At 73.2% G+C, this 57,671-nt stretch carries 43 protein-coding genes and 2 pseudogenes (1 of these 45 running past the window's edge); 26 read left to right on the top strand and 19 right to left on the bottom strand.

The features are described from left to right. Positions 1-239 carry the 3' end of a chitinase gene (locus AB0D10_RS03975; protein ID WP_360250838.1) on the top strand. The gene continues 1,189 nt to the left of window position 1, outside the view, so only the last 239 of its 1,428 coding nucleotides appear in the window; its start codon lies beyond the left edge, outside the window; its stop codon occupies positions 237-239. Between the two features lie 169 nt (positions 240-408). Here the strand turns inward: AB0D10_RS03975 and AB0D10_RS03970 are convergent, their stop codons facing one another. The 3 genes from AB0D10_RS03970 to AB0D10_RS03960 all read right to left on the bottom strand — a co-directional run bounded on the left by AB0D10_RS03970 (position 409) and on the right by AB0D10_RS03960 (position 6,613). Then, positions 409-3,459, bottom strand: coding sequence for a hypothetical protein (locus AB0D10_RS03970; protein ID WP_360250835.1), 3,051 nt, complete (start codon positions 3,457-3,459; stop codon positions 409-411). Next, the gene (locus AB0D10_RS03965) at positions 3,459-5,384 is read right to left on the bottom strand and encodes an HSP90 family protein (protein ID WP_360250832.1); all 1,926 of its coding nucleotides are present in this window, start codon (positions 5,382-5,384) and stop codon (positions 3,459-3,461) included. The genes AB0D10_RS03970 and AB0D10_RS03965 overlap by 1 nt, the downstream gene beginning before the upstream one ends. 191 nt (positions 5,385-5,575) lie before the next feature. Further along, a complete protein-coding gene (locus AB0D10_RS03960; RefSeq protein ID WP_360250829.1) occupies positions 5,576-6,613 on the bottom strand; it encodes a hypothetical protein in 1,038 nt (345 codons plus the stop codon). A 325-nt stretch (positions 6,614-6,938) separates the two neighbouring features. On the opposite strand from AB0D10_RS03960, the gene AB0D10_RS03955 reads away from it, so the two are divergent. Continuing rightward, positions 6,939-7,262 (top strand): hypothetical protein, encoded by a 324-nt coding sequence (locus AB0D10_RS03955; protein WP_360250826.1) that lies wholly within the window; start codon positions 6,939-6,941, stop codon positions 7,260-7,262. A 53-nt stretch (positions 7,263-7,315) separates the two neighbouring features. Here the strand turns inward: AB0D10_RS03955 and AB0D10_RS03950 are convergent, their stop codons facing one another. Next, positions 7,316-7,849, bottom strand: coding sequence for a hypothetical protein (locus AB0D10_RS03950; RefSeq protein ID WP_360250823.1), 534 nt, complete (start codon positions 7,847-7,849; stop codon positions 7,316-7,318). Positions 7,850-8,726: 877 nt separating this feature from the next. Here AB0D10_RS03950 and AB0D10_RS03945 point away from each other — a divergent pair. Continuing rightward, a complete protein-coding gene (locus AB0D10_RS03945; protein WP_360250820.1) occupies positions 8,727-8,972 on the top strand; it encodes a sigma factor-like helix-turn-helix DNA-binding protein in 246 nt (81 codons plus the stop codon). 74 nt (positions 8,973-9,046) lie between these two features. Here AB0D10_RS03945 and AB0D10_RS03940 read toward each other — a convergent pair whose 3' ends face one another. Both AB0D10_RS03940 and AB0D10_RS03935 read right to left on the bottom strand, forming a co-directional pair. Further along, positions 9,047-9,247, bottom strand: a complete 201-nt coding sequence (locus AB0D10_RS03940; RefSeq protein WP_360250817.1) for a hypothetical protein — start codon at positions 9,245-9,247, stop codon at positions 9,047-9,049. Between the two features lie 188 nt (positions 9,248-9,435). Beyond that, on the bottom strand, positions 9,436-10,878 hold the full coding sequence (locus AB0D10_RS03935) for a glyceraldehyde-3-phosphate dehydrogenase (RefSeq protein WP_360250814.1): 1,443 nt from the start codon (positions 10,876-10,878) through the stop codon (positions 9,436-9,438). 623 nt (positions 10,879-11,501) lie between these two features. Between AB0D10_RS03935 and AB0D10_RS03930 the strand changes: the two genes are divergently transcribed. Both AB0D10_RS03930 and AB0D10_RS03925 read left to right on the top strand, forming a co-directional pair. Beyond that, entirely contained in the window at positions 11,502-13,676 is a 2,175-nt protein-coding gene (locus AB0D10_RS03930; protein WP_360250811.1) for a UvrD-helicase domain-containing protein, read from the top strand. A 238-nt stretch (positions 13,677-13,914) separates the two neighbouring features. Beyond that, the gene (locus tag AB0D10_RS03925; RefSeq protein ID WP_360250808.1) at positions 13,915-14,385 is read left to right on the top strand and encodes a GreA/GreB family elongation factor; all 471 of its coding nucleotides are present in this window, start codon (positions 13,915-13,917) and stop codon (positions 14,383-14,385) included. 427 nt (positions 14,386-14,812) lie between these two features. Here AB0D10_RS03925 and AB0D10_RS03920 read toward each other — a convergent pair whose 3' ends face one another. Further along, positions 14,813-15,136: a hypothetical protein gene (locus tag AB0D10_RS03920; protein ID WP_360250805.1), complete on the bottom strand. Its 324-nt coding sequence runs from the start codon at positions 15,134-15,136 to the stop codon at positions 14,813-14,815. Here AB0D10_RS03920 and AB0D10_RS03915 point away from each other — a divergent pair. The 5 genes and pseudogenes from AB0D10_RS03915 to AB0D10_RS03895 all read left to right on the top strand — a co-directional run. Next, a pseudogene (locus tag AB0D10_RS03915) lies at positions 15,030-15,356 on the top strand (MFS transporter); the annotation flags it as partial. The gene AB0D10_RS03920 and the pseudogene AB0D10_RS03915 overlap by 107 nt on opposite strands. 50 nt (positions 15,357-15,406) lie before the next feature. After that, positions 15,407-16,426, top strand: a complete 1,020-nt coding sequence (locus AB0D10_RS03910) for a hypothetical protein (RefSeq protein WP_360250802.1) — start codon at positions 15,407-15,409, stop codon at positions 16,424-16,426. Continuing rightward, positions 16,414-17,361 (top strand): formate dehydrogenase accessory sulfurtransferase FdhD, encoded by a 948-nt coding sequence (gene fdhD / locus AB0D10_RS03905; protein ID WP_360250799.1) that lies wholly within the window; start codon positions 16,414-16,416, stop codon positions 17,359-17,361. The genes AB0D10_RS03910 and fdhD overlap by 13 nt, the downstream gene beginning before the upstream one ends. Further along, entirely contained in the window at positions 17,362-18,279 is a 918-nt protein-coding gene (locus AB0D10_RS03900) for a LysR family transcriptional regulator (RefSeq protein ID WP_360250796.1), read from the top strand. 229 nt (positions 18,280-18,508) lie between these two features. Next, positions 18,509-19,123 (top strand): annotated as a pseudogene (locus AB0D10_RS03895) (molybdopterin dinucleotide binding domain-containing protein); the annotation flags it as partial. A gap of 78 nt (positions 19,124-19,201) precedes the next feature. Here the strand turns inward: AB0D10_RS03895 and AB0D10_RS03890 are convergent. After that, positions 19,202-20,512: a DUF3533 domain-containing protein gene (locus tag AB0D10_RS03890; protein ID WP_360250793.1), complete on the bottom strand. Its 1,311-nt coding sequence runs from the start codon at positions 20,510-20,512 to the stop codon at positions 19,202-19,204. 623 nt (positions 20,513-21,135) lie between these two features. Between AB0D10_RS03890 and AB0D10_RS03885 the strand changes: the two genes are divergently transcribed. From AB0D10_RS03885 to AB0D10_RS03860, 6 genes are all read left to right on the top strand, one after another. Beyond that, on the top strand, positions 21,136-22,788 hold the full coding sequence (locus tag AB0D10_RS03885) for an NRAMP family divalent metal transporter (protein WP_360250790.1): 1,653 nt from the start codon (positions 21,136-21,138) through the stop codon (positions 22,786-22,788). A 134-nt stretch (positions 22,789-22,922) separates the two neighbouring features. Continuing rightward, positions 22,923-23,204: a hypothetical protein gene (locus AB0D10_RS03880; protein ID WP_360250787.1), complete on the top strand. Its 282-nt coding sequence runs from the start codon at positions 22,923-22,925 to the stop codon at positions 23,202-23,204. 40 nt (positions 23,205-23,244) lie between these two features. Next, positions 23,245-23,655, top strand: coding sequence for a winged helix-turn-helix domain-containing protein (locus tag AB0D10_RS03875; protein ID WP_360250784.1), 411 nt, complete (start codon positions 23,245-23,247; stop codon positions 23,653-23,655). Between the two features lie 38 nt (positions 23,656-23,693). After that, on the top strand, positions 23,694-24,356 hold the full coding sequence (locus tag AB0D10_RS03870; protein WP_360250781.1) for a hypothetical protein: 663 nt from the start codon (positions 23,694-23,696) through the stop codon (positions 24,354-24,356). 146 nt (positions 24,357-24,502) lie between these two features. Then, positions 24,503-26,425 carry an ABC transporter permease subunit gene (locus tag AB0D10_RS03865; protein ID WP_360250778.1) on the top strand — a complete coding sequence of 641 codons (1,923 nt, stop codon included), beginning with the start codon at positions 24,503-24,505 and terminating at the stop codon, positions 26,423-26,425. A gap of 17 nt (positions 26,426-26,442) precedes the next feature. Next, positions 26,443-27,906: a nitrate/sulfonate/bicarbonate ABC transporter ATP-binding protein gene (locus AB0D10_RS03860; protein WP_360250775.1), complete on the top strand. Its 1,464-nt coding sequence runs from the start codon at positions 26,443-26,445 to the stop codon at positions 27,904-27,906. 4 nt (positions 27,907-27,910) lie between these two features. On the opposite strand, the gene AB0D10_RS03855 is transcribed toward AB0D10_RS03860, so the two are convergent. From AB0D10_RS03855 to AB0D10_RS03830, 6 genes are all read right to left on the bottom strand, one after another. After that, the gene (locus AB0D10_RS03855) at positions 27,911-28,330 is read right to left on the bottom strand and encodes a metalloregulator ArsR/SmtB family transcription factor (RefSeq protein WP_360250772.1); all 420 of its coding nucleotides are present in this window, start codon (positions 28,328-28,330) and stop codon (positions 27,911-27,913) included. A 406-nt stretch (positions 28,331-28,736) separates the two neighbouring features. After that, on the bottom strand, positions 28,737-29,267 hold the full coding sequence (locus AB0D10_RS03850; RefSeq protein ID WP_360250769.1) for a hypothetical protein: 531 nt from the start codon (positions 29,265-29,267) through the stop codon (positions 28,737-28,739). Further along, entirely contained in the window at positions 29,264-29,668 is a 405-nt protein-coding gene (locus AB0D10_RS03845) for a hypothetical protein (protein WP_360250766.1), read from the bottom strand. The genes AB0D10_RS03850 and AB0D10_RS03845 overlap by 4 nt, the downstream gene beginning before the upstream one ends. Positions 29,669-29,684: 16 nt before the next feature. Further along, entirely contained in the window at positions 29,685-31,274 is a 1,590-nt protein-coding gene (locus AB0D10_RS03840; protein ID WP_360250763.1) for a peptidoglycan-binding protein, read from the bottom strand. Positions 31,275-31,276: 2 nt separating this feature from the next. Beyond that, a complete protein-coding gene (locus tag AB0D10_RS03835; RefSeq protein ID WP_360250760.1) occupies positions 31,277-31,630 on the bottom strand; it encodes a hypothetical protein in 354 nt (117 codons plus the stop codon). 257 nt (positions 31,631-31,887) lie between these two features. Beyond that, a complete protein-coding gene (locus AB0D10_RS03830; protein WP_360250757.1) occupies positions 31,888-32,097 on the bottom strand; it encodes a hypothetical protein in 210 nt (69 codons plus the stop codon). Between the two features lie 240 nt (positions 32,098-32,337). Here AB0D10_RS03830 and AB0D10_RS03825 point away from each other — a divergent pair, with 240 nt between their 5' ends. Then, positions 32,338-33,426: a branched-chain amino acid aminotransferase gene (locus AB0D10_RS03825; protein ID WP_360250754.1), complete on the top strand. Its 1,089-nt coding sequence runs from the start codon at positions 32,338-32,340 to the stop codon at positions 33,424-33,426. Positions 33,427-33,533: 107 nt separating this feature from the next. Further along, positions 33,534-34,304 (top strand): TetR/AcrR family transcriptional regulator, encoded by a 771-nt coding sequence (locus AB0D10_RS03820; RefSeq protein WP_360250751.1) that lies wholly within the window; start codon positions 33,534-33,536, stop codon positions 34,302-34,304. 156 nt (positions 34,305-34,460) lie between these two features. Here the strand turns inward: AB0D10_RS03820 and AB0D10_RS03815 are convergent, their stop codons facing one another. Continuing rightward, a complete protein-coding gene (locus AB0D10_RS03815) occupies positions 34,461-36,098 on the bottom strand; it encodes an amidohydrolase (protein ID WP_360250748.1) in 1,638 nt (545 codons plus the stop codon). Between the two features lie 124 nt (positions 36,099-36,222). Then, complete coding sequence (locus AB0D10_RS03810) at positions 36,223-37,674, bottom strand: APC family permease (protein WP_360250745.1); 1,452 nt, start codon at positions 37,672-37,674, stop codon at positions 36,223-36,225. Between the two features lie 374 nt (positions 37,675-38,048). Between AB0D10_RS03810 and pstS the strand changes: the two genes are divergently transcribed. The 3 genes from pstS (at position 38,049) to AB0D10_RS03795 (ending at position 41,067) form a co-directional block, all read left to right on the top strand. Then, complete coding sequence (gene pstS, locus AB0D10_RS03805; RefSeq protein WP_360250742.1) at positions 38,049-39,167, top strand: phosphate ABC transporter substrate-binding protein PstS; 1,119 nt, start codon at positions 38,049-38,051, stop codon at positions 39,165-39,167. 77 nt (positions 39,168-39,244) lie between these two features. Further along, a complete protein-coding gene (locus AB0D10_RS03800; protein WP_360250739.1) occupies positions 39,245-39,721 on the top strand; it encodes a very short patch repair endonuclease in 477 nt (158 codons plus the stop codon). An 11-nt stretch (positions 39,722-39,732) separates the two neighbouring features. Then, entirely contained in the window at positions 39,733-41,067 is a 1,335-nt protein-coding gene (locus tag AB0D10_RS03795; protein ID WP_360250736.1) for a DNA cytosine methyltransferase, read from the top strand. On the opposite strand, the gene AB0D10_RS03790 is transcribed toward AB0D10_RS03795, so the two are convergent. The 3 genes from AB0D10_RS03790 to AB0D10_RS03780 are packed head-to-tail and all read right to left on the bottom strand — an operon-like array spanning position 40,992 to position 45,042. Then, on the bottom strand, positions 40,992-41,897 hold the full coding sequence (locus AB0D10_RS03790; protein ID WP_360250733.1) for a DUF6339 family protein: 906 nt from the start codon (positions 41,895-41,897) through the stop codon (positions 40,992-40,994). The two genes, AB0D10_RS03795 and AB0D10_RS03790, sit on opposite strands and share 76 nt — an antisense overlap. After that, entirely contained in the window at positions 41,894-42,898 is a 1,005-nt protein-coding gene (locus AB0D10_RS03785) for a hypothetical protein (protein WP_360250730.1), read from the bottom strand. Before AB0D10_RS03785 ends, AB0D10_RS03790 begins: the two co-directional genes overlap by 4 nt. Next, positions 42,895-45,042 carry a helix-turn-helix transcriptional regulator gene (locus AB0D10_RS03780; protein WP_360250727.1) on the bottom strand — a complete coding sequence of 716 codons (2,148 nt, stop codon included), beginning with the start codon at positions 45,040-45,042 and terminating at the stop codon, positions 42,895-42,897. Before AB0D10_RS03780 ends, AB0D10_RS03785 begins: the two co-directional genes overlap by 4 nt. A gap of 497 nt (positions 45,043-45,539) precedes the next feature. Between AB0D10_RS03780 and AB0D10_RS03775 the strand changes: the two genes are divergently transcribed. The 5 genes from AB0D10_RS03775 to AB0D10_RS03755 are packed head-to-tail and all read left to right on the top strand — an operon-like array spanning position 45,540 to position 57,619. Beyond that, positions 45,540-45,749, top strand: coding sequence for a hypothetical protein (locus AB0D10_RS03775; RefSeq protein ID WP_360250724.1), 210 nt, complete (start codon positions 45,540-45,542; stop codon positions 45,747-45,749). A 59-nt stretch (positions 45,750-45,808) separates the two neighbouring features. Further along, a complete protein-coding gene (locus AB0D10_RS03770; protein WP_360250721.1) occupies positions 45,809-50,575 on the top strand; it encodes a DEAD/DEAH box helicase family protein in 4,767 nt (1,588 codons plus the stop codon). Further along, entirely contained in the window at positions 50,572-52,488 is a 1,917-nt protein-coding gene (locus AB0D10_RS03765) for a UvrD-helicase domain-containing protein (protein ID WP_360250718.1), read from the top strand. The genes AB0D10_RS03770 and AB0D10_RS03765 overlap by 4 nt, the downstream gene beginning before the upstream one ends. Then, positions 52,485-55,754, top strand: coding sequence for a helicase-related protein (locus AB0D10_RS03760; protein WP_360250715.1), 3,270 nt, complete (start codon positions 52,485-52,487; stop codon positions 55,752-55,754). The genes AB0D10_RS03765 and AB0D10_RS03760 overlap by 4 nt, the downstream gene beginning before the upstream one ends. Beyond that, the gene (locus AB0D10_RS03755) at positions 55,751-57,619 is read left to right on the top strand and encodes a DUF1998 domain-containing protein (RefSeq protein ID WP_360250712.1); all 1,869 of its coding nucleotides are present in this window, start codon (positions 55,751-55,753) and stop codon (positions 57,617-57,619) included. Before AB0D10_RS03760 ends, AB0D10_RS03755 begins: the two co-directional genes overlap by 4 nt. Positions 57,620-57,671: the final 52 nt, after the last annotated feature.

Below are 57,671 nucleotides of genomic sequence, written 5' to 3'. Positions count from 1 at the left end.
CGACGCCGCCCACCACCCCACCCACCACCCCGCCGACGACTCCCCCGACCACGCCGCCGACCAGCCCGGGCACCCCCGGCACCTGCACCGCCCCGGCCTGGAGCGCGGGCACCACCTACAACGGCGGCGCCAAGGTGTCGTACAACGGGCACGACTACCACGCCAAGTGGTGGACGTTGAACGAGGTGCCGAGCGCCAGCGGCCAGTGGGGCGTCTGGGCCGACGACGGCCCCTGCTGACGCGGGACCGCACGGCCGGGCCGGGGTCGGCCGACCGCCCGGCGTGACCGGCCCGGCGCGACCGGACACGAGTGGGCCCCGGGGTGCGTACGCGCTCCGGGGCCCCACCCTGCGGTTCCGGCGCCCGCGACCCGACCGGGTCACCCGGCATCCTTCCCGGCGCCGCCCGTCACCCCGACGCGGTGAACCGCTCCCGCAGCTCCGCCAGCACCTGAGCCGCCTCCGGCAGCCCGGCCGCCTCGCAGCCCGCGATGCCGGCCGTCAGCCGGGCCACCGCCGCCGCGGTGCGGCCGAGGTCGCTGCCCTCGATCAGGGCGGCCAGCCGGACCGACTCCGCCCGCGGCGCCCCGGCCCGATCGCCGCCCTGCCCGTACGCCTCGACGGCCCGCTCGACCTCCGCGAGCGCCTCCTCGTACCGCTCGGCGACGGCCAGGCAGCGCGCCCGCTCGTAGTGCGAACCGCCGCGCAGGTACCAGGTGTTGTACTCCTGACCGCGCTCGTCGGCGGTCGCGCCGACCGCGTCCGCCTCGGCCACCAGCGCCAGTGCGGCGGACAGGCCGTCCGCCCCCTCCGCGCGTATCGTGATCCGCGCCAACTCCCGCAGCGTGGCGGCCATCTGGTCGACCTGCGGAGCCTTGGCATGGGCCTCGCGGGCCCGTCCGAGGGCCGCCTCGGCGGCTTCGTGGCGGTCCGCCTGGGCAAGCGCCAGGGTGGCCTCGCAGGCGACCATGGTGTGGGTCTCCTGGTCCTCCCAGTCGGCCACCAGGTCGGCCAGCCGCAGGTACTCCTCGGCGGCGTCCCGGTACTCCTCCAGTTCGGCCAGGCCCCGGGCGAGGTCCAGCCGGGTCTGGGCGAGCATCCGGACGTCCAGCCCGGCCGCCGACGCGTCCAGCAGCACCGACTCCAGGACGGCGACCGCGTCCGCCGCCCGGCCGGTGTCGCGCAGCACGTCGGCCAGCTGCAGCCGCACCTGCGCGGCCTCCTCGACGGCCTCCGCACCCTTGCGGTCGTAGCGCGCGGCCGCCTCCGACAGTGCGCGGACCGCGCCCCCGAGGTCGCCCACCTGCAGACAGGAGTGGCCGAGCATCATGTACGTCGGCGCGTACGGATAGGAGTCCTCGCCCCAGCGCGCGGCCTCGGCCAGCGCCCGGTGGAACACCTCGACGGCCTGGCCGGGCTCGCGGCCCTGCAGCAGCACCTGGCCCAGCAGGCCGAGCACCCGCGGGGTGTGCCAGGGCAGTTCGGCCGCGTCCAACTGGGCCAGCACCTCGCGCAGTTCGTCGGCCGCCTCGGCCAATCTGCCCTGCCGGGCGGCGGCGTCGGCGGTGTACTGCCGGGAGGTGGCGGCGCGACGGGCGGAGCCCAGCTCGACGGCACTCCGGTGGTAGCCGCCGACGGCCGCCTCGAAACGCGCGGCGGTCTCGGCGGAGGGCTCGGGCAGCGCCTCGACCAGGTCGTGGTGGGCCGCGTAGGCGCGGGTCTGCAGCACGATCAGGTAGTCGTCGTCGGTCAGCTCGCCCGTCGCCCGCAGCTCCTCGGCCCGGGCCAGCGCCGCGTCCAACGCCGCCCAGTCGGCCGTCCGGCCCCCGCTCCCGCCGGCGCCGACGGCGGCCCCCGCATCCGCGCCACCGGCGTCCGCAGCGCCGGCATCCGCCGCACCGGCCGCGTCACCGGCCGTGTCACCGGCTGCGCCACCGGCCGCCCCGTCAACCGCCGCACGACCCGGTTCCTGGTCGAGTTCGACGATCAGCGTCCGGGTGCGCACCATCAACGCGGGCCCGGGCATCCCCGCCGCCTCGAACAGCTCCGCGGCGGCCAGCAGCCCGGCCTTGCCCTCGGCGTGCGCGTCGCGCTGCAGCGCGTCGTGGGCGCGCTGCTCGGCGAGTTCCGCGCGCAGCCGCTCGGGGCTGCCGACCGCCGTGTCCTCGGGGTGGGCGAAGTCCGCGGCGGCGACGCGCTCGGCGATCCGCTTCCAGAGCCGGTCGGAGTCCGGGTGCCCGAGGGCTTCCAGTTCACGGGCCCGGACCACGAGGGCGGTGAAGTCCTCCGGTTCCGCCTCGACCGTCCGGCGCGGCGCGGGCGCGACGGCCGGGGCCGCGGACAGCTCGGGCGCGGCGGCGGCGCGCACGCCCAGGGCCAACGGCTCGTCCAGCAGCGGCTCGACGGCCAGCCGCGCGCGCCGCGCGGCGCCGACCGCGTCGGTGCCGTTGCGGGCGTCGAAGCGGGCGGCCAGCGCGTCCGCCTCGGCGCGCAGGTGGGCAAGCAGGGTGTCCACCGTCCAGGCGGTGCCGGCCGGGCCACTGACCGCGAGGTCGCCGTGGCCCGCCCTCGCCAGGCCGGCGATCAGCACCTCGACACCGGTCAGGAAGTCCAGCCGGGAGGCGGCCTCGCCGGTGACGGCGAACAGGTCGCGGTTCTCGGCGAGCAGTTCCAGGCCGCGCGGCTCGTTGCCGGACAGCGCGCAGAACTCGATGTGCCGGGCGACGGAGGACAGCATCGAGGACTTGCCGCGCGCGAACCGGTAGCCGGTGAGGTGCGCGGAGCGGGCCTCGTCCGGCCGGCCCCGGCGCAGCAGCGGCAGCAGGGCGACCGACTGGCTCAGGTAGGGCTCCAGCTCGCAGGTGCTGCGGCCGGTCAGCACCGGGGCCAGCACCTCCAGCGCGCGGGCGTCGTCGCCGAGTTCGAGGGCGTGCCGGGCGCGGGCGCGGGTCTCGCAGGCGTGGCAGTCGCTCATCTCGGAGCGCGGACGGCCCGCCCACAGCTCGTACGCCTCCTGGATGCCGACGCCGGTGAGGCCGGCCAGGTGGTAGCGCTCGGCGTAGTACGGCTGGAGGCCGTAGCCGGCCGCTCGGTAGCGGTCGCGCAGTTCGGTGAGCCAGCGCTCGACGGCCACCAGCGGCACGTCCGGGTTCTGCCGCAGCGAGCCGGCCACCCACTTGAAGCGCCAGAACACCTGGTGGCGGGCCCAGTCGCCGAAGCCGTCCGGGTCCTTGTCCCAGAGCCCCAGCACGCGCGCGAACACGACCGGGATCTTGTTGCGCTCGCCGTCGTACTCGTAGGCCTCCATCAGTTCGAGCAGGGCCATCGAGCGGACCTTGGTCTCGTCGAACTGCTCGGCGGCGTCGACGAGTTCCTCGGCGGTGACGGTCCGGGAGCGGCCGTACGGACGGGAGTCGTTCTCGTGCAACGCGGCCATCACCGCGTCGGGGGTGTCCAGCATCACGCCTCCTGCTCGCCGTCGCGGTCCGGGCCGCCCGCCTCGCCCGCTCCACTTGCTCCACCGGCTCCACCGGCTCCACCGGCTCCACCGAGCTCGTGGCCGAGCATGGCGTGGTCGAGCAGGCTGATGAACGAACGGTTGAGCAACGCGGACTCGCTGGCCTTGAGCGGACGGCGGGTCATCAGCACGGCCTGCCCGTACAGCGCCTCGACGGCGGTGACGGCCAACTCGCGGTTGGTCACGGTCGCCGCGCGGCGCACCAGCGGGTTGAGGTGGTTGAGCACCAGCTGGGCGCGGGGCACCTCGGCGCGCAGCGAACCGAGGATGTCCGCCCACAACCCGTCCGCCTCGTCCGCGAGTTGGGCGCGGGTCCGTTCGTGCCGGGCCTCCCGGTTGTCGAGCAGCAGGGCGGGCGCGTTGGTCGGGTGGAAGCTGCGCAGGGCGACGTCGCAGTCGAACCGGCCGACCACCTCGCGGGCGATCGCGAGGAAGGCGTTGGCGGCCAGCTCGGCGGCCGGGTCGACGGTGTCCAGGTGCGCGGTGACGGTGCCCGGGTCGAGGTCGGACACCGAGACGCCGGAACGGATCTCGGGCAGCCGGTGCACCAGGTCGCGGTCGTAGGTGTAGCCGCCGTTGACCACGCCGAGGCCGGCCGCGCCGGCGATCGGGGCGACCTGGCGGAACTCCTCGACCGTACGGGCCACCAGCACCACCGGGTGGCTGCGGGCGAACTCGTCCAGGGTGACGTTGCCGTCGGTGGTCTCGAACGGTAGCCAGGGCAGCATCATCCGCAGCAACTCGTCATCGTAGCGCGCGAGTTCCTTGACCGCCAGGTGATGGACGGACAGGAAGCGGTGCAGCAGCGCCGGGTCGCTCGCGGACAGGCCGGTCAGCCAGTCGCGGATCCGGGCACCGAGCGCGTCCCGGACGGCGGCCAGCGTCTCGTCGGCGTACAGGCCCTCGCGGGAGGCGGTGGGGCGCAGCCCGTCGGTGTCGACGACGCAGCGGACGAAGAAGGCCCAGTCCGGCAGCAGTTCGTCGGCCTGGTCGGACAGCAGCATGCCCTTGAGGTGCACCCGGTGGCCGTTGCGCCGCGACGGCGGGGCCGCGTCCGGCAGCACGTACGCGACGCCGCGCAGGCCGACCAGTGGCAGGTCCAGCTCGATGGTGTCGAGCGGGGTGAAGTCGAAGGTGGCGCGGCAGTACTCGCCGAGCGCGTCGCGCTTGGCGAGCGGGGAGGCGTGGCGCTCGGCCCACGGCGGGGTACGGTTGACCCGGTGCTCGGTGCCGCCCGCGTCGATCACGGTGACGTCGTGGCGCAGCAGGCTGCCGAACTCCCGGGCGAGGGTGAGCACCCGGCCGGGGCGGGTCCACTCGACGGCGTCGGCTCGCGGGGCCAGGGTGACGGTGGTGCCCGGCTCGGGCTTGGCGGCGGCGGGCAGGGTGCGGATGGTGTAGCTGCCGTCGGAGCTGCCGCGCCATTCGATCACCGGGGCGTCCGGCGTGGCGGCGGAGCGGGTGACCACGGTGATCTCGTCGGCGACCACGAAGCAGGCGAGCAGGCCGATGCCGAACTGGCCGATGAAGTCGCCGCGGGCCCTGGCCAGTCCGTCGCCGTCGAGCCGGCCGTCGGCGTCGCGCTTGGAGCTGCGGCCGATGGTGGCGAGGAAGGTGTGGACGTCCTTCTCGGTCAGGCCGACGCCGGTGTCGGTGACGGACAGCTCGTCGTCGACGCGGACGGTGATCCGGGCCGGTGCCGCGGGGTCGAGGGCGCGGCGGGCGGAGATCGCGTCCACCGCGTTCTGCAGCAGTTCGCGCAGGTAGACCCGCGGGCTGGAGTAGAGGTGGTGGGAGAGCAGGTCCACCAGGCCGCGCAGGTCCACCTGGAAGGTGTGCGCACTCGTCGGGTTGTCGGTCGGGGACACCGGAGGCTCTTTCGATCGCGGGGCGGGTGGCGGTCAGGGGACGCGGCTCGGCGTCAGGGGACGCTCGGGGACGGTCGGGGTCAGGGGACGGTCGGGGGTGGTCGGGTCAGGGAACGGCCGGCGTCACGGGAGGGTCGGGGCCGGGGGCGGGGCGATGCCAGGAATCGGCCGGCGTCAGGGAACGGCCGGCGTCAGTACGCGGCGCAGCGGTCGCGGTGGGCGCGGAAGGTCCTGACCGGGTCCCCCGACAGGTAGTGCCAGGGCGACTCGGTGACGGCCCCGTCCAGCGCGTCGAACAGCAGCCGGGCGGTCTTGCGCTGGTCGGCCAGCGAGAAGGCCATCGCAAAGGTGTTGAAGGTGCCCTGCCAGCCGCGCACCGGTTCGAAGTCCGGGTGCAGCACGGAACGGAAGGCGGCCTCCTGCAACTCGGCCAGCACGGTCGGGCTGGTCAGGTACGCGTGGTCCTCGCCGTCCGGGAGGTCCAGCCAGTGCTCCAGGTGCGCGAGCGCCACCAGCTCGCCGAGGTGGCTGCCCTCGGGCGCGGCCAGCATCGCCGAGCGGGCGAAGCCGTGCATCTCCTCGTGCGAGCCGCCCCACTTGGCGCACAGCTGCTGCAGCCGCTGGCGGTGGGAGCCGCCGTGTTCGGGCGAGCGGCGGACGGCGGCCTCGAAGCGGCAGGTGGCGACCTCCGGACCGAGCGAGGCACCGCGGGCGCTGACCTGCAGGAAGTACCAGGGGGCAAGCCAGGCCGGCTCGCGCTCGGCCACTTCCAGCAACTGCTCCTCGGCGGTGTCCAGCCGCTGCCGGAACACCTTCCACTGCTCCTCGGTGACGTTCTTGGCCCGGGCACCCGTGCGCGCCTCCCAGGCCCAGGTGATCTGCCGGGCGCCGGAGAGCAGCAGCGCCACCGTGTCGTCCGGGGTGTCGTCCAGGACCCGGCCGGTCCACACCTCGACCCCGGGCACGTCGGCGATCACCCCGGCGAGGTAGGTCAGTTCGGCGCCGTCCTCGACGGCGGACAGCACGGGGCGCAGCGCGGCCCAGTCCCCGGCCGCGGCCTGCGCGAGCACCAGGCGCACGGCCGCGTCCCCGAACGTCGGGTCGAGCCGCGGCTCGGCACCGCGGGACGCCGCGGGCGCCCCGGTGGAGCGACGGCCGAACCCGAACCCGCGCCACCCGGCCCGGTCCTGCGCGCCCTCCCCGCCGGAGCGGCGTCGGAACAGCGGCATGTGGTGGCCCCCTCGAACGTCATCGGCATCTTTCGCATGGCCGTACCGCAGCCACTCCAGATGGAGTACATATCACGCCCGACTGACATCCGTTTCCCCAGCCCAGCGCCCTCCGGGCCGGAAGCGGAGCGGAGCCCGTCCGGGAACGGAGCAGAGCGGAGCCGGAAGCGGAGCGCAGCCGGGAACAGGACCGGAACCGGGCACGGAGCGCAACCGCACCCGAACCGGCACCAGCGGGCATCAAGGGTGACATCTTGCTGCCTGACAGCGATCTGCCACCGTCTCTCGCACCGCACCGCACCGACGATCCGTCACCCTTGGTACCGTGCACGCCATCCGTTTCCACCTGCGCGCCCCCTACGGCCCCCGCAGCACCGACCAGCCGGCCCCCGAGTCCGTGCGGGACGGGCTGGAGCGCGGGCTGCGCGGTCCGGTCCGGGTCGAGCACGCCCGGATCGTGGCCGGGCCCGGCACCGTGGACGCGGTGGTCTTCACCCTCGCCGACGACCTGATCACCGCCGAGGCCGCCCTGACCGCGACCTGCGCCGAACTGGTGGGCACGGACGGCCCGCTGCCCGGCTGGCGGGTGGCCCACTGCGGGTTGGACACCTGGCTCACGCTCGGACCGTACGAACCCAGCCACCGCTGACGGACGGACGGCCGCACCGCCGGCGCCCCGTCAGCAGCACCCGCCACCCGGACTCAGGCCGGCCCCGGCCCGGCATCCGGCGTCCGGCCCGCCTGCGCCTGCTCGATCCGCTGGACCAGCATCACCGCGAACCGCCGCGTCGCGGCCACGTCCACCGGGCCGCCCTCGGTGGTCACGCTCGCCACCACGGTGCCCGAGCGCACCACGATGCCGACGCCCTCGCCCTCGGCCAGCGGCCCCTGGAAGGCCTGGCTCTCGCTGCCCAGCACCGGGGTGTCGAGCTTCTTGAACGGCCCGGCGGCGTACGAGGTGTACGTCTCCTTCAGCCGGTTCTTCGCCGCGTCCCGGCTGGGCAGGGTCTCCACGATGAAGCGGGTGACCACGTCGCCCGAGGAGAACCGGACCGACGCGCTGAGCGGCTTGCCCGTGCAGGGCTTGGCCGCGGTGCAGGTGACGGCGTGGTCGGCGGTGTCGACCCGGCGCTTCTCCTCCTCCCACCCGGCCATCGCCTTGGCGTCCGGCAGCACCTGGCCGACCAGCTTGTCGTCCAGCAGCGCCGCCTCCAGGTCCGCGGTGGGCGCCGCCACAGGGGCCGGCGCGGAGGCGGGTGCACTCGCGGGCGCTGTCGAGGGGGCCGGAGCCGCCCCGGACCCGGACCCCGCCGCCGACGGTGCGGCCGGGTCCGCGGGCGCGGATGCCGCAGCCGTTCCGGCGGCCGCGCTCGCCGCCGCGCCCGGCGCCCCGGACGCCGTCGGCGCGGCGCCCTTCGACCCCCCGGACGAGCATCCCGCCAGCACCGCTGCCAGCACCCCGGCCGCAACCCCGGCGGCCATCCGCCGACCACCCATCCCCATTGCCCGCTCCCTCCGGCTGTCCGTGACCCCTCAACATAGCCGCAGCTCCACCCCCTTCCACCTCCGCCCCCGTCCGCCTCCGCCCTCACGCCCACACCCCGCATGTCCGCCGCCGCGGCCCGCGCCCCGTCCAGTAGCGTCCACCCGGGCGACGACCGAGGGCGGCCGGCAGCGACCGGCGACGGGGGCGACATGACAGACGCGGACGGCCGACCGTGGGGCACCCACCCGCCGGACTCCGCCCCGACCGACCAGGCCCCGCCCGACCCCACCGGGCCCGACTTCGCCCCGCTGGTCCGGGCAGCCCAGGGCGACGCCCTCGCGCTGAACGAGGTGATGAGCCTGCTCATGCCGTACGTCGGCCGGGTCTGCGCCCCGATCGCACGGCAGGACGCCCCCGGCGCCGCCCAGGAAGCGATGATCGCGATCGTCCGGAACCTGCCCCCGGCCCAGGGCCCCCGAAGCACTGTTCGACTGGGCCCGGACCATCGCCGCCCGCGAGGCCGTCCGGTTCGCGAGCCGCGCCACGGCCGGCCCTCGCCGGACCGCCGCCGCGGCCGCACCCCTCTCCCCTCTCGTCGACGAGCAACCCGACCTGCGCGACGGCGAGTTGGCCACTGGCATCCACGACGCCCTGGAGCGCCCGCCTCCCGGCCACCGCGCCGTTCTGACGCTTCGTCACATCGAAGGACTGGACGAGCAGTCGGCGTCCGAGATCCTCGACGTCCCGCTCGGCACCGCCCGTTCACGACTCTTCCGCGGCCAGCCGTCCCCACCCGTCTGCTCGGCGGCGCGCCGGACCCGGCGATCCGCCCCGCCCTGCCCTCCCCCGCCGGCGCTCCGGGGGACCGCCTGACGGCCGAAGTCCTGCCCGGCTGCGGGCACTTCCTGCCGCACGAGCCTCCCGAGGAGGTGGCCGCCGTCCGCCGCCTATTCGCCGACGGCGTCCGACCGTGACCGGACCCGTCGTTCCAGGCGGTCCAGCAGCACCTCGCCGCGCCGGTCGACGAGCCCGCCGAAGAAGCGCTGCACCGGCCCCGCGCCGAACAGCGGACGTCCGGGCCCGGCCGCGGCCGGCACCCGCAGCCGCCGCACGGCGTCCAACTCGCCGTCGGCCACCCCGTCCGCCATCCCCGCGCCTCCCACCAGCCGAAGCCCGAAGCCCGATCACCACCGTCCGGCACCCGGCACCCGACACCGGGCGCCGCAGGCCGCGTGCCCACCGACCGGGCACCCGAACCGCCCCCGGAAGGACCCCGGTACGCCGACGGGGCGGCGACCAACCGGTCACCGCCCCGCCGTACGACCCCACCGACGAATCAGACCGCCGGAGCCGGGTAGGTCGGGTACTCGACACCCGAGATGTACTGCACGACCCGCACGACCTGGCACGAGTAGCCGAACTCGTTGTCGTACCACAGGTACAGGATCGCGTTGTCGCCCTCGACCTTGGTCGCGCCGGCGTCCACGATCGAGGCGTGGCGCGAGCCGATGAAGTCGCTGGAGACCGCGTCGGGCGAGTCGATGAAGTCGATCTGGCGCTTCAGCGGCGAGGTCAGCGAGACGTTGCGCAGGTACTCCAGGACGTCCTCGCGGTTGGTCTCCCGCTTGAGCTGGAGGTTGAGGATCGCGATGGAGACGTCCGGCACGGGCACGCGGATCGAGCTGCCGGTGATCTTCGCGTTGAGGTCCGGCAGGGCCTTGGCGACGGCCGAGGCGGCACCGGTCTCGGTGATCACCATGTTCAGCGGTGCCGAGCGGCCACGGCGGTCAGCCTTGTGGTAGTTGTCCAGCAGGTTCTGGTCGTTGGTGAACGAGTGGACGGTCTCCACGTGGCCGCGGACCACGCCGTACTCGTCCTCCATCGCCTTCAGCGGCGGGACGATGGCGTTGGTGGTGCAGGAGGCGCAGGAGATGATCTGCTCGTCCGGCTTGATCATGTCGTGGTTGACGCCGTGGACGATGTTCGGGACGTCGCCCTTGCCCGGAGCGGTCAGCACGACCTTGGCGATGCCGGGGCGCAGGTGCTTCGACAGGCCCTCGCGGTCACGCCACCGGCCGGTGTTGTCGATCAGGATGGCGTCCTTGATCCCGTACTCCGTGTAGTCGACCTTGGTCGGGTCGTCGGAGTAGATCACGGTGATCTCGTTGCCGTTGACGACGATCTTGTTGTTCGCCTCGTCGACGGTGATCGTGCCCTGGAACTGGCCGTGGATGGAGTCCCGGCGCAGCAGCGAGGCGCGCTTGACCAGGTCGTCGCCGCCGCCGTTGCGCACGACGATGGCCTTCAGCCGCAGACCGTTGGCCGAGGCCTTCTCGATCAGCAGGCGGGCGACCAGGCGGCCGATGCGGCCGAACCCGTACAGCACGACGTCCTGCGCGGACCGGCGCTCCAGCTTGTTCTCACCGGTGGCACCGGCGACGGCCTGGGCGGTGAACTCCTCCACCGACAGACCGTGGTCGTCCGCCTTGTACGTGGCGGCGAGCATGCCGATGTCGATCTGCGAGGGGCCGAGGTCCAGGGCGGTCAGCGCGCTCAGGAACGGCATCGTCTCGGTGACCGAGAGCTCCTCGCCGGCTATCTGCCGGGCGAAGCGGTGCGTCTTGAGGATGCTGACCACCGACTTGTTCACCAGGGAACGGCTGTGGCACAGGACGGTGACGTCCCGCTCCCGGTGCAGTCGCCCGATGATCGGGATCATCGACTCCGCGATCTCCTCGCGGTTCTTCCAGTCCGTGAACACGTCGTCGTTGACAGTCACAAGTCCATCTTTCGAGCTGAGGGTGTTGCCCACATGGTAGCTTCGCCCGCTCCCGCCCCAGCGGCCGGTCCCGCCCTTCGCGCCCACACCGAGGCCCCCGACCTGCGCTTTCCCTCACGCCCCCACCCCAGAAGGTGATCACCGCCACCCTCGGACAGCACCCGCCGACGCCGCCGAGGGGTCCGGCGTCCCGGAGGACGACGGAGCCCGGCACCACCGACGACCGGGCGCGCCGCCGTTTCGTCCACCGACCCGACACCGGCCCGGCGCGGACCCGACGCGGACCCGACGCCGGCCAGACGCGGACCCGACGCCGGCCCGGCGCCGGCCGGCGCGACGCCCCGCACGGGCTCCCGGAGCCGACAAGGCGCGCCCGCGACGAGGCGGGCCCGCGCGGATCGACGGGCCCGAACCCGACGGAACCGCAGCGAACGTGCGTCCGCCCGCCCGCTCCCGGGCGTTCCGCGCCCGACCAGGGGAACCCGTTGCGGTTCCGGGGTGGTTCGTCCACGCCGACCCGCGCGTGGCGGCCACCCGCCGTCGTCCCGAGTGATCGTCGGGCCGGTACCGGGCCAGTACAGTGAGCGCACTGCCCGACCGGACAGAGGTGTGAGGGGGCCTGCGTGGCGACGCTGGGTATGCACCGGGACTTCCTGCTGGAGTTCGCGGCGCTGGAGAAGTCGGTGCAGCGGCGGGTCTTCGAGACCTTCGAGAAGTTCACCGTGGCGACGCACGCCGGCACGCACCTGGAGAAGCTCACCCACCAGCGGGATCCCCGGATCCGCACCATCCGGATCACCGACTTCTGGCGCGGGGTCGTCCTCAAGGCCGAGCGGGGCGACGGCTACCTGCTGCTGAAGGTCCTCCCGCACGACAAGGCCAACGACTGGGCGGGCAAGCACCGGGCCTCGGTCAACGCCGCCACCCAGGGCGTCGAGATCCGCAACGACGTCGCGCTGGAACGCGCCACCGAGTCGCTGCGGACCCGGGCGTCCGACGAACCCCGGCGGCTCTTCGCCGACCGCTCCGACAAGGTCCTGCGCAGCCTGGGCATCGACGAGGAGATCCTGCCGATCATCCGGCTGCTGCCCGACGAAGCCCATCTGGAGGCGCTCCACCGGGTCCTGCCGGAGCAGCAGTTCGACGTCCTGATCGGTCTCGCCAGCGGAATGGAACCGGCCGACATCGACCGCGAGATCGTCCAGGCGTACGCGCGGGCGGCGGCTCCGGCGGGCGCCGCGCAGTCCGGGGACGAGCTGGTGTCGGCGATGGCCCGCGCGCGCGGCCGGGTCGCCCTGGTCTCCGGTCCCGAGGAACTGCTGGAGATCCTGGAGCGCCCCTTCGACGCGTGGCGGATCTTCCTGCACCCGGCGCAGTACCGGATCGCCTACCGGGAGTCGTACAACGGTCCGGCCCGCGTCACCGGCGGTCCCGGGACCGGCAAGACCGTAGTGGCCCTGCACCGGACCTACCACCTGGCGCGCCGGCTGCCGCCGGACGCCCCCGACGGGTCGGTGCTGCTCACCACCTACACCAAGGACCTCGCCGCGGAGCTGGAGCGCTGCCTCGGTCTGCTCGTCACGGACGAGCGGATCAGGGCGAAGGTCCGGGTGGTCACCGTCGACGCGCTGGCCAACGAGCTCCTCCGCCGTGCCCTCGGCGGCGCCCCGCTGAAGATCGTCTTCAACCAGCGCGCGGTCCTCGCCCGTTGGCGGCGGGTCGCCGACCGGCTCGGCGTCGACTTCACCGACGTGTTCCTCGACCAGGAATGGCGACAGGTCGTCCTGGCCCAGTCGATCGAGGGCCCGGAGCAGTACCTGAAGGCGTCGCGGACCGGCCGGGGCACGACCCTCGGGCCGCTGAAGCGGGCCCAACTGTGGCGTGCGGTCGCCGCGTTCGAGGAGGACCTGCGACAGACCGGGGAGCGAACCTTCCTGCAGGTGTGCGCGCAGGCCGCACGGACGCTCGACGAACAGGGGTACCGCCCGTTCCGGCACGTGGTGATCGACGAGGCGCAGGACCTGCACCCCGCGCAGTGGCGGTTCCTCCGCGCCGTCGTCGCGCCCGGACCGGACGACCTCTTCCTCGCCGGTGACCCGCACCAGCGGATCTACGGGAACAAGGTCTCGCTGCGCTCGCTCGGGATCCAGGTGGTCGGCCGGTCCTCCCGGCTGCGGATCAACTACCGGACCACGCACGAGATCCTCAGCTGGTCCGCCTCCCTGCTCACCGGCGAACGCCCGGACGACATGGACGGCGGGGAGGAGTCCCTGGTGGGCTACCACTCGACCCTGCACGGCGCGCATCCCGAGACGCACGGTCACGTCGACAGGTCCGAGGAGATCCGGGCGCTCGTCGCCCGCATCGGGGAGTGGACCGCCTCGGGCGTGCGCCCGGAGGACATCGGCGTCGCCGCCCGGACCGCCCAGCTCGGCCGCGACATCGCCCAGGCCCTGGACCGCGCCGGAACCCCCGCATACGTGCTCGGAAACGCGCCGTCCCCCGGCGTCCGGATCGGCACCATGCACCGGATGAAGGGACTGGAGTTCCGCTGCGTGGCCGTCGTGGGCGTGAGCGACGGCGTGGTGCCCATGCAGAGCGCGATCACCCCGCAGGAAACGGACCCGCAACAGCACCAGGAGGACCTCAACAGCGAGCTGAGCCTGCTCTTCGTGGCGTGCACGCGCGCCCGGGAAGCCCTGCACGTGTCCTGGCACGGCACACCGAGCGACTTCCTCGCGCCGGTCGTGCGGCCGCGGACGCCGGAACCCCGACGGGCCGACGCCCTGGTCCGCTGACCGCACGCTCCGGTCCGCTCCGGTCCGCTCCGGTCCGGTCCGCTCCGCTCCGGTCCGGTCCGGTCCGCTCCGGTCCGCTCCGGTCCGGTCCGGTCCGGTCCGCTCCCCGGTGACCGTTCCCGTCCGTCCGCGGGCGCCGAGTGGCGCCCCACGGCCGGAGTTGCCCGGGGCCCGGCAGGGTGGGGTAATGGGAGGCGTCCGGCGTTTGAGCGTTCCGCGAGAGACCCGGGAGCAGGCAATGACCGGTGGTCCCGAACCCATCAGTGCCGAGGGCCTGCATGCGGTGCAGGAGGAGTTGGCGCAGCTGCGGACGGATCGGGGGAAGGTGGCCGAGACGCTGCGCGGCGTGGAGCCGGTGGGCGACCGGGCGGACGCGGCGGACGAGTTGCAGCGGGCGTCGGAGGTGACGCGGCTGGACCGGCGGATCGCCGAGCTGGAGGAGCGCCTGCGGGAGGCGTCCGTCGCCGGCGCACCGTCGACGGAGGTGGTGGGGGTGGGGTCCACCGTCACCGTGCGGTTCGCGGACGGTGACGAGGAGACCGTCGAGGTCGCGGAGCTCGCCGAGGAACGGGAGCTGACGCTGGTGACCTCCGACAGTCCGCTCGGCAAGGCCCTGCTCGGGCGCCACGCCGGGGAGACGGTGCACTACGAGACGCCGGGCGGCGCGACCAGTGCGGTGGTGCTGTCGGTGGGGCGGAGCACGGACTAGCGCAGCGGCTCCGTCCCGTCACGCGCTCGAAGGTCCACCGCGCCCTCGAACGGCCCACCGAGTCCTCGGAAATCGTGCGCCCTGACCGCGGTGCGGCATTTCCGGTCGCCCCACCGGGGAAATCCTGCGGACCGTTCCGGAATCCGCGATAAGCGGCGCCTATCACCCCACAGGAGCCGCCTCTTTGACGTGCCACCGCCCCGGACTCCACACTGGCAGGAAGGAATCCGGAAAACGAAACGCCGGGTAAACGGTACGCCGGCATAAGGGACGCCGGAGAATCGGCGAGCCGGGAAATCCGGGCAAGGGGCGGCGCAGCACATGGTCACCATCGACGACCTGGTGGACGCCCTCTCTCCGACTCCGCCCGGGACCAGGCCCCCCGGCATTTCCCGGGCCGCACACCGCTCGCCCTGCCGGACGGCATTCACGGGCCCGGAATCTTCACGTCGATGATTTCCGCGAGAACGGCGTCGAGCACATCGACATCGGGTGATTCGACGCCGAGGACGATTTCCGTCGGGCCGCCGCCGAATTGTCCCGCACCCGTTCCGGCACGCCGGTTCCGGCCGTCCGCAGGATCGGCGCAACCGTCCGTGGGGGCGAGAAAGCAGAGCACGCAGATGTCCACCCGCTGGCTCCCGGTGGCGGCGGCCGTGGCCGTCGCCGCCTGGGGCGCGAACCAGTTCACCGCCCTGGCCACCGTGTACCGGGCACGCACCGACTGGTCGGCGCTGTCGCTGGCCGCCATGTTCTCGGTGTACCTGGTCGGGCTGGTGCCCGGTCTGTTGCTGGGCCGCCCCGCCGCGGACCGCTACGGCCGACGGCGGGTGGTGCGCGGCGCGCTGGTGCTTTCCGCCGCCGCGAGCGCCGTCCTGGCCGTGGCGGACGAGTCGGCCGTGTTCGCGGCCCGGGCGGCCACCGGTTTCGCCGCGGGTCTGGTGTTCCTGGCCGGGGCGGCCTGGCTGCGGGAGCTCTCCGGCCCGTCCGTGCCGCCCGCGGTGTCGGCCCGCCGGGCGGTGTGCGCGACCGGGGCGGGCTTCTCGGGGGTGCGCTGGTCTCCGGGGTGCTCGCCGAGTGGCTGCCCGGCCCGATGGTGCTGCCGGCGCTCGCCCACGCCCTCGGCTGCCTGCTGGTCCTGTGGGCCACCCGCCGCCTGCCCGACACCGGGCCCGCCGCCGCACCGGGCAGCGCGGCGAGCACCACAGCGGGCACCAGAGCGGGCGCCACACCGGGCACCGCACCGGCCCGCGGTCCGGGCTCCGACCGTGCCCCGAGCACCGGCACCGGCACCGCCCCCGGCCCCGGCCCCGGCCCCGGACGGGGAACCGGACAGGGCACCGGACACCGCGCGGCCGTCCGGCATCCCCGCTTCCGCTACGTCGTGCTTCCCGCCAGCCCCGCCGTGCTCGGCTCCGCCACGGTGGCGTACGTCGTGCTGCCCCCGCTGGTCGCCGACCGCGTCCCCGGCCACGCGCCGCTGTTCGGCGGCCTGGTGGCGGCGCTCACCCTCGCCACGGGCGTGCTCGCCCAGCCCTTCGCGGAACGGCTGGACGACCGCGGCAGCGCCCGGGCGACCCTCACCGCGATGGCCACGGTGATCGCCGGGCTGCTGGTCGGTGCCCTCGCCGCCGAGCGCGACTCGGTGGCACTGGTGCTGATGGCCGCCGTCGTCCTCGGCACCGGGTACGGGCTGACGCTCGGCGCGGGTCTGCACGAGGTGGAGCGACTGCCCCGCACGCCCTCCGGGCCCTCCGGCCCGAGCGGCCCGAGCGCCGCCTCCCTCTACCAGAGCACCACCTCCAGCGGCTTCCTCACCCCGCTGCTGCTCGCCGGAACGGCCGGCCACGCCTCCTACCCGGCGCTGCTGACCGGCATGGCCGCGGTGGGCGTGCTGTGCCTGGCCGTGACGGCCGCGCACAGCCGCCGTCACCTGCCCGAACCGGACCTCGTGGCGCACCTGCCCCGCCAAACGCGCGAGGATTCATGCGTAGCGTCCGCCACGACCCCGCCGAGGAGCCGACGACCATGGGCCGAGTGACCGTCCCGCGCAGAGTGCTGCGCCTGCGCCAGGGCACGCCCACGCACCGCCCCGACACCCTGGCCGCCGAGGAGCCGATGGAGATCCGGGTCGGCGGGCGTCCGCTGACGGTGACCATGCGCACGCCCGGCAGCGACTTCGACCTGGCGGCCGGTTTCCTGGTCAGCGAGGGCGTGCTGCACGCCGCGCACCAGGTGGCCGGGATCCGGTACTGCGCCGGTGCCACCGCTGACGGCGGCAACACCTACAACGTCGTGGACGTCGTCCTCGCCGCCGGTGTGCCCGCCCCGGACGCCTCGCTGGAGCGCAACTTCTACACCACCTCCTCCTGCGGCCTGTGCGGCAAGGCCAGCCTGGACGCGGTGCGCACCACCGCGTCGTGGAGCGTCGCCGGGGACGAACTGCGTGTCACCCCCTCCCTGCTCTCCGCCCTGCCAGACCGGCTGCGGGCCGCCCAGAAGGTCTTCGACAGCACCGGCGGCCTGCACGCGGCCGGGCTGTTCGACGCCGACGGGCGGCTGCTCTGCCTGCGCGAGGACGTCGGACGGCACAACGCCGTGGACAAGGTGGTCGGCCATGCCCTGCGCGAGGGCCTGCTTCCGGCCCGCGGCACGGTGCTGATGGTGAGCGGCCGGGCGTCCTTCGAGCTGGTCCAGAAGGCCGTGATGGCGGGCGTCCCGATGCTCGCGGCGGTCTCGGCCCCCTCCTCGCTGGCCGTGGACCTCGCCGAGGAGACCGGTCTGACCCTGGTCGGCTTCCTGCGCGGCGAGTCGATGAACGTGTACACCCGCACCGACCGCATAGACACCGGCACCCGGACCGCAGCCGGCACCGACGCCGGAACCGGAACCGCAACCGCAGCCGGCACCGACGCCGGAACCGCTGGCGGAACCGGAACGGACCCGGCCGCCGCCCCCGCGCCGGAGGCCGGGTAGATGCTCTTCCGCCAGCTCGAGTACCTCGTCGCCCTCGCCCGGGAGCGCCACTTCGCCCGCGCCGCCCAGGCCTGCCACGTCTCCCAGCCGGCCCTCTCCGAGGCCGTCCGCAAGCTGGAGGACGAACTGAAGGTGCTGCTGGTCCGGCGCGGCCGCGCCTACGAGGGGCTCACCCCCGAGGGCGAGCGGATCGTGCTGTGGGCGCGGCGGATCCTGGCCGACCGGGACGCCCTGCGGGACGAGGTGGACGCGCTGCGCACCGGTCTGAGCGGACGGCTGCGGATCGGCTCGGTGCCGACCGCCTCGGGCGCCGTGTCGCTGCTCACCGGGCCGCTCTGCGCCGCCCACCCGCTGGCCACGGTGGAGCTGTCCACCGATCTGCGCTCCGAGGAACTCCTGCGCCAGGTACGGGACTTCGAGATCGACGCGGGCATCACCTACCTGCCCGGGCCGGGCGCCGACGACCTGCGCACGCTCCCGCTGTACGAGGAGCGCTACGTCCTGTTGACCGGCCTGGCCGACGAGTTGGCCCGGCACCCGGGGGCGACCTGGACGGAGGCCTCCCGGCTGCCGCTGTGCCTGCTGCACTCGGGCATGCAGGGCCGGCGGGTGCTGGACGAGGTGTTCGCGGGCCTCGGGCTGGAGCCGACCCCGCGGGTCGAGACGGACTCGGTGGCCTCGCTGTTCGCGCACGTGCGGACCGGGCACTGGGCGAGCGTCGTGCCCTACGCCTGGCTGCACGTGTTCGGGGTGCCGCACGGAATGCAGGCCGTCCCGCTGGTGGAGCCGGTGCACAGCGCGTCGATCGGCCTGGTGATCGCCGCCCGCGAGCCGGGTTCGGTGATGGCCCGCGCGCTGCTGGACGTCGCCCGGCGGACGGACGTCGCCGCCGTGCTGGGCAGCCTGCCGGGCGTGTGAGCGCTCGACGCGCAGGGCCCGGCGGACGGACGTAAATCTCGGTCCAGCGCCGGGTCCCCGACGCCCGCGCGCCCCTGCGAGGGAAGGCGAGCACCGTGACCACCTCCGACGCCGCCCCCGACGCGCCCCGGATGCCGACGGCGCTCGCCGAGGCGTTCAAGCGGGGCGCGCAGGTCGTGCACGTCAACCCGCTGGTCGAGGCGGCGGCGACCCGGACGATCATCCCGCCTCGGAGCCGGCCATCATCGCCGGGATGGCCCGCGCGGCCCTGCCGGACAGCCCCACCCCGTGGGAGTGGTACATCGAGGACTACGACCGGATCCGCGACACCATGGCGCGGGTCCTGGACGGCTTCGAGGACTTCAACCGCCGGGTGCGGCTGCCGCTGGGCTTCCGGATCAAGCAGCCCGCCCGCGAGCTGGTCTTCCTCACCCCCTCCGGCAAGGCCGAGTTCTCCGCCGCCCCGCTGCCCGACGTCGTCCCCGGGGCCGGCACCCTGGCCCTGGGCACGATGCGCTCGCACGACCAGTGGAACACCACCATCTACTCGGACGACGCCCGCTACCGGGGCGTGCGGGACCTGCGCACCCTGGTCTTCCTGAACAAGGACGACATGCGCGAGCGCGGCATCGCCGAGTTCGACCGGGTGGACGTCACCAGCACCGCCCGGGACGGCAGCACCCGCTCGCTGAGCGGCTACCTGGCCGTCCCGTACGACATCCCGCGCGGCTGCGCGGCCGGGTACATGCCGGAGATGAACGTGCTCTGTGCGCTCGGCGACCGCAGCACGCAGAGCGACCAGCCGATCACGAAGCACCTCACGGTGACCGTGACGAAGGCCTGACCGTCCGGTCCACGCGCCGGCCGCGGTCGCCGTGCCGGTCCCGGTCCACGCGCCGGTTCCGGTCGCGGTTCCGGCGGCTCAGTCGGTCGGCTGGGGCGTCCAGCGGTGCAGGCCCTTGCGGTCGTAGTAGCGGGTCATCCCGAAGCCGAACGCCAGGGCCAGCACCGCACCGATGGCGATCATGGTCCAGCCGCGGGCCAGCCCGGCGTCGCCCCGGGCATCGAAGAACAGGATCGCCCGGATGCCGTCGCTGAGCTGGCGCATCGGCTCGAACACGCTCAGGAAGCGGTAGAAGGAGGGCACCGCCTGCAGCGGCACGGTCGCGCCGGAGGAGGGCAGGGCCAGCGCGATGAAGACGAACATCGAGATCAGCTGTCCGATGCCGCCGAACGCGGCGTTGATCGCCTGCACCCCGAGGCCGACGGCGAGGCTGGCGCAGTAGGCGAAGAGCCAGAGCATCGGCTGGTGCGGGGCGTCCATGCCGAGGACGCCGACCGTGCACAGCAGCACCAGGGAGGTGGTGATCAGCATGATCCCGGCCGTCATGACCATCTTGAGCAGCAGGGTCTGGGTGCGGTTGATCGGGACGGTCGGTCGGCGGGTGTGCCAGGGGCCGATCTCGCTGTCGCTGTAGCCGAGCGCGCCGTCGACGCCGTTGTGGATGATGTTGCCGCCGATGAAGCCGGTCAGGACGGCCAGCAGGGTGAAGTAGAAGGCGCTCAGGCCGAGTCCGCTGCGGCTGCCGATCGGGTGGCCGACCTGGGTCGCGACGGCGAACGGGTCAGCGAGCAACAGGCGCGCGGTGGCGCCGGTGTCCGGGCTCGCGGTGGTCGCGGGGCTCGCGGGCGGAACGGCGGCGAGCAGTTCCCGGCCGGCCGCCTGGGAGGCCTGGTGGGCGGCGTTCTGGGCGATCTGCGCGGCCATCGAGGAACCGAGGCTGCCCAGGCCGGGGTTGGTCAGCACGGTCACGGTCGGGCGCTTCGTGGCGCCGCCGGCGACCAGCGCGGTGACGTCCGCGGTGAAGTCCTCGGGGACGACCAGCGCGCCGTAGACCTTGCCGGCGGCGAGCTGCTCGCGCAGTCCGGCCTCGTCCACCTGCCGCCAGTCGACGGTGCTGTCGGGCGTGCCGGCCACGATCGCCTTCGTCAGCCGGGTGCCGAGGTTGGCCGGCTGCCCAGGCGGCGGCGCGCCCCGGTCCGCGTTCACCAGGGCGATGGGGAGCCGGTGCAGGTGCCCGGTCGGGTTCACGATGCCGCCCATGTAGAGCAGCGAGAGCACGACGGCCAGCAGGCCGCAGAGGACGGTCGGGAAGAGCCACAGCTTCGGGCGCCGGGCGAGCGCCAGCGCCCGGGCCTGCCGGGGAGCCTCCTGGGAACCTTCGGCCGCCATGCCACCCCTCGGGTCCGGGCACGACCTGGTGCCGCTGCCGGTACGGCGGGAAGTCGTTCCGTGGCGGCCGGACGGCCAAACCCCGCGTCACCCGGGTGGGCGTGCCACCCGACCGGAAAGGTAAAGGTTTAACCAAGTGCGCAAGTATGGGTCGCCGGCGGGGATAGGCTCTGACGAGTTGGGGTGAACCGGTGGTCGCATCGCGCGGACCGGTGAACTCCTTGCCGCGTCGATGACTCGCACCACGGGGTGCGCCGGCCGGGAGGAGGCGAGAGACATGGAATGCAGTAGTCCGGGCCACAGTTGCCCCTACCCCCGCTTGCCCTCGCACACCTCCGGCACGCGGTAACGACCTTCCCTGCACGTCGCTCTGACGACGCGTCGATCCGGCACGCGGCTTCGCCATGCCTGTTCGCGCCATGAGGCGCGCTCATGGTCGAGCTCATGAGACTTGCTCATGGGTTGGCCCATGAGACGCGCTCATGGCCGAACTCCCCCTCGCTCATGAGACCTCCTCATGAGCGGCGGACCGCCGCGCGCCGATGCGTCATGCCCACCTGCAGGGAAGTACCGCCGCGTGCCTCCGACCCGCCCCGCCCGCACGGGGCCCACGGGAGGAACTCATGACCACGCACGCCACCCTCGACCCCACGACGCCGACGACGCCCCGCCCGGCGGTCCTCGACGACGCCCACATCGGCGACATCAAGGGCGCGTTCGGCACCGTCCGCCTCGATGACACCGCACCGCGGCAGGGACTGTCGGCCCGGCTGAAGACCCTGCTCGCGATCGTCGGGCCCGGATTGATCGTGATGGTCGGCGACAACGACGCCGGCGCCTTCTCGACGTACGGGCAGGCCGGGCAGAACCACGGCACCCAACTGCTGTGGACGCTGCTGATGCTGGTCCCGGTGTTGTACGTCAACCAGGAGATGGTGCTGCGCCTGGGCGCGGTCACCGGGGTCGGGCACGCCCGGCTGATCCTGGAGCGGTTCGGCAGGTTCTGGGGCGCGTTCAGCGTCATCGACCTGTTCCTGCTGAACGCGCTGACGCTCGTGACGGAGTTCATCGGGGTGACGCTCGCGGCGGGCTACCTGGGACTGCCGAAGGCGGCCTCGGTGGTGCTGGCGGCGGCGATCATCATCGCCTCCGCGTTCACCGGCTCGTTCCGGCGCTTCGAACGGGTCGCGGTGACGCTGTGCGTCGGCTCGCTGCTGCTGGTGCCGATCTACTTCCTGGTGCACCCGAAGACCTCGCAGATGGCGCACGACTTCGTGACGCCCACCGTGCCCGGCGGCTCGGGGCAGCTCGCCGCCGTGATGCTGGTGATCATCTCGATCGTCGGCACCACCGTCGCCCCCTGGCAGCTGTTCTTCCAGCAGTCGTACGTCATCGACAAGCGGATCACCCCGCGCTTCATGACCTACGAGAAGGCCGACCTGTGGATCGGCATCGTGATCGTGATCGTCGGCGCGGCCGCCATGATGGGCTTCACCGCCGCCGCGTTCGCCGGCACCGACGGGTTCGGACAGTTCTCCGACGCGGGCGCCGTCGCCCGGGGCATCGAGGCCAAGGCGGGCCACCTCGCCGGGGTGCTGTTCGCGATCGCGCTGCTGGACGCCTCCATCATCGGCGCGTTCGCCGTCTCGCTCTCCACCGCGTACGCGATCGGCGACGTGTTCGGCATCAAGCACTCGCTGCACCGCGGCGTGAAGGGCGCCAAGGGCTTCTACGGGCTCTACGCGGGTCTGGTGGTCGCGGCGGCGGCGATCACCCTGCTGTCCACCGACTACACGCAGGGCCTGATGACGCAGTTCGTGCAGGTGCTGGCCGGGGTGCTGCTGCCCTCCGCGACCGTCTTCCTGCTGCTGCTCTGCAACGACAGGGCGGTGCTCGGCCCCTGGGTGAACGGGCCCAGGACCAACGCCTTCACCTCCGCCGTGGTCGGCGTCCTGGTGACGCTCTCGATGATCCTCACCGCAGCCGTGGTCTGGCCGGACATCAGCTCCGGCGCGATCCTGTGGATCATGGCCGGCTGCGGAGTCGCCGGCGTCCTGGTCGCCGGGTACTCCTTCACCTTCGGCCGGACGGCCACCAAGGAGGACCCCGTCGACCGCACCGGCCGCGAGGACTGGCGGATGCCCCCGTTGGAGTCCCTCGACAAGCCGGTGATGTCCACCGCCCGCAAGGTCGGCATGGGCGCCCTGCGGGCCTACCTGCTCGTGGCGATGGTGATGGTCATCGTCAAGATCGTCCAGACCGCGCTGAGCCACTGAGCCCGAGCCGTCGGACCCCCGACCCCGTCCACCGCTCGGCGCTCACGGCTCACGGCACACGGCTGACCCCTGACCCCTGACCCCTGACCCCTGACCCCTGACCGACCACCGACCCGTCACGGAGGTGACCTGCCATGACCATCGTCGCCGCTTTCCGACCCGCCCGTCCGTCCACCCGTCCGTCCACCGACCGGGGCCGGACCCGCGCCGCCCTCGCCGCCCTCGCCGCCGTCGGCCGACGGCTGGCAGCGAGCCCGCTGGACCACGCCGTCCTGCAGGCCGCCGTCACCCCGGCCATCGCCCCGGCCGCCACACCGGCGGGCGACCGCACGAGCGGGATGCGCGCCCGTTGGCGGAACGCCACCGCCCCGGACGGCACCACCCGGCTGGAGGCCACCTGGCACCCCGCCCGCTGACCGACCCTCCTGTCCCCAACCCTCCGAGGGAGCATCCGCCATGGTCGTGCGCCGCCCCAGGCTCGACGCCGTCTTCTCCGATCACGCCCCCGCCCCGCCCCGACGCGCCGCAGCCGCCTCCGGACCCGGCTCCGGACCCGGCTCCACCGCCGCCGGCCTCGTGGTGGACACCGAGCAGCGGACCGTCACCGTCGACGGCCACCGGCTCACCCCGCTGCCCTACCTGGAGTTCGAGCTGCTCGCGCACCTGGTCGGCAACCCGCTGCGGGTCCACTCCCGCCGCCAGCTGATGGAGGCGGTCTGGGGCCGCCCGGACACCGGCGAGAGCCGCACCGTCGCCACCCACATCGCCAGGATCCGCCGCAAGCTCGGCCCCGGGCACCGGGAGGCGATCGCCACCGTCCGCCAGATCGGCTACAAGTACGACCCCCGGCTGGCCCGCGTCGCCTGAGCACACCCACTCCCGGCACCGCCGAAGGAGGACCCGCCATGACCCGCACCGCTCTGTTCCACCGCTCCGCCCCGTTCCCCCGGAGCTCCCCGTTCACCCGGAACGGTCCGTCCTCCCGGACCGGCAGGTGTCCCCGGAGCGGCGGAGCGACCGCGCTGTCCGGCGTCCTGCTCGTGCTCGCCCTCCAGGGCCTCGCCGTCGGCCTCGCGCCGGGCCCGCTGCGCCTCTTCCTGTCCGGTGTGCTCATCGGCGCCTCGGTCGCGGGCCTGCTGCTCACCCTGCTGCTGGCCACCGGCCGGCGGCGGGCGGGCACGGCCCGGACGGCGGACCCGCAGAACCGGGCGGACCGGGCGGACCGGGCGGACCGGGCGGACCGACGGGGCGTACGGAGCGCGCGGGCCGGGACGAACGCACCGGGCGACGACGACACCCAGTGGTTCACGGCACGCTCCTTGGAGGGCTTTCCGATGGAGCAGGTCCGGCCGCTCCTGCTCGCCCCCGGCGCTCCCGGCCTGAACCGGCTCTACACCGCCTGGATGTTCGCCACCCACAGCCAGGACCCGCAGTGGATCGCCCACCACCTGGACCTTCCCACCCCGACCGCCCGCCTCCTGGTCACCGCCGCCCGGAACCGTCCCTCCCCCAAGGCCCCACCCGGGACCTCCCCCGGGACTTCCCCCGAGACCCCATCCGGGACCTGATCCGGGACGCAATCCACGAGGTGACCCGCGGCCTGGCCCGGGACGCACCCGGAAGCACTCCGGGACGCACCCCATGCGCAAAGGTCCATTTGCACACAGACGTACGAACGGAGCAGACTGCCGGGGTTTGCGCCGGAGGTACCGCCATGACCCTGCCGAAGCCCGCCCCGGGCACGAATCCGGGCACGGACCCGGTCCGGCCTGCGGGCAGGTCCCCGGATACGGCCCCGGTCCTGTCCCGGATCCTGTCCTGGGGGCCGCTGCCCAGCCCCCGCACGACCGGCCGCCTCGGCCGGGGCGTGTGGGTGGACCTGGTCGTCGCGGCCGCCGTCCTGGTCCTGCTGTACGCCGGGCTGCGGCTCGGCGGGGACACCACCGTCCGGTTCTCCACCGCCCGGGACGCCGTCGTCGACACCGACCCGGCCCGGCTGCCGTACGACGCGGCCCGCACACTGCTGCGGATGTTCGCCGCACTCGCCGTCTCGGTCGTCTTCACCTTCGGCTACGCCTACGCCGCCGCCCGCAGCCGCCGCCTGGAACGCGTGCTGATCCCGGCGCTGGACATCCTCCAGTCGGTGCCGGTGCTCGCCTTCCTGACCGTCGCGGTGACCGGCTTCCTCGCCCTGTTCCCCGGCTCGATGGTGGGCCTCGAATGCGCCGCCGTGTTCGCCATCTTCACGTCCCAGGCGTGGAACATGACCTTCGCCTTCTACCACTCGCTGGTCTCCCTGCCGCGTGAACTCGACGAACTGTCGCGCTCGTTCGGGTTCAGCCGGTGGATGCGCTTCTGGCGGGTCGAGCTGCCCTCGGGCATGATCGGCCTGGTCTGGAACGGCATGCTGAGCTTTGGCGGCGGCTGGTTCTTCCTGGTCGCGTCGGAGGCGATCAGCGTCGACGACCAGCGGTACGCGCTGCCCGGGGTCGGCTCGTACGCGGGCGCGGCGATCGCCGCCGGGGACCTCGGCCGGGTCGGCTGGGCGATCGCCACCATGGTCGTGCTGGTGGTGGGCGTCAACTTCCTCTTCTGGCGGCCGCTGACCGCCTGGGCCGAACGGTTCCGCAACGAGCAGTCCGAGGCCTCCTCGGTCCAGCGCTCCGTCGTCATCGACCTGCTGCGCCGCTCGCACCTGCCCGCCCTGCTCGGCCGGGTGCTGCGCCCGGTCGGGCGGGCGCTCGGCCGGGCCGGCCGGCTGTCCGGCACCGGCCGCGGCCCGCGGTCGGGCCGACCCGCCCACCCCGGCAGTCCCGGCCCCGACGTTCCCGGCCACAACGGCCACCCAGGCCACCCCGGCCACCGCCCCCGTCACCTCCCCCACCCCGCACGGCAGCGGGCCGGCGACGTGGTCTTCGCCGTCGTCGCGGGCGGCATCGTGCTCTGGGGCCTGGTCGACCTCGGCCGCTACCTCGCCGACCGCACCGGCCTCGGCGTGTTCGGCGAACCGCTGCTGCTCGGCCTGGCCACCCTGGCCCGGGTCATCGTCCTGGTCGCGGTGGCCACCGTCGTCTGGGTGCCGGTCGGAGTGCGGATCGGCTTCTCGCCCCGGCTGACCAGGATCGCCCAGCCCGTCGTCCAGGTGCTGGCGAGCTTCCCGGCCAACTTCCTCTTCCCGCTGGCGGTCTGGCTGCTGCTGCGCACCGGTCTGTCGATCGACGTCGGCGGCATCCTGCTGATGGCGCTCGGCGCCCAGTGGTACGTCCTGTTCAACGCCATCGCCGGCGCAATGGCCATCCCCACCGACCTGCGCGAGGCCATGGACGACCTCGGCGTGCGCGGCTGGCAGCGCTGGCGCCGGCTGATCATCCCCGGTGTCTTCCCGGCGTACGTCACCGGCGGCATCACCGCCTCCGGCGGCGCCTGGAACGCCTCCATCGTCTCCGAGGTGGTCACCTTCGGCGGCACCACGCTCACCGCCACCGGCCTCGGCGCGTACATCGCCCGGGCCACCGAACGCGGCGACCACCCGCACCTGCTCGCCGGCGTGGCGGTGATGAGCCTGTACGTCGTCGCCCTCAACCGCCTGTTCTGGCGCCGGCTGTACCGGCTGGCCGAGCGCCGCTACTCGCTCTAGTCCCGGAGACCCCGCCGATGCGCCTCCCCTTCTTCCGCGCCGCCGCCTCGACGGACCACCGGGCCGTTCCCGCCCCGCCCCCCGGGCAGGACGAGGTCCTGCTGGAGACCGTCGGGCTGACCAAGGCCTACGCCGGGGCCGACGGTGAGTTGCCCGTGCTCTCCGGCATCGACCTCACCGTCCGGTCCGGCGAGATCGTCGCGCTGCTCGGCCGCTCCGGCTCCGGGAAGTCCACCCTGCTGCGCTGCCTGGCCGGGCTCCTCCCGCCCGGCACCGGCACCGTTCGTTACCGCGGCACCCCGCTCACCGGTGCCAACCCCGGCACCGCGCTGGTCTTCCAGACCTTCGCCCTGCTGCCCTGGCTGACCGTCCGGCAGAACGTCGAGCTCGGCCTGGAGGCGCGCGGGGTGGCACCCCGCGAACGCGCCCGGGCCGCCGCCCAGGCCATCGACCTGATCGGCCTGACCGGCTTCGAGTCCGCCTACCCCCGCGAGCTCTCCGGCGGCATGCGCCAACGGGTGGGCTTCGCCCGGGCGCTGGTCGTCGAACCCGACGTGCTGCTGATGGACGAGCCGTTCTCCGCGCTCGACGTCCTCACCGCCGAGCACCTGCGCGGCGAGCTGCTGGAACTGTGGGACTCCGGCCAGTTCCCGACCCGGGCCGTCGTCCTGGTCACCCACGACATCGAGGAGGCGGTGCTGATGGCCGACCGCGTCGTCGTCCTCGGCACCCGCCCGCACGGCACCATCCGGGAGACCGTCGAGGTCGGTCTGGAACGGCCGCGCGACCGCGACTGCGCCGCCTTCGACGACCTGGTCGACCGGGTCTACCGGATCATGACCGGCCGCCCCAAGGACCCCCGTTCGAACGACCGTTCCGGGCCCGTCGGGTGGAACGGCGGCGCACCGGGCGGAGCCCGACCCGACGACGGCGCACCGGAGGGGGCCCGACCCGACGACGACGTCCTCCGCCCGGAGCGCCCGACGGTCGCCACCACCCCGCTTCCCACGGCCACGGTCGACGGTCTCTCCGGACTCGCCGCGACGATCGCCCACCGGGGCGGGTGCTGCGACCTCGTCGACCTCGCCGACGAACTCGGCCTCGACATCGACGATCTGCTCCCCCAGGTCGACGCCCTCGACCTGCTCGGCCTGGCCGCCCTCCACGGCGACGACCTGGTCCTCACCCCGGACGGTGCCGCGTTCGCCGGCGCCGACGCCCAGGACGCCCGCGCGGTCTTCGCCGGCGCCGCCCTCGGCGTCCCGCTGATCAGACTGATCGTCAACAGCCTCGGTGACCGGCCCGGCGCGACCGTCCGCGCGGGCTTCCTCCGCGACCTGCTCGCCCGCCACTACACCGGCGACCGGACCGACCGGCAGCTGGAGACCGCGACCGACTGGGGGCGCTACGCCGGACTCTTCACGTACGACGCGGACCGGCAGGAGTACCGGTCGGACCACCGGTCGGACCCGGCCCGCTGAGGGCTCACCCGGCCTGGCCGGTCGCGGGGCGGCGACGCACCGCCCGGACGGCGCGGGCGAAGGGCTGCGGGGCGGTCGCCCCGGCCGGGGCCGCGCCGCCGTCGCCACCGTCGCGGCGGGAAGGCAGGTCGTTGGCGATCAGGGCGGCCTCGGTGAGCAGGCCGCGCACCTCGGCGGCCCGGTAGAAGATCCGCGTCCCCTCCCGGCGCGCCACCACCAGCCCCGCCGCCCGCAGCTTCGCCAGGTGCTGCGAGGTCGCCGCCACGTGCGCGCCCAGCAGTTCGGCCAGCTCGCTCACCGGCGCCTCCCGCCGGCTCAACGCCCACAACAGCCGGTACCGGGACGGATCGGCGACCGCCTTCAGCACCGCCACCGCCCGCTCCGCCGCCTCGGAGTCCCAGGCTTCTTCGTCCGCACCACCCATACACCGATCGTACCGACGCCGCCCGGCCCCCACCCCGGCCCCCGTCGTACGCGGGCCGTCGGCCCCCCCCGACTTCCGGCTTCCGGCGCGCACACCCCCCGCGCTCGCCCGCACACGGCCCGTTCCGCACGACCCGTCACCCCCACCGGACACCCGCTCCCCCGCGCTGCGCGCCCCGTCGCCCGCACGTCCCATCTCCTGGTCGAGCCCCGCCGCGCTGTCCCGGCGGCACAGGATCGACAGTAGGCGGGCACGGACGCCCGGATAGTCCACCTGCGCCCCCGGCCGGGGTGGGTCTGGACCCACCCCGGCCGGAAGGGTGCGGGCTGCACGGCGGTCGCTCCCTGACGCGCTCCCTCCGGGCCCCCTACCGCCGACCGGGTGCCTCGGTCTCCCCGCCGCCCGGTCAGCGCACGTCGACCGTGAAGCGCCGCTCGTCCTGGTCGGAACTCCCGGGGCGGCCGGTGTGGTTGGGGTTGTGCAGGGTGATGGTGGTGCGGCCCGGATCGGGGCCGGCGCGGAAGACGAAGTAGTAGCGGCCGCCGGAGCCCGCCGAGCCGGTGGCGCCGACCAGGTCCCCGAGACCGACGTTCTTGACGTACTCGTCGCCCACGGCCCGCACGGAGGCACCTCCCGTCGACGAGCCGGCGGACGTACCGGCCGACGTACCGGCCGACGTACCGGCCGACGAGCCGACGGACGAGCCGGCCGACGGGTCCGGGTCGGCCACGGTCCAGACCTGCCCGGTCACCCGGTGTGCGCTGACCTCGACGGAGAACAACTCGCCCGGCCTGACGCCCAGTTCACCGGAGGTCTGGGCGAAGACCGTGCCGTGGTCGAGCTTGCCGGTGGTCATCCGGTGCACCACCACCGCGCCCGCCACGCCCGCGACGGCCAGCACGGCGACCGACGCGATCAGGATCCGGCGCCACGTCACGCGCTCGCCTCCCGGTGGGTGACCCGCAGCGCCAGGACGGCGGCGACCGCGTCCAGCCATCGGGCGACCAGCAGGTCCCCGGTCACGTCCCCGGCGACCATCGAGGCCGCCTCCAGCCAGCCGCGCGCCACGGCGGCCGCCGGGCCGGGCAGCGGTTCGGTGAGCGCGGCGGCGTGGCGGGTGCCGCCGGAGCGGACCACCTCGCCGAGGAAGACCAGGGCGCGCGGCAGGGCGCCGAGCCGGTCGACGGTGATCGCGGCGGCCACCGCGCCGTCGCCGAACAGCGCGGCGCGGTGCGGGCCGGGGGCCGGCAGTCCGAAGCGCAGCAGGACCTCGACGTCCAGCTCGGCCAGCCGGGCGTCGCTCATGGGCTGCGGGGTCGGTCGGGGGGTAGTGCTCACGTGCTCACCTACGGCCTCACTCGGGCATCTGGACGTGGTCGGCGATCGGCATGTTGCCGCCCTGCGCCGCGCCCTCCATGTGGTTGTTGACGAAGTCGCTCTCGCTGACCCAGACGGTGTAGCCCCAGGGGTTGTAGATCTCCAGCTGGTCGCCGCGGTGCCCGATGATCATCATCTGGTGGCCGTCCGGACGGAACCAGGTGTCCTCCTTGACCCCGATCGGCACCGGCTTGCCCTGGTCCACCGCCGACTCGACCCGGGCCAGCACGTCCTTGCGCTGCTCGGGGCCCTCCAGGTCGACGGTGTGGTAGCCGGCCCCGGTGTGCTTGCCGATCTCGTCGTCGGCAGCGTCCTTGGACTCCCCGTCGCTCATCCCGTCCTGCCACTCGTTCCACCAGTTCTTGGAGTCGTAGACGCGGTCGGTCTCCTTGAGCCAGCGGTCGTACGCGGCCTTGCCGTTGTCGTACGCCGGGTCGCCCGGGTGCCCGCCGGTGGTGAGCTGGAGGGAGTAGAGCGGGTCGACCATCGCCCGGGCGGTGACGGTCGAGCCGGCCACGCAGGTCGGTTTGTCGCCCTGGTTCCACGCCACGCCCTGGTAGGCGGTGTCGGCCTGGTTGCCGGAGGAGGAGTCGATCTGCACCGGGGAGAGGCGCTGGGCCAGCCAGGCCGGGTCGCCGCCGTGCTCGTGGATCCGGTCGTCGAAGGCCTTGATCTCGTCGTAGCCGTGTCCGGCGGCCAGCGCCTTCATCAGGTAGGCGCGTTCCTCGGGGGACTTGCTGCCGGCCAGCAGCTGGTCGAAGCGGGTCCGGTCGGCGTCGCTCATGCCGTCCATGAACTGGCCGGCCCTGGTCACGTCGTTGGCCGTGAGGATGGTCCCGAACTGGTCGCTGCCGGCGACCGCCGCGTCCGCGACGACCAGCTTGTCGGCCGCGCCGAGGCCCTTGTTCCTGAAGCGGGCGGCCAGCGCCTTGTCCGCCAACGCGTTCAGTTCACGGGCGGCGGCGCGCCCGGCGTCCTCGGCCTTCACCGCCGCGTCGTAGATCGACTTGATGCCGTCCTTCGCCTTGGCGTGGGCGGTGTGCATCGTGTCGTCGTCCCAGTTGAACGGGTCCGGCGCGCCCGAGACCGTGATGTCGTGCAACAGCTTCAACGCCTCGCTCAGCGGCGCGTGGCCCTGCCCGTGCAGGGTCTGCGCCTCGCTCAGCGCGGAGGCCAGCGCGTTCAACTGGTCCCGACCCTTGCCCAGCACGTCTCGGCAGCGCGTCAGGTCGTCGGCGGAGGCCTTGACGACCTCGGCCGCCTTCTCCCCGACCTGTCCGGTCCAGGCGTCCGGCAGGTGTTCGGCGCCGACCCGCGCCACCTTCATCTGGATGATGTCCAGCTGACTGTTCGCCGTGTTGTACGCGGCGGCGAACTCGCCGAGCTTGCCCGGGTCCCCCTTGGGCGCCGGCAGCTGCAGGGCGTCGTGGACGGCGTACTTGAGGTCTCCGGCGCCCCACATGCCGTGGGACTCGTCGATGGTCTTCTTGAGCCGCTCGGCCTGCTCCCGCTGGTTGCCCAGGTCGATGCCGAACGGGCCGAGCGGGTTCGGGCTGTGGTCGGGCACCGTCACGCCCCCTGCTGCTGGTACTGCTCACCGACGACGTGGTCGGTGCCGGTGTAGTTGGCCACGGTGATGTGCACCCGGCCGCCGAGGTCCTTCAGCGCGTCGACGTTCACGCCCAACTCGTCCTGCCAGGCCTGCCAGAACGCCTTCGCCGCGTCCCCCGCGCCGTACTCGCCGAAGGTGCCCTCGCCGGACATGCCCAGCTTGCCGAGCGTGTCCTTGACCGATCCCACGTCGGTGCTCGCCGTCACCAGCTGGTCGCCCGCGTCCCCGAGCTTGTCCGGATGGGCGCTGAACCCTGCCCCGGCACCGCTGCCGCCACTTCCACTGCCGTTGCCACTGCCGTTGCCGCTCATGCGTCTCCCCCGATTCCCGGTCGTCGCCCGGTCGTTGGTCGGCCGTTGGTCGGTCGTCCGTCTCCGGCCGCCCGGTCGCCGGTCGGCCCCCGGCCGTTCCTCCGTGGAGCGGCGGTCAGCCTAGCGGCAGTTCTGCCGCCCGCCCCCGGCCTGAACACCGGCTTGGAAGGGTGGTCGCACAACCCGCCCGATCTACCCGGAACGATCACAGGATCGAGGGGATCCCTTGGGGAACCGCCGCGTCCGCCGTCGGCCGCTCAGCACTGCACGGCGGCGTCCACCCCGTCCATCTCCAGCGTCAGACGCTCCTCGGCCGCCGCGCCGTCCCGCCGGACCGCCACCCGGTACTCGTCCTGGAGGCTCCGCGGTACGGCGACCGTGCGGACGGTGCGGGGCACGCCCTCGACCTCGATCGCGTACCCCTTCACGACCGGGAAGTCCCGCCCCTGGCAGGAGAGGTGATCCACCCGCCACCGCTACGGGGGAACCTCCGTGTCCGTTCGCCGTGCCCGGTTCGTCCCGGCCGCCTCGCCCTCGGCGTCACCCTCGGCATCACGCTCACCGCGACCGGAACGGGCCCGGGCGCAGCCCCAGGGGACCCCCACGTCCCGTATCCCGTCCGGCTGACGGCCGTTAGCATGACGGGCGAGGCGTCGGCAACCGGCGCCCGATCGGGCAGATTCCGCTTCGGTGCCGAGGAGTTGACGATGCGTCCCGCATTCCCGCTGGTCCGGACGACCACCCCCGTACCGGAGGCGGAGCGACGCGCCGTCCTCGCCGCGCCGGGCTTCGGCAAGCACTTCACCGACCACATGGCCACCGCCGCCTGGACGACGGCCGAGGGCTGGCACGACCGCCGGGTCGGGCCGCTGGCGCCGTTCTCGCTGCACCCGAGCGCGTCGGTGCTGCACTACGCGCAGGAGATCTTCGAGGGCCTGAAGGCCTACCGGCACACCGACGGCGGCGTCCGGCTGTTCCGGCCCGAGTTCAACGCCCGCCGCTTCGCCCGCTCCGCGGAGCGGCTCGCGCTGCCCGTGCTGCCGGAGGAGGACTTCCTCGCGAGCGTCGAGGAACTGGTCCGCGCGGACGAGGCGTGGGTGCCGGGCGCCGGGGGCGAGGCGAGCCTCTACCTGCGGCCGTACATGTTCGCCTCGGAGGCCTTCCTCGGGGTACGGCCCGCCGAGGAGGTCGTCTACTCGGTCATCGCGAGCCCGGCCGGGCCGTACTTCCCCGGCGGGGTCACCGGCATCACGCTGTGGGTCAGCAGCCGGTACACCCGCGCCGGGCGGGGCGGCACGGGCGCGGCCAAGTGCGGCGGCAACTACGCCTCCAGCCTGGCCGCGCAGATCGAGGCGCGGGAGCACGGCTGCGACCAGGTGCTGTTCCTGGACGACACCGGCGGCAAGGGTGACCTGGAGGAGTCCGGCACGATGAACCTGTGCCTGGTCACCTCGGGCGGCGAGCTGGTCACCCCCGGGCTCGGCACCATCCTCGACGGCGTCACCCGGGACTCGATCCTGGCCCTCGCCGCCGAGTTCGGCCTGACACGGGTCGAACGCGCCGTCACCTTCGCCGAGTTGCGCGCCGGCGCCGCCGACGGCAGCGTCACCGAGGTGTTCGCGGCCGGCACCGCGGCGGTGATCACCCCGATCGTCGCGCTGAAGGGCGAGGGCTTCGAGTTCACCGTCGGCGGCGGTGCGCCCGGCAAGTACACCCTCGACATCCGCGGGCACCTGCTGGACATCCAGTACGGGCGCGCCGAGGACCGGTACAGCTGGCTGCGGCGGGTGGTCTGACCGGGTCCTGGACCGCCGCACTCCGCACCCCACCCCACGCCTCCCCTGCCCACCTCGTCCCGCCTCGCCCCTTCTCTCCGTCAACGCCGTTGACATAGCCTGCGGGCATGACCGACCGCGTGATCCCCGAACCGCAGCGGAGGCGCCGGCGCCCCACCAAACAGGGCGTCGTCCTCTCCGCCGAGCTGATCGTCGACACCGCGATCCGGCTGATCGGACAGCACGGCGCCGACGCGCTCACCGTACGGCGCCTCGGCGCCGCGCTCGGCGCCGACCCGAGCGCGGTCTACCGCTACTTCCACAGCACCGACGACCTGCTGCTCGCCGTCGCCGACGACCTCATCGGCCAGGCCCAGCACGGCTGGCAGCCCACCGGTGACTGGCGCGCCGACCTGCGCGCCATCGGCCTGCGCATCCACGCCGCCTACCAGGCCCACCCGCAGGCCGCCCTGCTCGCCGCCCACCGCACCACCGGCCGCGCCCACGAGACCGCCGCCGTCGAGACCATCCTCGGCATCCTGCGCACCGCCGGCTTCCCGGACCCGGAGGCCGTCCGCGTCTACCACGCCTTCGTCGACCAGAGCCTCGGCTTCGCCGCCCTGGACGCCGCCGCGCTCGCCCTCCCGGCACCCGCCGCGGCCGCCGACCTCCAGGTCTGGCAGGCCTCCTACGCCCGGCTCGACGCCACCACCCACCCGCACATCGCCGCGACCGCCGAACTGCTCACCGGCGACATGCGCCGCAGCGGCTACCCGTACGCCCTGGACCTCCTCCTCGACGCGGCCGAGGCCCGTCTCCGGGCGGCCTCGCACGACGCGGCGGGAAGGAGCCACGCGGCGGGCGGGGACGACTCGGCGGGCGACGTTCACGACGGCTGACCGCCGGCCCGCGGACACGGCACCGCCGGTGGTGCGCCCCCGTGCGCTCACCACCGGCGGCCGGCACGCCCCGGGCCTCCGGCCCGTACCCCGGGGGCTCGGACCGGTACCCCCGGGCCTCGGAGCCGCGGCCCGGCCCCGGATCCCCGGCCGGGCTCAGTCCGCCGCGTGCACCAGCTCCCCGCCCACGTAGGTCCGCAGCACCCGGGCCTGCGCGATCTCCCCGGCCGGCCCGGTGAGGACGTCCCGGTCGAGCACGACCAGGTCCGCGAGCCGGCCGGCCGCCAGCACACCCGCGTCGTCGTGCCCGTTCACGTACGCGGACCCGGCCGTGTACGCGGCGATGGCGGAGCCCAGGTCGAGCCGCTGCTCGGGCAGGAAGACCCGGCCGTCGGTGGCCTCCGGCTCCATCCGGTTGACCGCCACGTGCAGGCCCGCGAGCGGGTCCGGGCTGCTCACCGGCCAGTCGCTGCCCGCCGCCAGGGTGGCGCCCGCGCGCTGGAGGTCGCCGAACGGGTACTGCCAGGCGGCGCGTTCCGGGCCGAGGAAGGGGATGGTCAGCTCGTCCATCTGCGGTTCGTGGGCGGCCCAGAGCGGCTGGATGTTGGCGATCGCGCCGAGCCGGGCGAAGCGGGCCAGGTCGTCCGGGTGGACCACCTGGAGGTGGGCGAGGTGGTGCCGGGCGCCGCGCCACCCGTTGGCGGTCCGGGCGGCCTCGACGGCGTCCAGCGCCTCACGGACGGCCCGGTCGCCGAGCGCGTGGAAGTGCACCTGGAAGCCGAGCGCGTCCAGTTCGGTGACGTACCCGCGAAGCGCGTCCGGATCGACGAAGCTGAGGCCGGAGTTGGGGGTGGCGCAGCCGCAGCCGTCCAGGTACGGGCTGGTCATCGCGGCGGTGAAGTTCTCCGCGATGCCGTCCTGCATGATCTTCACCGAGCCAGCCCGGAACCTCCCGTGGCTCAACTCCTCCCGTCGTCGCACCAGTTCGGCGATCTGCTCGGCGCCCCGGTCACGCTGCCACCAGAGCGCGCCGGTCACCCGGGCGGTCAGCGCGCCGGAGCGCGCCGCGGCCAGGTAGGCGTCGGACGGGTCCGGCTGGCCGTTGAACTCGCCGAGCAGCGCGTCCTGCCAGCCGGTGATGCCGAGCGAGTGCAGCAGCCGCTGGGCGCGCAGCAGCCCGTCCAGCCGGTCGGCGGTGGTGGAGGGCGGCACCAGCCGGGCGACCAGCGCGGTGGCGCCCTCCTGCAGCGTGCCGCCGGGGGTGCCGTCGGCCTCGCGCTCGATCCGTCCGTCGGCCGGGTCGGGGGTGTCCCGGGTCAGGCCGGCGAGTTCCAGCGCCCGGGTGTTGGCCCAGGCGCCGTGGTGGTCCCGGTTGGTCAGGTACACCGGCCGGTCGGGGACGACGGAGTCCAGCAGCCGGCGGGTCGGCAGGCCGCCGTCGAAGCTCTCCATCGACCACCCGCTGCCGGTGATCCACTCCTGCCCGGGATGGGCCTGCGCGTACGCCCGGATCCGCTCCAGGTAGTCGGCGACGCCGACCGTCCCGGTGAGGTCGCAGGCCGCCAACTCCGTTCCGCCGTAGACCGCGTGGATGTGCGCGTCCTGGAAGCCGGGCAGCAGCAGCTTGCCGGTGAGGTCCACGACCTCGGTCTTCGGCCCGATCAGCTCCCGGACCTCGTCGTGCCCGACGGCGGCGATCCGCTCGCCGACGACGGCCAGGCTGCTCGCCCTCGTCCGGGCGGCGTCACCGGTGTGGACGGGGCCGCGGGTGAAGACCAGATCGGCCTGGGTCATGGGTGGTGCTCCGTTCTCGTGCAACTCGTGTCTGCCGGATCTCTCGGATCTCTCGGATCCCTCGCGCGTGGCGCGACGTGCTTCGCCGTACGGCCTTTCGTCGTCTTCTCCGCCGCCGTGCGCCCTACGACTCCTGAACGGCCGGGGAGTTGCCCGGATCCCCCGCGCCGTCCAGGAAGTACGGTGAGCGCCGCCGCCAGCGGGCCCAGGCCGCCGCCGGCAGCCCGGTGACGACCATCAGCGTCACCACCGTCAGCTCGAACCACCCGTTGTCGGCGGACAGTTCGAAGTGGTCGGTGGAGTCGTAGAAGGTCCAGGCGAGGTAGCCGCCGACCGCGAGCAGTGCCGCCGCGCCCAGCAGCGGGCCGACCACCGCGCGCAGCGCCTCCACCGGGTCGGTGCGCAGCAGCCCGCGGAACCGGACGGCCGCGGCGACGGCGGTCAGCGCGTAGTAGAGCGCGACGATGACGCCGATCGCGTTGACGGCGGCCGAGATCAGGTCGTTGACGGTCGGGATGGCGATCGAGGCCAGGGCCAGGGCGACGGCGACGCCGGTGATCAGCAGCGTGCCGACGGCGGGCGTGGCGTGCCGGGGGTGCAGCCGGGTCCAGACCGGGCCGAGCACCCGGTCGCGTCCCATCGCGTACATCCCGCGGGCGGTCGGGATCACCGAGGACTGCAGCGAGGCCACCGCGGAGAACATCAGCGCGATCAACGGCAGTGCGGCGAGCGGCTGGTGGGCGAGCCTGGTGCCGAAGTAGGTCAGTCCGTGCGCGCCGTTGTCCGCCAACTCGTCGATCGGCAGGACCCGTTGGAACGCGGTGCCGGCCAGCAGGAAGAGCAGCAGCATCACCACCAGGGCGAGTATGCCGCCCCGGGAGGCGTCGCGCGGGTCGCGTACCTCCTCACCGACGCTGAACACCGACTCGAAGCCCCAGTAGCAGAACACGGCCAGCACCATGCCCTGCGCGACGGCGTCGAAGGAGGGGATGTCGAAGGGGTTGAACCACTGCGCGGAGAACGGCTGGTCACCCGCGAACAGCCCGTACCCGCAGAAGCCGAGCAGCACCGCGTACTCGAACACCAGCAGCGCCTTCTGCAGCCGGGCGGCCGTCTCCAGTCCGCGCACCGCGACCAGCGCGGCGCCGACCAGGACGACCAGGCCGAGCAGGGTGCACTGGACGGTGGAGTCCGCGTCCAGCCGCAGGCCCGCGACGCTGCGCAGGTGCGCCTCGTCGAGCAGTTGGATGATCGACGAGCCGGTGACGGTCGTGGTGTACGCCATGAACACCACCGTGCCGACGGTGTTCACCCAGCCGGTGAGGAACCCCAGCCAGGGGTTGAGGATCCGCCCGACCCAGCGGTAGCTGCTGCCGGCGTCCGGCTCCACCGCGTTCAGCCGTCCGTAGCCGCCCGCGATCGCGAGCACGGGCAGGAAGGCCAGCAGCATGATCGCCGGCAGGTGCAGGCCTACCACGCCGGCCATCAGGCCCAGGCCGATCCCGATACTGCTGGTGGCGGCCGTGCTGGACGCGGCGATCGTCGCGCCGTCCAACAGGCCGAGCGACTTTCGCATCACGACGCTTGAGCCGCTCGCGTCCGTTCTCGGGCCGCCGCCCGTGTCCTTCACCGTCGATGCCAACGGATCACCGCCTTGGTCGTGGGGGTGCACGTGTGTGGTCGTGGGGGTGCACGTGTGTGTGGGGGAACGCGCGCATCTCAGGGGCGGTGCGCGCGGGAAGTGCGAGCCATGAAACAGGTGGCCCGCGCAACACGTCAATGCTGTTGTCATAAGGGCAGGGGCCGTCGGGTCCCGCCCCGACCCCCCGCCCTTCACCACGGGTTCACCCGTGCCCGGAACCCGCGTTCACCCGCGCCGCCTACGGTCTTCGCGCTGAGGTCACCGAGACCGCGTCCACAGACGCACACGCCGACGAGAGGGATCCACAGATGCTCCAGCGCAACCGCCGGTCCGCCGCCCTCACCCTGAGCACGATGGCGCTGGCAGGCGCCCTGTCGCTCACCGCCTGCGGGAGCGACGACAACAAGACCGGGACGGCCACCGCGAACGGCTCCGCGCCCGTGGTCGCCTGCGGCAAGGGCGGCACCCTCCTCGGCGCCGGCTCCACGGCGCAGGGCAACGCGATGGACCTGTGGAAGACCACCTACGCGACCTCCTGCTCCGGCACCACCGTCAACTACAGCGGCGGCGGCTCCGGTGCGGGCATCCAGCAGTTCACCCAGGGCAAGGTCGCCTTCGCCGGCACGGACTACGTCCTCAAGCCCGCCGACGTCGACGCCTCCAAGGCCGTCTGCACCGGCGGCAAGGCCATCGGCCTGCCGATGGTCGGCGGCCTGGTCTCGCTGGTCTTCAACGTCGACGGCGTCGACAACCTCGTCCTGGACGGCCCGACCGCCGCCAAGATCTTCGACTCGCAGATCACCAAGTGGAACGACCCGGCCATCGCCGCCCTCAACCCGGGCGCCAAGCTGCCGGACGCCGACATCCAGTCCGTCCACCGCTCCGACGACTCCGGCACCACCTTCAACCTCACCTCCTACTTCGCCAAGACCTCCGGCGGAGCCTGGAGCGCGGCCCCGGACAAGGCGTGGAAGGGCAAGGGCGGCCAGTCCGCGAACGGCAGCGCCGGCGTCTCCGCCCAGATCAAGCAGGTCAAGAACTCCATCGGCTACGCCGAGCTGTCCTACGCCCAGATCAACAACCTCAAGAGCGCCCGGATCTCGACCGGCGCCGCCCAGCCCGTCGAGGCCACCGCCGCCAACGCGGCCGCCACCTTCGCCACCTCCACCGTCGTCGGCACCGACGGCGACCTCGCCCTCTCCCTCGACTACGGCACCAAGGCCGACAACGCCTACCCGATCGTCCTCGTCACCTACGAGGTCGTCTGCGACAAGGGCAACAAGGCCGAGTCCCTCGACACCCTCAAGTCCTTCCTCGCCTACACCATCGGCGACGCCTCCCAGAAGGCCATCGCCGAGAAGGGCTACGTCCCCCTCCCCGCCGCCATCGGCGACAAGGTGAAGACCGCCGTCACCACCCTCGCCTGACCCACCCCCGGCCCGGCCCCTCGACGGGGGCCGGGTCCGGCAGGGCCCCTGTCGGACCCCGGCGCCAGAATGGGGTCATGCCCTCCTTGGAGACCACTCCGAAGATCCGCGCCCGGATGAGCAAGCAGCGCAGTCACGACACGGGCATCGAGGTCACCCTCCGTCGCGCCCTGTTCGCGGCCGGGTTCCGTTACCGCGTCCACCGCAAGCCGCTCAAGGGCATGCGCCGCGAGGCCGACATCCTGTTCGGTCCGGCCCGCGTCGCGGTCTTCGTCGACGGCTGCTTCTGGCACGGCTGCCCGGAACACGCGACGTGGCCCAAGAACAACGCCGAATTCTGGCGGGAGAAGATCGAGAAGAACCGGGCCCGGGACCGGGACACCGACGCCCGCCTCGCCGAGGCCGGTTGGCTGCCGGTCCGCGTCTGGGAGCACGAGAGTGCCGCCGAAGCCGCCGAGCGGATCGCCGCCCTCGTCGACGGGCGACGGCCGGGGCGTGGGCGGAACGCCGGGGAAGCAGCGACCGAGTACGTCGCACCCCCTGTCGCCGGCTAGACTCTGGCCACATGACCAGCTCGGACGCAGCCGTCTCCTTCCCCGTGAAGCCACACATTCTGGACCTCTTTGCCGGTCCGGGCGGTCTCGACGTGGCCGCGGAGATGCTCGACGTGAGGTCGCTCGGCATCGAGTGGGACAAGGACGCCTGTGAGACCCGCTACGCGGCCGGGCTCAGGACGTGGCACGCGGACGTCAGCGAGGTCCGACGGACGCGGTTCGAGAAGCTCCCTTCGGACCTGAACGTCCTGGCGGGCGGTCCGCCCTGCCAGACCTACTCGGTGGCCGGAAACGGTGCGGGCCGCAAGGCCCTGGAGAAAGTCAAGGAACTCATCCACGCGTTGGTGGACGGTGCGGGCGAGCAGGAGGTCGACGACCGACTGGAGGAGATCGGCGGAGACTCCCGGACCGCGCTGGTCCTCGAACCGCTCCGGTACGCGATCAAGGCCCTCGGCTGCCCCAACCGGGACGGGCGCCCGTTCGACGTGATCGTCCTGGAGCAGGTCCCTGCGGTCAAGGCGCTCTGGGACGTCTACAAGAAGGCTCTGGAGAAGGGCCTGCCCCGGGAGGACGGGACGAGGGTCCGGTACGAGGTCGCCGAGGTCAAGACCCTGCACACCGAGGCCTACGGTGTGCCGCAGACCCGCCGCCGCACGATTCTGATCGCGCGGCTCGCCGGGCACGGCGAACCTCCGCTCCCCGCCCCGACCCACCACGTCTTCAACCCGCGCAAGCCGGAGCAGGGCGGCCCCGACGACGCCCAGACCGCGCTGCCGGTGGACGGGACCCCGGCGCCGCTCCGTCCGTGGGTCGCGATGGGGGAGGTGCTCGCGAGCCGGAAGGGCCCCTTCGAGATCGTGTCGAACTACGGCAGCGGCGGCGATCCGAAGAACCGCGGCGTCCGGACGTTCAGGCAGCCGTCGTTCACCGTCACCGGCAAGGTCTCGCGCAACGCCGTCCGACGGCACCCGAACGGCGAACCCCTCCACCCGGACCGCCTGACCATCGCCGAGGCCGGCAACCTCCAGACCTTCCCGCCCGACTACCCCTGGGACGGCGGCGACCAGTCCCAGCAGGTGGGAAATGCCGTGCCCCCGCTGTTCGGCATGCACGTGCTGGCGGCGGCACTGGGCATGCCCCTCCCCCCGGAGGAGAAGCTCCGGGAGGGCTGGGGCCGACTCGACAGGAACGATTCGAGGTACGTGGAACTCCGCACCGAGGGCTGTGAGGCTCCGGCGGGTTGCGGCCCCGACTGCCCGAAGCCCGAGGGTCAGACCTCCTCCTCGACCTCCTCCACGTCCTCCCGGCCCCGGACCGGCGCGTCCGCGAAGAGGTCCGCGAAGTAGTCCACCAGGACGCTTACTGACAGCTCCGGCGCGGGTTCCTCGTCGGGGCCGGTGGGCAGCACGTTCCGTGACACCTGGCGGGCGGTCTCGGCCTCCTCGATCCAGTCGAGCAGCGGACGGGGGTCGCGCTCGGGGTGGTCGGGGGCGATCACGTCGTACATCAGCGTCGCGGCGGAGGCGTTGACGGCACCGGCCAGGGCGTTGACCTCGCGGCCCGTGGTGACCGCGCCCTTCGCGATCAACCGGACGACCGCCTGCGCGGTGGGCCGGTGATTGATCACGGACATGCGCAACGGGCTGTTGAGGACGTCCTGGATTCCGCAGGCCGTGACCACGGGGCCGTAGTCCGCGCCGTCGCGGAAGAGCTCCGCCACCCACCAGAGCCGGGCGAAGGCCTGCTTGTGGTACTGCCCGCGGAAGCGCTCGGCCGCCACCTTGGCGGGCTTGCCGTCCTTGGGTTCCCCGAGGTGTCGCCAGACCACGTAGTCCGGGGCGACCCCGAGCGCGAGGTAGTTCCAGAAGCCGGGGTCGGCCGCCTCCCTGCGGGTGAGCCGCAGGGAGGCGTGCAGCCGCGGGGCGAGCCAGGCGTCGGCCTGGGTGGCCTTGAACCCGTTGTGCCGGCAGTAGGACATGGCGTCCTCGGCCAGGTCGCGGACGGGCAGCAGCTCACCACGCCGGTCGCCGTGCGGAAGCGGTTCGGTGACCTGGTTGAGCTTGATGCTCGGCACGTCCTCGCGACCGGCGAGCAGTCCCTCGGTGACGAATTCCGCCGCCTCGGCGTTCGGCAGCAGGGCGAGGCGCTCGGGGAGGTGGCTCGGCCGGTCGGTCATGCGTCGTCCCCCTGCGTGAGGCGTTCCAGGTCGCGGATGGTGGTGGAGAGCGTCCGGGGGACGCCGGCACGCCGGGAGGCGGCGAAGTGGATCCGGGATTGGAGTTCCCCCCACCCGGTGGCGGAGGATCCGGTGCGCGCCGCATGGACCTCCCGCAGCGCCTGCTCCGGCGCACGGTCGGGGTACATGTCGGGGAGCATCTCCCGGAGCACCTCGCCCTGCCAGCCGTGCGGGAACACCGGGGTGCCGTCGTCCTCGACCTCCAGGTCGCCGACGGCGGAGTGGAACACGGCCGTCCAGACCTCGGAGCACATCTGGGCGAGGAGGAGTTCCCGGACGGTCTTCTCCGGCCCGGTGCCACCGTCGGCTCCCATCAGGTCGCCGAGTCCCTCGAAGTCGGTGTTGACACGCACGGCCGGGAAACGACCGGTGGTGTCGACCAGCCAGGGGGACTCCTTGAAGCGCTGGAGCCGACTGGCTCCGGAACCGAACCTGACCATCTTGACGTCGAGTTCGCGGGCGAGCGAGGGCACCGCCTCGATCACGTCGACGAACCACTCCGCGTCCGAGGTGGCGATCACCCGACCGGGCACTCCGTCGACGGTGGCCACGACGTGCACCGTGAGCGAGGCCCGGTCGAGGAGGTCGCCGCGGTACACGTACAACTCGGCGGTCCGCTCACGGCCGTCCTCGGAGACTGCGGAGAACTCCACGGCCGTACGGGTGTTGGTTGCCCGCTCGGTCAGGACGGCGACGATCTTGACGTGTTGCCAGGGGCCCGACGGGTCGAGCGCCTTGGCCGGGAGACCGGCGGAGAGGCGGAGCCGGGCCAGGGTCCAGTCCGGTCGGTCCTCGTCGGGACCGAGGGCGACGACGCGTTCGACGGTGGAGAGGTACTTGCTCTCCAGGTTCTCCCAAGGCTCGCCCTCGGCCTTGAGTTGGGCGCTGTCGACGCGCCAGGACACGTTGCCGGTGAGCCGCCGGTAGGGGTAGACCTTCACGCCTGCTCCCCCTTTCCGCTGCGGAGTTCGACGACGAGTCCGGTCAGTTGGGCCCGGACCGGGTGGCGGGAGACGTCGGTGACGCCCCGGAAGACAGCCTTGCGACTCCCCGGCGACAGCTGCAGGGCCCCGTCGACGACCTCGCAGCCGCTGACGGCGACCAGGTCCTTCCAGGGGGCGGCCGGGCGGGGCCCGGAGCGCACGTCGAACTTGGCGACCGGCGTGACGGGGCGGTCGGTGTCCACCCCGGGCGAGACCCGCAGGTCGACGGTGACGGACCAGGCTCCCGTCTCGTCGATCAGCGCGTCCACGTTGTCCAGTTCGGGCAGGGCCGCGGCCGCCGCCGGCCTCGGCTTCTTCGGGGCGCCGCCGCCCACCTTGAGCCGGCCGGCGATCTTGGCCTCTCCCCCGTTGCGACGCTTGGCCTTCGGTACCGCCACGAGGTCGCGCACGGCCGTGTTCGCCGCGGTGGTCAGGCCGGCGATGCGTCGGTGGGCGGAAGGCGAGTAGGAGAGGCGCAACTCCTCGGTCTGACCCCATTTGTTGTGCTCCGGGGGCTCCGAGGCGCGGAGGAACTCCTCGGCGGCCTCGGCGCCGGGGGCGTCGGGGCCCGCCGCGCGGCCGGTGAGGAGGATGGCCTGGAAGGGGTTGGTGCCGACCGGGATGTTGGTGACGGCGCCGTCCTTGACGGTCATGCGGTTGCCCCGCATGGAAACCAGCCGGTTGGGGCGACCGTCGGCGTCCTCGGCATCGGTGACCAGGACCACCGCCTCGTGCGGCACGCCGCCGCGCGCCTGACCGCCGTGGAGGGGCACGTTGAGCCGGACGCCGGCTCGGGCGACCTGGCCGGGGCCGGTGAGCCGGTCGACGGTGGTCCCCTCCAGGAAGGCCCGCAGGGCACGGGTCCGGGAGGGCTGGGCGACGGCCGGATCCACGTGCTCCTCGGGGATCAGCACCTCGCCGTTGCGGTACGTGCGGACGGACGCCTCCAGGTGCGGCTTGTGGTCCCCGCCGCCGGTCATCGCAGCCCAGAAGTTGAGGCCGAGCGCATCGACGAGCCGGGCGTGCATGCGGTGGACGGAGTCGTCGTCCTCGGTGTTCTCCTCCTCGCCGGCGGCGCCGTTGACGGACACCAGGCTGGCCACGTCATGGGCGCCGACGATGAGGAATGAGGTGCCGGGGGCCGCGCTCTCACGGGTGAGGTGGAGCTTCTCGACGGTCTCCTCGTCGGCCCACCAGGACCGGACCACGTCCGCGGCCTCGGTGGTCGGGTCGGGACGCCCGAACCAGGCCGGACCCGCACACGCGCGACCGTCGACCTCGCGCCAGGGCAGGTCCAGCCGGCCGACGAGGCGTCGCTCCGTGCGGCCCTCGTGGGGTTCCGACAGGGTGGAGTTGATCAGCACCAGGCCGAGCCGGCTGGTGGCCCAGAGCGTGGCCTTGCCCAGGCCGTAGGAGCCTCCCGCGCCCAGGTCCCTCTTGTGACTGTCGAGTTGTCGACGGACGACGGCGGCGAAGAGCCCGTCCTCGTAGTCGCCGCCGGTCAGGCCGGTGGCGTTGTAGTCGTCGACACGGAGGAGCACCAGGCGGTCGTGCTGGTACATGTCGCGCAGCCCGGCCGCGATCGTGCGCGACACCTTGCTCTGCTTGCCGCCGTCAGCCGTCAGCGCCTCGTAGTGCGGGCGCAGTTTCTCCCACTCGATGGCCTCGCGGAACCGGGCGAGGGCCTCGCCGGTGAGTTCGTGCAGGGTGTAGCGGACCCGGACGGGCTCGACGGGGTCGAGGCGCGCGTCCAGGCTGTTCTGGGTGGCCTCGCGGGCGAGCACCGAGACGTCGGCTTCGAAGGCGAACGCGGCGGCGTTGCCGTACTCACGCCCGCCGTCGGCGTGGGCCGGCCGGTGGTACCAACCGACGGGCAGCCCGAGTTGGGCGTCGGCGCTGCGGGTGTGGATGGTCTCCAGGTCGGTCTTGAGCACCTCGGCGATCAGCCGGATGGTGTCGTCCCGGGGCACGGAACGGCCCACGATCCAGGCCGACACCGCGGCCCGGGTCACGCCGAGGTCCTCCGCCAGGTCCGTCTGACTCTTCCCTGCGTTCCTGAGCTGGCGCGCCAGCCAGGGGCCGAAGTCCTCAGCCGCCTTCACGTCCCACCTGCTTCCGCATGGCTTGTTTCACGAGGTGGGAGCCAGGCTACCGCATCACTGTTGACAGCGTCACCCACTTGTCAATCAACCTTTGACGAGTACCGCACCTGACGGGAACGAATGCCGAACGCGATCGAAAATTACGACCCGGAAATCCTTTCCATTTGCCCGAATTCCCCGGACAAGGGTGGATCGATCCCCTTTCGAATGGGGACCCACGGCCCCTGGACAGGCCCCTTGCGTGCCGATGGCTTCCGTGGCAGAGTTGTCGCCACTTCCGCAGCGGACACTGCGGAAGCAGCCCCGGAACGGGCTTGGTTTGTCTGTTTTCCTGGGGGGAATTCATCACGGCCGCCTCCGGAATCGCTTTGTGGATTCCGCGGATTCTCGCGCGCCCCGTTCCCTCCTGCACCACCTCGCACCACTTCGTCGCGTAGTCCACGAAAGCGAAAGCGCAGGTACCTCCGGTGTCGCCGCAGAACTCCCCGCTCCACCGCATGCGTTCCATCGTCTCCACGTACGACCGGCTCACCCACGAGGCCCCGCAGGACCTGGGCGCCTACCTCTACCTGTACGGCATCGACCACGACATGGTCGCCACGTACCGGAACGCCATTCGCGACGCCGACGCCCGGGCCCGCCGCCCGCGTCGCACCCCGGGCCGGTGCCAGCGCATCGTCAGGTTCACCGTGCGCCGCGCCAGCTGACGACACGTCCGACTCCCAGCGCAGCCCACCGCCCCTCCGCAGCCGAAGTGGAACCCCTCGTGGCCGACCCGCAGTCCCCCGTGATCCGCACCGTCGTCGAGCAGTCCCTCCGCGTCCTGGAGACCTACGCGATCGACCCGGGTCTGATCCCCGAACACGCCAACGGCGAACGCCGCATCACCCAGGGCGGGTACGGCGACCGGCAGCTCTTCGAGCTCGCCCAGAACGCGGCCGACGAGCTGTTCGCCGAGCCCGGCGGTCGGATCCACGTCGTCCTCACCGGCACCCACCTGTACTGCGCCAACCAGGGCGACCCGGTGACACCCCAGGGCGCCGAGACCATCCTGCGCATGAGCATGTCCCGCAAGCGCGGCGGGCAGATCGGCCGGTTCGGCGTGGGGGTGAAGTCGGTCTTGGTGGTGACCGACGCGCCCGAATTCTTCAGCCTCGACGGCAGCTTCGGCTTCGACCGGGCCTGGTCGTACGAGCGGATCCGGAACGTTCCCGGGGTGCGCGAGCGGCTCGGCGAGGACTTCGAGGCGCCCGTGCTCCGCATGGCCCGCGAGCTGGACATGGCGGCCGAACGCCTTCGGGACCCGGTACTGGACGAACTGCTGGAATGGGCGACCACAGTGGTCCGTCTGAAGCTCCTGCCCGGCGCAGCCGAACGGCTGTCCAAGGACATGCACGGCCACCAGGGCACGGCCGCGCACGACACCCGCGAGGAGTTCCCCTCCGGCTTCCACCTGTTCTCCCCGCACGTGGGCCAAGTGGTCCTGGAGGACCGCCGGCCCCGTCCGGTCGCGCGCCGGGCCCTGCGGTCGGAGCGGAACGGCAACCTGCACACGATCCAGGAGGAGCGGGTCGGCAGGCCGCCGGCCACCTCGCAGTGGCGGGTCTTCACCCACGTCCACGAACCGACCGAGGCCGCCCGTCGCGACGCCGGCGAGCTGCACGACCGGCTGTCCGTCGACGTGGCCTGGGCGGTCCCGGCCTACCGCGTCGACGAGCGGACCGGCCTGCTCGGCGCCCCCGACGCGCGGGGGCGCGGCAGGTTCTGGTCCTTCTTCCCGACCAAGTACGAGATGACCCTCAGCGGCATCCTGAACGGGGCCTGGAAGACCAACGAGGACCGGCAGAACCTGCTGGACTCCTCGCCGTTCAACGTCGAGATGATCCGGGTCGCGGCCCGCCTGGTGGTCGAGTCGCTGCCCGAACTCGCCCCTGCGGAGGACCCCGGCGCGTACCTCCCGCTGCTGCCCGGCCGTTCCAAGGGCGTGGAGACGATCAGTTGGGCCGACCGCCTGCTCACCGAGCAGATCTGGGCCGCCACCGCGGTGCGTCCGTCGCTGCCGGACCAGGACGGCGTCCTGCGCACCCCCGACGAGCTGGAGGTCCACCCGGACCTGGGGAAGGACGGCGCCGCGGTCAACCGCTGGCTGCGGACCTGGCACGCCTACCCGGGCCGGCCCCGCACCTGGGTGCACCCCTCGGTCGAGGCCACCGACCTGCGGGCGGGCAAGGTCCAGCACGTCCTCGGCGCCGCCGGCCGGCAGCGGGCCTCGGTCGTCGCGTGGCTGGAGGCGCTGGTCTCCGACGGTTCCGCCGGGGCGTCGGCGACCGCCGTTCGGATCGTCGCCGACATGATCGCTTCGAATGCCGCCTGCGCCGTCGAGGCCCGCAGGGCAAGGATCGTGCTCACCGAGGAGCACGGCCTGGTCGCTCCGCTGGGTAGCGTGGTGTACCGGCGCACCGAGGAGGACGGCCTGCGGGAGTCGCTGGTCTACGTCGACCGCGCCCTGTCCGACGACCCGTCGCTCTCCTCCGCCCTCACCGCACTCGGCATCCAGGAGGCCGACGTGCGAGGGCGCTTCGTGAGCGTCCTCGACCAGGGTTTCGACTCCTACGACACACAGGAATGGACCCGCTTCTGGGAGCTGTTCCACCGGGCGGGCGCGTCGGTGGTCGGCCACGAGGTGACCAAGCGGGTCCCCGCGCCGGCGGAGACCCTGATGGTGCGGACCGCGGACGGCCGCTTCCGCCTCATGCGCGACTGCATGGTTCCCGGCCCCGTCGTCACCGCCGAGAGCGACCCCGAGATCGCGGTGGACATGCGTTTCCACTCCGACGACGCGGGCTTCTTCCGCGAGTGGGGCCTGCGGGACCGGCCGACCTCCGGTCACGGTCCCGAGCCGGACCCCTGGTTCGACGAGTACCGGGAGGCCGTGCACAAGGCGTACTGCCGCACGCTCGACGACCGGGCGAGCCGGCCGACCCTGGCCAGGACCAGGATCGACGGCTCCCCCGTCGGTGGACCGCTGCACCTGCTTCCCCGGCTCTCGGAGGAGGCCCGCGCGGCCTTCCTCCAGGCTCTGCCCGATGACGCGCTGCTCACGAACTGGACCCTTCAGATCGGAGCACAGACCGACACGCGCAGGCCGGTGTCCTCCCCGATCCGCTGGATGCTCAACCGCCACGGTCGGGTGCGGACCTCACAGGGGCTCAAGCCCCTCAAGGAGGCCGTGGGACCGCAGCTGGAGGCGTACCGCGACGTGCTCCCGGTGGCCGCGATCAGCACCGAGAAGGCCCGCAAGCTCGGGCTCGCGGACAGTGTCGACAAGGTCCGCCCGCAGCAGTGGGAGCAGCTCCTGGAGAAGCTGCAGGACAGCGAGGACGACGCCTTCGTCGGCTCCACCTACGTCCTGCTGACCCGACTGGAGATCGACTTCCCCGAGGGGTCTCTGACCCGGTGTCGGGTCGGCGAGGCCTGGGACACCCGGGAGGACGGTGAGATCGCCGTCGCCGCGGATCCGGAGGAGTACCGCTCGCTCCAGGCCGAGCGGGTGCCGGCCCTGCTGATGCCGGACCTGGGGTCGGCCGACCTCATGGTCGAGCGGTGGGGCATGCTGCGCCACGACGACGTCATCACCCGGGAGACCCGGCACGAGTCGAACGTGGAGCCCGTTCCGCTGGTCGAGGAGTTCCCGACGCTGCGCCAGAAGATGGGCACCGCGGTCGGCACGTACTCCCTGCTGCGCTGCTCCACCCTGGAGGAGGTCCTCCGCACCCCGAGCGGGACCAAGCCGAAGGCGCTGGAGAGCGCCCGCCAGGGCAATGTGATCAAGGTCTTGGACTCGCTGGACCGGCTCGGGACGCTCCGGGCCGTGGACCGGGAACTGGGTCTGCGAATGGGAGAAGCGGGCTGCCGGGCGGTCCTGGACGCCCAAGCACGTCAGGAACAGGACGAGCAGCTGCGGTCCAAGCTCAAGGCAATCCGCGAGGCCCCCGACGTGACGGCCAAGTTGGAGCTGCTGATCGGCGCGGAAGCGCTGCGCGACCGGCTCCCCGCCGGCCTGATGGAGGCCGAACGCCAGGAGCCTGACGGACAGGAGCCCACCGGGCGGCGAATCGCGCAGATGGCGTACAACGCGCACGGCGACACCGTGCTCAAGACCCACGCCCGTGACATCCAGGAGCGCATCCCGAGCGCCCCGTCCTCCTACACCGGAGGATCCGCGGCGGTCTCCTTCGTCGCCGACCTGGGCCTGCCCGCACCCTTCGCCGGCTACCGGGCCCCCGCGCTCGAACAGAGCCTGACCGTGGACGGCCCCCAGGACTTCCCCCGCCTGCACGACTACCAGGAGCGGCTCGCCCTCAACATCTACGAGATGCTGGACCGGTTCACCCCGCAGCGCGCCATGCTGTCCCTGCCCACCGGCGCCGGCAAGACCCGGGTCACCGCCGAGGCCGTCATCCGCTGGGTCAAGCAGACCGGTGCGCTCAAGGGCCCGATCCTGTGGATCGCCCAGACCGAGGAACTGTGCGAACAAGCCGTTCAGAGCTGGCAGTTCGTCTGGAGCCGGGCGGGCGCGCAGGACCGGCTGACGATCAACCGGCTGTGGACGTCGAACGAGGCGGCACCGGTGACGGACGGGCCGCAGCTCGTCGTGGCCACCGACGCCAAGCTGCGCGTGTGTCTGGACACCGACCGGTACGCCTGGCTGCGGGACGCCGCGCTGGTCGTGGTGGACGAGGCGCACGTGGCGACCGGCCCGAGCTACACCGGGATCCTGGACCTGCTCGGCCTGACCCAGCACCGGACCGGGCGCCACCTGCTCGGCCTCACCGCCACGCCGTTCCGCGGCCACAACGAGGAGGAGACCCGCCGCCTGGTCAACCGGTTCGGCGCCCGTCGCCTGGACGAGGGGGTCTTCCCCTCCGGCGACGCCTACGGCCACCTCCAGGAACTGGGTGTGCTCGCGCGGGTCGAGCACAAGGAGCTGACCGGCGGCACCATCGAGCTGTCCCGCCAGGAGCGGGAGAACGCCCGGCAGTTCAGTCTGCTGTCCAAGGCCGCCGAACAGCGGCTGGCCGACGACCACGACCGAAGCCGCCGCATCGTCGCGGAGATCGCGGCGACGGACGAGAACTGGCCGGTGCTGGTGTTCGCCACCTCGGTGGAGCACGCCAAGTACCTGGCGGCGCGACTGATGGACCACGGGATCTCCGCGTCCTCGGTGGATTCCACCACCTCCGACAACGACCGCCGCGCCCGGGTCCGGGACTTCCGCGACGGCCGGGTGCGGGTGCTCACCAACTACGGTGTCCTCACCCAGGGCTTCGACGCCCCGGCCACCCGGGCGGTGGTCGTCGCCCGACCCGTCTACAGCCCGAACGTGTACCAGCAGATGATCGGACGCGGTCTGCGCGGCCCCCGCAACGGCGGCAAGGACACCTGCCTCATCCTCAACGTCCGGGACAACATCCTGAACTTCGACACCGCCCTCGCCTTCACCCGGTTCGAGCACCTCTGGAGCGCCCGGTGACCCCCGCCCCCGAGGACGGCCCCGTCCTCACGACCGAACAGCAGGACGTGGTGGACCGGCCGTGGGACACCCGTCTCCTGGTCGCCGCCGGGGCGGGTACGGGCAAGACCCACACGCTCGTGCGCCGCATGGACGCGCTCGTCGGCCACGCCGACCCGGACGAGGCGCTGGAAGCCTCCGAGCTGCTGGTCCTCAGTTTCTCCCGCGCCGCGGTCCGCGAGTTGCGGGACCGGATCGCCCGACACGGTGAGCACGCGCGGCGGGTGCGGGTGCAGACCTTCGACTCCTGGGCGTACTCGCTGCTGCGGCAGGCGTACCCGGACGGGGAGTGGTCGGAGCTCTCCTTCGAAGCGCGCATCCGGGCAGCCACCGACGCGATCGAGAAGGGCGCGTTGGAGTCCCTGGAGTCCGGCCCGCCCACGCACGTGATCGTCGACGAGGTGCAGGACCTGGTGGGCGCGCGCCGGGAACTGGTGGAGTCGTTGCTCGACCGCCTCCAGGACTCCTGCGGGTTCACCCTGGTCGGCGACCCCGCCCAGGCGATCTACGACTTCCAGATCGAGGACCCGGAGGAGTACGCGAACCGTGCCGACCTGTTCCTGCGCTGGGTGCGGATCTCCTACGCCGACGACCTGGTGGAACTGCGGCTGACCCGGAACTTCCGGGCCGTCACCCCCGAGGCGCGCACCGCGCTCCCGCTCGGCCCCGCCGTCCAGGGCATCGGCAGCGCGCCCGAGGGCGCGGACGCGGCAGCCGAACGGCTCCACGGGGAACTGCGCGAACTGCTGCTCGACGTCCCCGACCTGGGCCCGCTCACCGACTCGTTCACCCTGGACTCGCTGCGCTCCTTCCCCGGCACCTGCGCGATCCTGTGCCGGGACAACCGCCAGGCCTTGGTCCTCTCGGAGCTGCTGCACACCCGAGGGGTCCCGCACGCGCTGCGCCGCTCGCTCCGGGACCGGCCCGTGCCGTACTGGGTCGCCGAGGTGCTGCGACGCACCCGGGCCACCACGCTCACCGAGGAACGGCTGCGCGAGCTGCTCACCGCGGTCCCGCTGCCCGAGGGCACCGACCTCGACCGGGTGACGCGCTCCCTGCGGGTGGCGGCGCGCGGCGCCGGTCGGGGCACCCTCGACGTGGCGCGGCTGCGCGCGCTGGTGGCGGAGCGTCGGTTCCCCGACGAACTGGCCGATCCGGAACCGGGCCGGCTCGTGGTGTCCACGGTGCACCGCTCCAAGGGCCTGGAGTTCGACCGGGTGGTACTGACGGCCCCGCCGACCGTGGCCGAGCTGCGCCGTCGTACCGGGGACCTCGACGCCCCCGCCGAGGCTCGCGCGCTCTACGTGGCGATGACCCGGGCCCGGGAGGACCTGTACCGGATCGCGGCGCCGGACACGGTGACGGTGCTCCGGCACAAGCCGACCGGCCGCTGGTACCGGGGGGTGCCGAACCCGAGCCACAGGTGGCGACGCGACGGCGTCGAGGTGCGGGCCGGCGACGTGGAGACCGTGGAGCCCGCCGGCGCCCCCACGGACGCCCCCGGGGCCCAGGCGTACCTGCTGGAACGGGTGCGGCCGGGGGACGCGGTCACGTTCCGGCTGCGCGACGCCCTCCCCACGGGCCCCGAGCAGAGCCCCCGGTACGCGCTGCTGCACGCGGGACGGGAGATCGGCGACGCCTCCGAGGCCTTTCGGAGCCAGCTGCACTCCGTCCTGAAGGTGGGCGCGACCTGGGAGGTCCGGTGGCCCGAGGAGATCGCCGACCTGCGGGTCGACTGCCTGGAGTCGGTGGCGGGCAGCCCGGCGGCCGGGACCAACGCGGGTCTGGGCGACCACGGGGTGTGGATCGCCCCACGCATCAGCGGAATCGGACGGTTCCGGCGCGCCGCCGGAACCGAGGAGGAGCAGGAATGACCATCCACGCAGGGCGGCACGCCGGGCACTACGAGGTTCGTGAGGACCTGGTGGCCAGGCTCCGCCGGGAGCTGCTGGGCCCCGACCTCGACGCCTCCGCCGAGGACCGCGCCGAGGTCCTGAACCAGGACGCCCCGATCACCCGGTACCCGGTCGGGGTGCTCTACCCCCGCCCGGCGGACCCCGAGGCCGGCCGTCGTCTCCTGGAGGACGCCGCCGAGCAGGACGGCCTGGACGAGGAGCCCGTGAGCAGGAGCGGCGGTCCCGACGAGTCCGGGGGAACGACGGACCGCCCCGACTCGGGCGACCGGCGCCCGTCGAGCGTCGGTCTGACCTTCGCGGTCGACCTCGCCGTGTGCCAGGAGATCGTGGTCTCGGCCCGCGCCGCCGTCTACGAGCCGGAGGACGCCGAGGGGCGCAAGGTCTCGGCCCGCCGCAGCGAGGCTCGCACCACCTCCGACCAGCGGGAGCGCTGGCGTCGGGTGGAGCTGGACCTGCCGGACACCCGCGTCGACGTCCGCCGGCCCGGCCGCGGCGCCTCGCACGACCTCGACGACACGGCCCGGCTGGAGGTGCACGTGCGCCGACCGTCGCCGACGACCGGCACGGTCACCGTCACGGTCACCCTGGTCAACCGCCGCACGGTGGGCGAGCGGGAACTGCAGGACGCCTTCGCCCTCTTCCAGACCGGGCTCACGGTCCGCGCCGGCAACGGGTCGAGCGCGTTCGTGGAACGCCCGACCACCCTGTCCGCCGTCGATCCCGAGCTGGAGACCGGCCGACTGCTCCACCGGCACGCCCCCACCTTCGCCACCGGTCACGGCTGCGCGGCCGTTTGGGACTGGACCCCGCCCCCGATCGGCCTCACCGACGTCGTACGGGCGGGCGTGACCGAGGTGCGCACCGAGTTCGTGCCGACCCACGAGGTGCTGCTCACCGACTCCAACCCGACGATCGACGCCGGGGCCCTCACCATGCTCGGCCTCGCCGAGGCCGGTGACGCCGAGGTGGTCGCCGCCTTGGAAGGGCTGGCCACGGGCTACGAACGGTGGATCGAGCGGAAGCGGGACGAGGTCGCCGCACTCGCAGGCACCTCGTACGAGCGGGCCGCGGTCGAGCAGGTCCACGCATGCTGCGAGGCCCTGGAACGGATCCGCGGCGGCATCGCGCTACTGCGCGACAAGCCCGACCTGATGTGGGCGTTCCGACTCGCCAACCGGGCGATGGCGACCCAGCGGGCCCGGGCCGCCTGGGTCAAGAGCGGTCGGACCGGCGAGCCGGACCCGGCCTCGGCGCGCTGGCGCCCGTTCCAGATCGCCTTCATCCTGCTCTGTCTGGCCGGGGTGGACGACCCGGAGCACCCCGACCGAGGCGTGTCCGACCTGCTGTGGTTCCCCACCGGTGGCGGCAAGACCGAGGCGTACCTGGGTCTGATCGCGCTGACCACCTTCCTGCGCCGCAAGCGGCTCGGGCCGGCCGGCGGCGGAGTCACCGTCCTGATGCGGTACACACTACGTCTCCTGACCCTGCAGCAGTTCGAGCGTGCCGCGATCCTGATCTGCGCCATGGAGCGGCTGCGCCGGGAGAACCCCGGGGAACTCGGCGACGAGGAGATCTCCATCGGCATGTGGGTGGGCCGTTCCGCCACGCCGAACACGTTGGAGGTGGCCTCCCGGCAGCTCGACGCCGCCCGGGCCGGCCGGGTGCTCCAGACGGAGAACCCCGTCCAACTGCACGCCTGCCCTTGGTGTGGCACCGCCCTCGACGCCCACCGCTACTCGGTGGACCCGGAGGCCGAGCGGATGGACGTGCGCTGTCCCGGGACGGACTGCGACTTCTCGGACGGGCTGCCCGTGCACCTGGTCGACCAGGCCGTGTACGCGGCCCGGCCCACCCTGGTGATCGCCACCGTCGACAAGTTCGCCTCGATGCCGTGGCGCGAGAGGACCGCCGCCCTCTTCAATCGGGACCGTCAGGACTCCACCCCGCCGCCCGAGTTGATCGTCCAGGACGAACTGCACCTGATCTCCGGGCCACTGGGAACTCTGACCGGCCTGTACGAGACGGCCGTCGACGTGCTCGCCGACCGCCCCAAGGTGATCGCGTCCACCGCGACCATCCGCCGCGCCGCCGACCAGGGCAGGGCCCTGTTCTCCCGCGAGGTCCGGCAGTTCCCGCCCGCCGGCCTGGACGCCCGCGACTCCTGGTTCGCCGTGGAGACACCGGCCGTCGAGAAGGCGTCCCGCCGCTACGTGGGCCTGCTCGCTCCGGGCACCAGCCAGTCGACCCTGCTGATCCGCACCTACGCCACGTTGCTCCACCAGGCGATGCGGGCCGACACCGTGGACGAGGTGCGCGACGCGTACTGGACGCTGGTCGGCTACTTCAACAGCCTGCGCCTGCTGTCCGCCGCCGAACTCCAGGTCCACGACGACGTCGTGGCCTACCTGGAGCACCTCGCCGATCGCGACGGGTGCGACCCCCGCTCGGTCGGCAACCACTCCGAGCTGACCAGCCGGGTCGACGCCAGCGACATCCCGGCCCGACTGAAGCAGATCGAGCGCAGACTGACGGACGGTGACCCGGCGGACGTGGTCGACGTGCTTCTCGCCACGAACATGATCGCCGTCGGCGTTGACGTGGACCGACTCGGCCTGATGGCCGTCATGGGCCAGCCGCAGACCACCGCCGAATACATCCAGGCCACCAGCCGGGTGGGCCGCGCCCACCCCGGCCTGGTCGCCGTGATGCTCAACGCCGGTCGCTCCCGGGACCGTTCGCACTACGAGAACTTCCAGCACTTCCACTCCGCGCTCTACCGGGAGGTCGAGTCCACCTCGGTGACGCCCTTCTCGGCCCGCGCCCGCGCCCGCGGTCTGCACGCGGTGATCGTCGCCCTGGCCCGCATCGCCATCCCGGCGGCCCGCCGGGACGAGGACGCGGGGAGGATCCACCTCTTCCACGACGAACTCCGGGAGACGATCCGCCCGCTGATCCTCGAACGAGTAGGGAGTGTCTCGCCGAAGGAGACGGCCGCCAAGGAGGTCGCCCACGTCGCAGCGGCCTTCGACGAGTTCGTCGACTGGTGGTACCAGGAGGCCGAAGCGCACGGCGGTCTGTACTACGAACCGAAGCGCGGGCGCTCCGTCCCCTCGCTGCTCAAGCCCTACAACGACGCCCTGGAGGACGTCGAGGCGTGGGAGACCCTGTGGTCCCTGCGCGACGTCGACGCCGAGTCCGCCCTGTTCATGGAGGCATCCCGATGACCCCGCCCCCGTCCCGTCGCCGGCGCGGCGCCGCCGGCTCCGCCGCGCCCTCCCGCACCCTCCCCCGTCGCGGTGCGGTCCGTCGCGCCCAGGCCATCACCACCTATGGCGTGGGGTCGCTGATCGCCGTCGACCAGGAGTCCTTCATCGTCGCGGGCATCGACGGCGCCGCCGAGCAGTGGCCCCGCGACGAAGCACCGGTGATCCGCGAGCCCCGCCTCGCCCGGGTGCTGGGCGTGCGGCACTTCCGTCTCCCGCCCGCCTCCGGCGACGACAGCCGGGACGGCATCCGGGTGCGCCGCTTCCCGCTCTGGCACCACTGCCCGGAATGCCACGCGCTGGACCACGTCGCGAAGTTCAACCCTCCCCCCGGCCGCAACGAGTGCGGCGAGTGCGCCGAGCCGCTGGTGCCCTCCCGCTTCGTGGTCGCCTGCGAGGACGGACACGTCTCCGACTTCCCGTACCGGGACTGGCTGCACCGACGGCGGCGTGGCGAGGGCCCGGCCGTCACCTGCGACGGCCGGATGAGCCTCCACTCCTCAGGCCGCACCTCCTCCCTCCGCTCGGTGGTGCTCTCCTGTTCCTGCGGGGTGCCGGAGGTATCCATGGAGGGCTCCTTCCGGGCCGGCGCCCTCAAGGACCTGAACATCGGGTGCAGGGGCGAGCGTCCGTGGCTGAAGGACGCGCCCCGGCTCTCCTGCTCCCTGACGCCCCGGACCCTCCAGCGGGGTTCGTCCTCCGTCTGGCAGCCGGTGCTCCGCTCGGCCCTGTCCATCCCGCCGTGGAGCGACACCCGGGTGAACGCCCTGGACAAGCACTGGGACAAGCTCCGCGGCTGCACCAGCCTCGTCGAGATGGAGATCCACCTGAAGCACATCTTCGACGGGACTCCGTCCCCCGTGAGTGCCCGGGAAGCGTTGGACCTGGTCGCCGCGATGGAGGCCGAGGACTCTTCCGGAGAGGACGCCGCCCCCGACCGCGACCAGGAGCAGCGCTACCGGGCCCTGCGCGACCTGGAGTACCAGCGCCTGTGCGCCGGCAACCCGGAGGAGTCCGGGCAGCACACCGAGCAGTTCGTCTGCGAGCCGCCGACCGGCGACGAGAAGCCCCTGATCGGGTTGGGCCTGGTCACCCCGATGCTGGTCAAGAAGCTCCGCGAGGTCCGCGCCCTCAAGGCCTTCACCCGGGTCATCGACCCCGAGACCTCCTCCGAGGGCCACGAGGCGCAGCTGTCCCTCGCCCCCACCGACTGGCTCCCCGCCATGGAGGTCCACGGCGAGGGGGTGTTCCTCCGGTTCGACGAGGACAAGGTCGACGGCTGGGCCGAACTGCCCGGCGTCGCCGACCGCGTGGCCCGCATGCGGCGCCGCCACCAGCAGGTCCTCACCGAGCGGGCCTCCGACCCGACCCGTGTCCCGCTCTCCCCCGCCGACCCGCGGATGGCGCTGCTGCACACCTTCGCGCACGTGATGATCAACGAGTGGAGTCTGGACTCGGGCTACCCGGCGGCATCGCTGCGCGAACGGATCTACTCGGGCGACGAGATGGCCGGTGTGCTGATCTACACGGCCACGAGCGACTCGGCCGGGAGCCTCGGGGGACTCGTCGCCCAGGGCGAGGTCGACCGGCTCGCCCGGGCCGTGCACTCGGCCGTGCACCGCGCCGAGTGGTGCTCCGCCGACCCGCTCTGCATCGAGACCGAGATCTCGGGCACGGGCGGCACCAACCTGGCCGCCTGCCACGCCTGCGTGATGCTGCCGGAGACCAGTTGCGAGCACAACAACGGCCTGCTCGACCGGGCCCTGCTCGTCGGCACCCCGGATGACCCGTCGATCGGCTTCCTCTCGCACCTGCTCGCCCACTGAGCACCGGGCCGTGAGGTCGGGGCGGGGCGACACCGGATGTCGCCCCGCCCCG

Source organism: Kitasatospora sp. NPDC048545, assembly GCF_040651155.1.
Taxonomy (GTDB): Bacteria; Actinomycetota; Actinomycetes; order Streptomycetales; family Streptomycetaceae; genus Kitasatospora.
The sequence above is the reverse complement of the archived record's forward strand: the minus strand, read 5'-3'. Positions and strand labels throughout refer to the sequence as shown.

Bases quoted from the DNA above. Each gene is read 5' to 3' on its own strand.
- AB0D10_RS03970 (WP_360250835.1), bottom strand. From the start codon at position 3,459: ATGCTGGACACCCCCGACGCGGTGATGGCCGCGTTGCACGAGAACGAC.
- AB0D10_RS03960 (WP_360250829.1), bottom strand. From the start codon at position 6,613: ATGCCGCTGTTCCGACGCCGCTCCGGCGGGGAGGGCGCGCAGGACCGG.
- AB0D10_RS03940 (WP_360250817.1), bottom strand. From the start codon at position 9,247: ATGGCGGACGGGGTGGCCGACGGCGAGTTGGACGCCGTGCGGCGGCTG.
- AB0D10_RS03925 (WP_360250808.1), top strand. From the start codon at position 13,915: ATGACCGGTGGTCCCGAACCCATCAGTGCCGAGGGCCTGCATGCGGTG.
- AB0D10_RS03920 (WP_360250805.1), bottom strand. From the start codon at position 15,136: ATGGCGGCCAGCGACAGCGCCGACCAGTCGGTGCGTGCCCGGTACACG.
- fdhD (WP_360250799.1), top strand. From the start codon at position 16,414: ATGGGCCGAGTGACCGTCCCGCGCAGAGTGCTGCGCCTGCGCCAGGGC.
- AB0D10_RS03900 (WP_360250796.1), top strand. From the start codon at position 17,362: ATGCTCTTCCGCCAGCTCGAGTACCTCGTCGCCCTCGCCCGGGAGCGC.
- AB0D10_RS03890 (WP_360250793.1), bottom strand. From the start codon at position 20,512: ATGGCGGCCGAAGGTTCCCAGGAGGCTCCCCGGCAGGCCCGGGCGCTG.
- AB0D10_RS03885 (WP_360250790.1), top strand. From the start codon at position 21,136: ATGACCACGCACGCCACCCTCGACCCCACGACGCCGACGACGCCCCGC.
- AB0D10_RS03880 (WP_360250787.1), top strand. From the start codon at position 22,923: ATGACCATCGTCGCCGCTTTCCGACCCGCCCGTCCGTCCACCCGTCCG.
- AB0D10_RS03875 (WP_360250784.1), top strand. From the start codon at position 23,245: ATGGTCGTGCGCCGCCCCAGGCTCGACGCCGTCTTCTCCGATCACGCC.
- AB0D10_RS03870 (WP_360250781.1), top strand. From the start codon at position 23,694: ATGACCCGCACCGCTCTGTTCCACCGCTCCGCCCCGTTCCCCCGGAGC.
- AB0D10_RS03865 (WP_360250778.1), top strand. From the start codon at position 24,503: ATGACCCTGCCGAAGCCCGCCCCGGGCACGAATCCGGGCACGGACCCG.
- AB0D10_RS03860 (WP_360250775.1), top strand. From the start codon at position 26,443: ATGCGCCTCCCCTTCTTCCGCGCCGCCGCCTCGACGGACCACCGGGCC.
- AB0D10_RS03855 (WP_360250772.1), bottom strand. From the start codon at position 28,330: ATGGGTGGTGCGGACGAAGAAGCCTGGGACTCCGAGGCGGCGGAGCGG.
- AB0D10_RS03835 (WP_360250760.1), bottom strand. From the start codon at position 31,630: ATGAGCGGCAACGGCAGTGGCAACGGCAGTGGAAGTGGCGGCAGCGGT.
- AB0D10_RS03825 (WP_360250754.1), top strand. From the start codon at position 32,338: ATGCGTCCCGCATTCCCGCTGGTCCGGACGACCACCCCCGTACCGGAG.
- AB0D10_RS03820 (WP_360250751.1), top strand. From the start codon at position 33,534: ATGACCGACCGCGTGATCCCCGAACCGCAGCGGAGGCGCCGGCGCCCC.
- AB0D10_RS03815 (WP_360250748.1), bottom strand. From the start codon at position 36,098: ATGACCCAGGCCGATCTGGTCTTCACCCGCGGCCCCGTCCACACCGGT.
- AB0D10_RS03810 (WP_360250745.1), bottom strand. From the start codon at position 37,674: ATGCGAAAGTCGCTCGGCCTGTTGGACGGCGCGACGATCGCCGCGTCC.
- pstS (WP_360250742.1), top strand. From the start codon at position 38,049: ATGCTCCAGCGCAACCGCCGGTCCGCCGCCCTCACCCTGAGCACGATG.
- AB0D10_RS03800 (WP_360250739.1), top strand. From the start codon at position 39,245: ATGCCCTCCTTGGAGACCACTCCGAAGATCCGCGCCCGGATGAGCAAG.
- AB0D10_RS03795 (WP_360250736.1), top strand. From the start codon at position 39,733: ATGACCAGCTCGGACGCAGCCGTCTCCTTCCCCGTGAAGCCACACATT.
- AB0D10_RS03790 (WP_360250733.1), bottom strand. From the start codon at position 41,897: ATGACCGACCGGCCGAGCCACCTCCCCGAGCGCCTCGCCCTGCTGCCG.
- AB0D10_RS03775 (WP_360250724.1), top strand. From the start codon at position 45,540: ATGCGTTCCATCGTCTCCACGTACGACCGGCTCACCCACGAGGCCCCG.
- AB0D10_RS03760 (WP_360250715.1), top strand. From the start codon at position 52,485: ATGACCATCCACGCAGGGCGGCACGCCGGGCACTACGAGGTTCGTGAG.
- AB0D10_RS03755 (WP_360250712.1), top strand. From the start codon at position 55,751: ATGACCCCGCCCCCGTCCCGTCGCCGGCGCGGCGCCGCCGGCTCCGCC.